Below are 57,671 nucleotides of genomic sequence, written 5' to 3'. Positions count from 1 at the left end.
CTCGGGCTTGTCCCGAGGATCTACCGCCCGAGGATGTACCGCCCGAAAAGACAAGAGCGAGGCGGCTGCGCGGAGACGTCTTGAGGCAAAAGGCTTGCGTCTAAAATTGACTGTACCGCACTGTTGCATGAACGACCGCTGGCGGCCTTGAACCGCCTGATGAACAGGAACAAGAACATGCTTGAGATCAAGAACCTGCACGCCCGGATCGCCGAGGACGGCACCGAGATCATTCGCGGCCTGAACCTGACCGTGAAGGCGGGTGAAGTGGCGGCGATCATGGGACCCAACGGATCGGGTAAGTCGACGCTCTCCTATATCCTCTCGGGCCGCGAGGACTATGAGGTCACCGAGGGCGATATTCTTTACAATGGCGAGAGCATTCTGGAGCTTGATGCTTCCGAGCGCGCCGCCAAGGGTATCTTCCTCGCCTTCCAGTATCCGGTCGAAATTCCCGGCGTCGCCACCATGCAGTTTCTGAAGGTGGCAATGAACGAGCAGCGGAAATATCGTGGCGAAAGCGAGCTTTCGACGCCTGACTTCATGCGCCGCGTGAAGGAAGCCGCCGCTGAGCTGAAGATCTCGCCGGAGATGCTGAAGCGTCCGCTCAATGTCGGCTTCTCCGGCGGCGAGAAGAAGCGCGCCGAGGTACTGCAGATGGCCTTGCTGGAGCCGAAGCTCTGCGTCCTCGACGAGACCGACTCCGGTCTGGATATCGATGCGCTGAAGATCGTCGCCGATGGCGTCAATGCGCTGCGCTCGCCCGATCGTGCCGTCATCGTCATCACCCACTATCAGCGCCTGCTCGACTATATCGTGCCGGATACCGTGCATGTTCTTTACAAGGGCCAGGTGATCAAGTCCGGCCCGAAGGAACTGGCGCATGAGCTGGAAGCCAATGGCTATGCCGACATCATCGGCGCGGCGGCCTGAGGAGGCACGCATGACTGCTCATATTCCCGCTCCCATGACGGCGGCCGAAAGCGCGCTGATGGACGCCTATGCCGCTCAGCTCGGCGATTTGCCGGGCGATGGTGCCGTTCTCTCCGCGCGTGATACGCTGCTGTCGGAGCTCAAGGCGGCCGGCCTGCCGACGCGGCGGGTCGAGGCCTGGCACTATACGGATCTGCGGGCGCTGCTACGCACCGTCCCGACCTATGACGCGACCGCCTTTGTCCAGCCTGTCGAACCCCTGACGGCCGGTTCTGCCGTGCTGCGGGTTCTGGGCGGCCATGCCGACGCTTCCGGCGCGCCCGAAGGCCTCGACGTCATCACCTATGCCCAGTCGCTGCTCGACGGCAGCGCAGCGGGCGATCTGGCCGCACGCGGCGATGAGGATGCGATCGGCCGGCTGAACGGCAGTTTCGTACGCGACGGCCTTGAAGTGTCGCTTGCCGAAGACAGCGTTCTCGCTCAACCGCTGGAACTGCAGATCGTCCAGAGCGCCGGGCAAAGCCATTTGCGCTTTCCCTTCACCTTCGGCGCTCGGTCCAAGGCGACGGTCATCGAACGGCACCTGTCGCAGGGCGACACGGCGTCGCTCATCAGCAGCGTCAGCGATCTGATCATCGAGGATGGCGCCGATGTGACCTGGATCCTCGTGCAGGAGCAGGGCGCATCCGACACCCATCTTGGCCAGCTGAATTTCGAGCTCGGCGCGGATGCGCAGTTCCGGCTGTTCGTTATCAATGCAGGCGGCAAGCTGGTGCGCCAGGAAGTGCATGGCGTCGTCAATGGTGAAGGCTCGGACTTCAAGCTGCGCGCCGTCAATCTGATGGGCGGCGAAAGCCATACGGATCTGACCTTTACGCTCGGCCACGACGTGCCGAACACGACTTCGACGGAGATCATCCGCAACGTTGTGTTCGACCGCGCCCGCGGCGTCTTCCAGGGCCAGATCCGTGTGGCACAGGATGCGCAGAAGACCGATGCGAAGATGGCGTGCAACACGCTGCTGCTCTCAGACGATGCCGATTTCTCGGCCAAACCGGAGCTGGAAATCTTCGCCGACGATGTGCAGTGCGGCCATGGGGCGACGGTGATCGACCTCAACCCGACGCATCTCTATTATCTCCAGGCACGCGGCATTCCCGAAAAACGCGCCCGGCAGATGCTGGTCAATGCCTTCGTCGATGAAGTTGTCGAAGAGCTGGAGGACGAGGCTGTCGTGGCCGCGCTCGAAGGCATCATCGAAACCTGGCTGGATCGGCACGCCTGAGACGGCTTTTGATCCCCGGCGGCAGGGCTCTGTCTTTCCGCCGGCGAAGCTGCTCGACGGGGCTTGGAAGGCCGTTTGGCCAACGCCTCTGGTCGCGATCCTGACGGCTCGCTCATGGAGTATCCGCTATGACGATCAATCCGCAGACGCTCGCCCCGGCTTACGATGTCGAGGCTGTCAGGCGCGATTTCCCGATTCTCGCCCGGACCGTGCATGGCAAGCCGCTGGTCTATCTGGACAATGGTGCATCTGCCCAGAAGCCGCAGGCGGTGATCGACGCCGTGACCCATGCCTATGCCAATGAATATGCCAATGTGCATCGCGGCCTGCATTTTCTCTCCAATGCCGCCACGGAATCCTACGAGGCCGCGCGAGAAACCGTACGCCGCTTTCTGAACGCCGAATCGGTCGATGACATCATCTTCACCAAGTCCTCGACCGAGGCGATCAATACGGTCGCCTATGGCTGGGCCATGCCGCATCTTGGCGAGGGCGACGAGATTCTCGTCTCGATCATGGAGCACCATTCCAACATCGTGCCCTGGCATTTTCTGCGCGAGCGCCAAGGGGCGAAGCTGGTCTGGGCGCCCGTCGATGACGAAGGCGCTTTCCACATCGAGGATTTCGAGGCCTGCATCACCGATCGCACGAAGCTGATCGCCATCACCCATATGTCGAATGCGTTGGGCACGGTGGTTCCAGTCAAGGAGATCTGCCGTATTGCCCGGGCGCGGGGCATTCCGGTTCTGGTGGATGGCAGTCAGGGTGCGGTGCATATGCTTGTCGATGTGCGCGACATCGACTGCGACTGGTATGTCATGACCGGCCATAAGCTCTACGGTCCTTCGGGCATCGGCGTGCTCTATGGCAAGCGTGAGCGGCTGATGGACATGCGCCCCTTCCTCGGCGGCGGCGACATGATCCGCGACGTCACGCTCGAGACCGTGACCTACAGCGATCCGCCACACCGCTTCGAAGCCGGGACGCCGCCGATCGTTCAGGCGATCGGCCTTGGCGCGGCCCTGAACTACATGGACGGGCTTGGCCGTGACGCGATTGCCGCCCACGAGGCCGATCTCGCCGCCTATGCCACGGAACGGCTGTCGGCGATCAATGCGCTCCGCCTCATCGGCCGTGCGCCCGGCAAGGGGGCGATCTTCTCCTTTGAGCTCGAGGGCGTGCATGCGCATGACATTTCCACAGTCATCGACCGGGCCGGTGTGGCTGTGCGCGCCGGCACCCATTGCGCCCAGCCGCTCTTGACACGCTTCGGCGTGACATCCACATGCCGGGCATCGTTCGGGCTCTACAACACCCGCGCGGAAGTGGACGCGCTCGCCGATGCGCTGGATATGGCGCGCCGCTTCTTTTCCTGAGGAGGTTTCGATGAGCCTGGATATGACCGACGACACAAAGGAAGAAAAGGTAGATGCACGCGCCAATCTCGTGCATTCGGCCATTCCCGCCGACGAACTCGCCCGTCTCTCCGACGATATCGTTGCGGCGCTGAAGACGGTCTATGACCCGGAAATTCCGGCCGATATTTTCGAGCTGGGCCTGGTCTACAAGATCGACATCGAGGACGACCGCACGGTTAAGATCGCGATGACGCTGACCGCGCCCGGCTGCCCGGTTGCCGGCGAAATGCCGGGCTGGGTGGAAAACGCCGTCAGCGCCGTGGAAGGTGTTTCCGGCGTCGAGGTCAGCATGACGTTTGATCCGCCGTGGACGCCGGACCGCATGTCGGAAGAGGCGCAGGTGGCGATCGGCTGGTATTGATCACCCGTCGAAAGGGCATGTTCCCCGAGGGCGACTGCAGCTGGCTAGTCCATGCATGAAGCGTGGCCGCTTGTCGAGCTAGCAGAATCCGGGAGCTTTCGTCCGGCGTGCGGACCGTAGGGCGGCTGAGGTGCGCTTGATAAGAGGTCTCGCCCAGTCTACATTTACTCTATACATGCAAGGCGCTGGATCTTGACCCCGGCGGCAGGCGAGGACGTGACATCAATGGCTTTTGCAGTCATGAGCATGACGGATGCGGCAGCGAGCCGTGTGCGCGATATTGTGGAAAATGCCGGTGGCGACGCCATGGGCATTCGTGTGTCGATCCGCAAGGGTGGATGCGCAGGCATGGAATATGCCGTGGATCTGGTGACCGAAGCCAGTCCGAAGGATGACCTGGTGGAGCATCAAGGTGCCAAGGTCTATGTGGCGCCGGAGGCTGTGCTCTATCTCCTGGGCACGCGCATGGACTTCGAAACGACGACCCTGCGTTCCGGCTTCACCTTCAACAATCCCAATCAGACATCGGCCTGCGGCTGCGGCGAATCCGTCGAGCTGAAGCCCGCGGATCTCGCGGCACTGGCCGCGCGCGGCGATGCCGTGGTGCGCGCCAGCTGACGGTTGCTTGATACCGCCCGTGCGGGACTGAGTGCGGATCTTGAAACAGCAGCTATGATCGATGCAAGCGTCGAGGCGACGGCGTAAGCAGCGGACAGGCGCGCCTGAAAGCGTTTTGGTCGGGATGCCATGCAGGGTGTTCGACCCAGGTTTTGACGAAGTGCGGGACGTGTCCCGAACTTGATGGCCGGCTCAAGCATGGTGACAATCCCCATAGCACATGTCCACATGTGGACTGCGTGTTTCAAGACGTGTCGCCCTTTCAAACGCTACGCGCCGGTTAATTAACAAGCTCAGGAGGAGAGCGGGTATGAACGGGGCGACGACGACGGCCGCCCATGCGGAAGATGTGGCCACTTCCGGCGAGCTGCTCCAGGCGCTGTTTCACGACAATCCGGACCCAATTCTCGTTGTCGCCCAGACTGGCTATATCTGTTCGGCCAATCCGGCAGCGCTGGAGACCTTTGCCGCACCCTCTCTCAATGGGCTCGCGCTTGCGGATCTCGTGGCTCCGGCGCCTGATGGCGACGAGGTGACACTTTTACGGCGCGATGGTGCGTTGATCATCGCGCGGCAGCGCATCCAGCAGGTCGGCGATGTGGTCGTACATACCTTGCGCGATCTGTCGAAGGCGGCACCCGCCGGTGAGCTGCGCGGTGCGTTCATTCTGTGGACGGCGCTGCAGGCGATTACCGAAGGTATCGTCATCTATGACGAGCATGAGCGCCTCGTCGCTTTCAACGAAGCCTATGTCCGTTTTTGCGGCATCGGCGGCGTTGTGCCGAGACAGGGCCTCAGCGCGCGCGAGATGATGATTGCCTGGCTCGCGTCCGGTGGCGCGCCTGTCGATGCCGACGAGGGGCTGCGCGAGGTCTTGCTCGAACGGCATATTCGTGAGATGCGCGACCCGACCTTGCGGTCGCGCGTCATGCCCTATGCCCATGGGCGCTGGATGCGGGTGGAAAACATCCGCACGCCGAACGGCGAGGTCGTCGGCATTCGGGCCGATGTCACCGAGCAGCGCGAGACCGAGATGGCGCTGGAGCGCCAGCGTTTCGACTACAAGACGCTGATCGAGCATATTCCCGATTTCATCGTGCGCTTCGCGCCGGATGGGACGATCACATTCATCAACGACAATTTTGCCCGCTTCATTGCCCGTGATCCCGAATCCATGCTCGGCCGCCCGGTGCAGGACTATCTGCTGGGGGGCGAGTCCGATCCACTCTGGCAAGCGCTGACCAAGTTGACGCCCGGTGAGCCCATTCGCAAGCATGAAGAGCTTCTCAAGGGCGCCGATGGCCAGGAAGCCTGGATCTTCTGGTCATCGATCGCCGCATTTGCTGACGATCACCTGCTCGAATATGTCGCCATCGGCCGGGATATCAGCGAACTCAAGCTTCAGCAGCAGCGCATCGAAGAGCAGTCGGACGAATTGCAGCGCAAGAACGACGCGCTGGGCCAGTTCACCGGAACCGTTTCGCATGATCTGAAGGCGCCGCTGAGACACGTCTCCATGTTTTCGGAAATGATGTGCGAGGACATCGCGCGGGGCGACTTCGCCTCGGTGCCCGTCTATGCGGACCATCTCCGCCAAGCCGTGCGCCGCATGCGCCGGCTGATCGACAGCCTGCTCGAATATGCGCGTATCGCCGATCGGATCGTCGCGCCCGAGCGCGTGTCTCTGCGCGAGGCGGTGGACGAGGCGCTGGTCAATCTGGCCGAGCCGATCAAGGACGCCAGCGCCATGATCGAAATCGGCGAATTGCCCGAGGTGGTCGGCGATCAGGCGCTCTTGGCACGGCTTTGCCAGAACATCATCGGCAATTCGGTGAAATATCGCCGTCCGGACGTCGTTGCCCGCCTGCGCATCTGGTCTCAGCCGGGGCCGGCAGGGCAGGTGCGGCTGATTTTCGAGGACAATGGCATTGGCATCGATCCGCGCTACGCCCACAAGATCTTCGAGGTCTTTCACCGGCTGCACCGTGACGAGAGCCTCTATCCCGGCACCGGCATCGGTTTGGCGCTCGCGCAACGCGTGGCCGAAAGCCATCGCGGCATCATCGAACTCGATGCGACCTATACCGACGGCGCCCGCTTCGTCGTCACGCTGCCCGGATTGAGCTCGCTGGCGAAAAAAGACGCGGCGACCAAGAGCTTGGCTTGACGATACGAAAAGCGTTAGCGACGGGCGGACAAGCGTGCATCTGCTCCACCCTGGTATGCGGCGCCCCGCTTTACACATCAAATAGGCCGCCGAACCCTCGACGGCCTATGTTTCAGGTGCGATGCCGCCGTCTTATTCCGCGGCCTCGGCATAGGCCTCGAGCGGCAGGCAGGTGCAGATGAGGTTGCGGTCACCATAGACATTGTCGACGCGGTTGACGGGCGACCAGTATTTGTCCACCCGGAAGGCGCCCGGCGGATAGCAGGCCTGCTCGCGCGAATAGGGACGATCCCATTCGCCGACCAGATCCTCCACCGTATGCGGCGCGTTCTTTAGGGGATTGTTGGCCTTGTCCATCCGCCCCTCCTCGATCGCACGGGCTTCCTCGCGGATCGCCAGCATGGCGGTGCAGAAGCGGTCGATCTCGGCCTTGGTTTCCGATTCCGTCGGCTCGACCATCAGCGTCCCTGCCACCGGCCAGCTCATGGTCGGCGCATGGAAGCCGCAATCGATCAGGCGCTTGGCAATATCGTCGACGCTGACGCCGGCACTCTGGGCGAGCGGGCGGGTGTCGAGGATGCACTCATGCGCGACGCGGCCCTTGGCTGAGGCATAGAGGGTGTCAAAGGCGCCCTTCAGCCGGGCGGCAATATAGTTGGCGTTGAGGATCGCAACCTTGGTCGCCTGGGTCAGGCCTTCGCCGCCCATCATCAGGCAATAGGCCCACGAGATCGGCAAGATCGAAGCCGAGCCGAAAGGCGCGGCCGAGACCGCGCCTGCCGTGGTCGAATTCGCCTGCTCCGGATGGCCCGGTAGATAGGGCGCGAGGTGTGCCTTGACACCGATGGGCCCCATGCCCGGTCCGCCGCCGCCATGCGGAATGCAGAAGGTCTTGTGCAGGTTGAGATGGCTGACATCGGAGCCGATATCGCCTGGACGGGAGAGGCCGACCATGGCATTCATATTGGCGCCGTCGAGATAGACCTGCCCGCCATGGGCATGGACGATCTCGCAGACCTCGCGCACATTCTCTTCGAACACGCCATGTGTCGAGGGATAGGTGATCATGCAGCAGGAGAGGTTGGCGGCATGGGCTTCGGCCTTGGCGCGAAAATCCTCCATGTCGATATCGCCATTCTCGCGCACCTTGACCACCACCACCCTCATGCCGACCATCTGGGCCGAAGCGGGGTTGGTCCCATGGGCCGAGGTTGGGATCAGGCAGACATCGCGATGGTGCTCGCCGCGGGCCTGATGATAGGCGCGGATCGTCAGGAGACCGGCATATTCCCCTTGCGCACCGGAGTTCGGCTGCATGGAAATCGCGTCATAGCCGGTGATCTGGCAGAGCTTCGCCGAGAGATCCTCGATCATCACCCGATAGCCTTCGGCCTGGTCGGCCGGGGCGAAGGGGTGGATTTCGGCGAATTCCGGCCAGGTGATCGGCAGCATCTCGGCCGTGGCGTTAAGCTTCATCGTGCAGGAGCCGAGCGGGATCATCGCCCGGTCGAGCGCGAGGTCACGATCCGAGAGCCGGCGGATGTAGCGCGTCATTTCGCTTTCCGCCCGGTTCATGTGGAAGATCGGATGGGTGAGATAGTCGCTCTTGCGCAGGAGATCGGCCGGCAGGCGATGATCCTGCTCGCCGACCTCGATCAGCGCGCCGTCACCGCCGAAAGCGCGCAGCACGGAAGCGATGGTGGCCGGGCGCGAGCGCTCGTCCAGGCTGATGCCGATCCTGTTATCGCCGACCTTGCGCAGGTTGATGCCCTCGGCCAGCGCCGCCTTGAGAATCACACCCTGGAAGCGACCGACCTCGACGGTGATTGTGTCGAAGAAGCTATCAGGCGCGACGGTATAGCCGAGCGCTTCCAAACCCTTGGCAAGCTGCACCGCCTTGAGATGCACGCGCTGGGCAATCGCCTTCAGACCCTTGGGGCCATGGAAGACGGCATACATCGAGGCCATGACGGCCAGCAGCACCTGCGCGGTGCAGATGTTGGAGGTCGCCTTTTCCCGGCGGATGTGCTGCTCGCGCGTCTGCAGCGCCAGGCGGAAGGCGCGATTGCCGCGTGAATCCACCGATACGCCAACGAGGCGGCCGGGCATGGAACGCTTATGCGCATCCTTGACCGACATGAAGGCCGCATGCGGCCCTCCATAGCCGACCGGCACGCCAAAGCGCTGGGCCGAGCCGATAGCGATATCGGCGCCCATTTCGCCTGGCGATTTCAATAGGGTGAGAGCCAGGAGATCGGTGGCGACGGCCAGGATGCCGCCGGTCTGGCGCAGGCGTGCGGCGAGGCCGGAGAAATCGCTGACATGACCATGGGTGCCGGGATATTGAACCAAAGCACCGAAAACCTCGGTCGGGTCGAGATCGGCGAAGGGATCACCGATGACGAGGCTCCAGCCCAGCGGCTCGGCGCGGGTCTGCAGAAGCGCAATGGTCTGCGGATGGCAGTTGGCGTCGACGAAGAAGGCGGTCGCCTTGTTCTTGGCCACGCGCTGGCAGAGCGCCATGGCTTCGGCCGCTGCCGTCGCTTCATCGAGCAACGAGGCATTGGCGATGTCGAGGCCGGTCAAGTCGCAGACCATGGTCTGGTAATTCAGCAGCGCTTCCAACCGGCCCTGGCTGATTTCGGGCTGGTACGGCGTATAGGCGGTGTACCAGGCCGGGTTTTCCAGGATGGTGCGCTGGATCACCGGCGGTGTGATCGTGCCGTAATAGCCCTGGCCGATCAGCGAGACGAAGGGCTTGTTGAGATTGGCCGTGGCGCGCAGCTTGTCCAGCGCCTGGCGCTCGGTCATCGGCGCGCCGAAGGAAAGCGGCGTCTTCTGGCGGATGCCCACGGGCACCGTGTCATCGATCAGCGCGTCGAGGGTTGGATAGCCGACGACCTTCAGCATCTCGGCCATTTCCTCGGGCGAGGGGCCGATATGGCGGCGATTGGCGAAGTCGTAGGGCTCGTAGTCGGTAAAGCGGAAATCCTCGCTCATCAGGCGATCAGCTCCTTATAGGCTGCTTCGTCCAGCAGCGCGTTGGCGGAGGAGGGATCGGAGAGCTTCAGCTTGAAGAACCATCCGGCGCCTTCCGGATCGCTGTTCACAAGCGCCGGATCGTCGACGATCGCCTGGTTGATGCCGACGATCTCGCCATCCAGCGGACAATAGACGTCAGATGCTGCCTTGACCGATTCGACCGTGGCGGCACTGGCGCCCTTGTCGAAGCTGGTGCCTTCCTCCGGCAGCTCGACGAAGACGAGATCGCCGAGCTGGTCGGCGGCATGGCGGGTGATGCCGACGGTGGCGACATCGCCTTCGATCTTCAGCCACTCGTGCTCTTCGGTGAATTTCAGCATGGATCGGTTCCTTGTGCGGTGGAGGCCTGCGTCACAGTGCGATCGCGGCGTCCAGGTTTATCGTCAGGGACATGAAGCTTTGGCCGTGCGGTCGGTTCCCGCACGGCGGATCACGGATCAGCGCTTGAAGGTCGGCGTCACGAAGGGAAGGGTCGCAACCGTCACCGGCAGCCGCTTGCCACGCAGCTCGGCAAAAAGCTGTGTGCCAGCCTTGGCTTGACCTGCCGCCACATAGCCCATGGCCACCGGACGCTCGGTGCTGGGGCCAAATCCGCCCGAGCTGACGGTGCCGACGGGCTCCTGGGACGTTTCGCTGGCAAAGAGCGAGACGCCCGAGCGCACCGGCGCCTTGCCCTCCGGCGCCAGGCCGACGCGAAGGCGGCTCGGGCCGCTCTCCAGCGCCGCGAAGACCACATCGGCGCCTGGAAAACCGCCAGCGCGCGCTCCACCCGGCTTGCGAGCCTTGCCAAGCGCCCAGGTGAGCGCCGCTTCGACAGGATTGGTGGTGGGATCGATGTCGTTGCCGTGCAGGCAGAGACCTGCCTCCAGACGCAGCGAGTCACGCGCGCCGAGGCCAATGGGCAGGACATCGGGATGTTCGAGCAGGCGTTTGGCCAGATCCTCGGCGGAGGCTGCCGGAACCGAGATCTCGAAGCCGTCCTCGCCGGTATAACCGGAGCGGGAGATCAGGCAGTCGATATCATGAAGGCTGGCTTCGGCCACATCCATGAAGCGCATGGCGGTGACATCGGCCCAGAGTTCGGCCAGCACCGCCTCTGCGCGCGGACCCTGAAGCGCAATCAGCGCTCGGTCGTCCAGCATCTCCACCGAACAGCTTTGCGAGAGAGCTGCCTGCAGATGGGCGAAATCGGCGTCCTTGTTGGCGGCATTGACGACGAGGAAGAGATGATCGCCGCGATTGACGACCATGAGATCGTCGCGAATGCCGCCTGCGTCATTGGTGAACAGCGCATAGCGCTGGCGACCGACGCTGAGGCCGAGCATATCGGCCGGCACGAGCGTTTCCAAGGCGGCCGCAGCGTCCTCGACCTTGCCGCTCTTCGGCACGATGCGGATCTGCCCCATATGCGACACATCGAACAGGCCCGAGGCCGCGCGGGTGTGCAGATGTTCCTTGAGCACGCCGGCCGGATATTGGACCGGCATTTCATAGCCGGCAAAAGGCACCATGCGGGCGCCCAGCGCGCGGTGCAGCGCGGCAAGGGGTGTCTGTTTCAGGCTGGCGTGATCGTCCACATCCGGTCTCCAGGTCTGGCGCCTGGACAATCCACGCGCCGGCTCAACGATGCGGCGCGCGCAGGCGCCGTCTGGTTCGAGCCCCCTCTGTCCCTTTTGCCTGAGATTGTTATCCCTTCGGCGAGCGACGTTTCCGTCGCTTCTCTCCAGATTGTACCGGCCTGCGCTGGTCCTTGGGCCTGAGAGTTTCCGGGGCGGTTGCTCCTTCGGCACCGGCGTCCCGATCATTCATCGAGGCTCCGGATTCTCCCAACGCGGTCGCCTCCCAATAAAGAGGATATCTGCCGCTTGGCAAGAGGGTGGTGTCGTGAACGGACAGAAATTCGTCGCAGCCTCGTGCGGAAGGGAGGCGGGCATGGGTACCAATCCCAAAGCAGGGGATCATGGATTGGCGAAAACCGAACAGCGCTGCTGACCGGAATCGACACCGGGTGCTGGACGCGCCGTCCCAGTCGTACCCCCATCGGCGCATCTACATGCGCTACTGGAAACGTGCGCAACAGTCAGGCTGCGGCGTCGTCTTCGCTTTCGTCTTGCGCGGCATCGTCATCCGTGGCCGCGTCGGCGTCCGCGCCCGGTTCGTCTTCCATCATCTCGGCATAGCGGTGCAGAACCCGGGCATAGGTCTCTTGCTGAAGCTGCCAGCCGCGCTCCATCAACGCAAGGGAAAGGCCGGTATTGCTGGCGCTTGCCTCGGCGATCGCGGGCTGCACCTTCTTTCCCGGCGGTTTGACCTGAAGCAGCGTGATCGCTTCGTCAGACGGCTGGTCGCCAGCCATCCGCGCCTTCGGCTTGACCGCCTCGGCTGCAAAGGCGGCGGTGCTCGCCGAAATGGTGACAATTTGGGTCATGGCATCGGGTCCTGCCCTCTCGCTGGCGACCCTCTTGAAAAAAGATGATCGGGAGGGCCATATCCCTCATATTAGCGATGAAAGCTCACTAAGGACCGAAGATGAAACGCGGCAATTGATGAGAATTTTATCGATATGCTTGCCACGCCCAATATTGCGTCGCTGACAGGCTTTTTTCATTTGGCAACGTCGGAATTTATGATCGATGACGGTGGATCTTTTCAGGAACCGCTTCGTTGAAGCGCGGAATTTTTCTTCTTTGTCAGAGAATTACCAGGCAGACATTTTTGCTGCGCAGCCTTAGCGCTTCGGCGATCCGACGCCACGTCAGTGCCATCAGAATATCAGAATAAAAAAATCTAGTGGACTTCCGCACCGACCCCGACAGGGATGTCGAAATGCCTGCCGGCGGGTGTCGCGGCAATTTCCGTGCGCAATCTGGGCAAGGCGCCGGGATAGGTTTTGCGGATGAACTCGATCATCTTCTCGCGCATCTCGCAGCGAAGATCGAAGGCGGCACCGGAATTGGCTGCCGAGCAGAGAATGCGGATCTCCATCGTGCCTTCCTTGAGATCGGTGACCGCGACATTGATCACGCTCTTGTCCCAGAGCGACGAGGCAGCGGCAATCTCCTCCGCCTTGCGCCGGATGGCATCCACGGGCACGTCATAGTCGAGGTAGAGCATCACGGTGCCGATCAGCGAGGCCGTCTCGCGCGTCCAGTTCTGGAACGGCTTTTCGATGAAATAGCTCAAGGGCAGCACCAGACGGCGCCAGTCCCATATCTTCACGACGACATAGGTGGAGGTGATCTCCTCCACCTTGCCCCATTCGCCTTCCACCAGCAGCGCGTCGTCGATCCGGATCGGCTGGGTAATGGCAAGCTGGATGCCGGCGAGGAGGTTTTTCAACACCGGCTGCAAGGCGAGGCCCAGCACGATGCCAGCAACCCCGGCCGAGGCCAGAAGGCTGACGCCATATTGCTGCACGGCCGGAAAGGTCATCAACGCCGCGGCAATGCCGATCACCACGATCATGAAGCCGGCAATCCGCTCCATGATCCGCGATTGCGTCACATGCTTGCGCGCCAGCAGGTTGTCTTCGGCATCGAGCTTGTAGCGGCGCACATAGACGATCGTCCAGATATGCAGCGCCGTCTTGGCCATCCAGGCGACCACGGCGATGAAGGCGATCAGCAGAGCATGGCGAATGACACTGGCCTGATCATAGCTGAGCGGCGCCAGTGTCACGGCCGATGTCAGCGCCATCACCAGGATCAGCAGCCGCGCCGGCCTCTCCGTGCGCTGGACCAGCGACCGCCAAAAGAGATCGCGTTCGGCCACCAGCCGCGTCAGCACCCGGTACGTGGCCTTGTGAATGAAGAGGCCGAGCCCGAAGAAGAGGGCGAGGATGACGAGGCTGAACACCCAGCTGGGCACCCAGTTCAGTTCCGTTTCGATCAGGGTCAGGATCTCGCGCATGCACAAAAGGCTAGGGTGCGCTGCGGCAAAGAAAAGGGTGCTCTCAGGTTTTTAGAGCGTCTGCCGTTCTGGAATGTGCGGATCCGATCCTTGAACCTCACCTATGGCGCAGACCCGTCTTCAAGCGTGCCCCAGACCGGATCCCAGGACACGCCTTCGACCAGTTCCACTTCGATAGGCATGCCCTCGGCATGGCTGCGTGCGAGAACAAAGGCCGCTTCCGGCCCCATCTCTTCCCCGGGAAAAACCGTGTCGTCATCGGCTCTGACGGCGGTCTTGCGGACATAGCCGCGCACCGTGCCGCCTGTCGGGTAAAGCTTGACCACGAGGCTACCCGGCGTCCTGCGTCTCGGAGAAAACGTGCGAAAGGCGGTCATCAATGTGTGCTCCCTCGGGTGATGCGTGCGCCCGAACCATCGTCACGCCGTGGGGGTTCCCGCACCTCGGAAATCCTTGCGCCATCTCGCGATGGTAAGAAAAGATTAAGCCTGTCGGCGCATCAAACGAGCTGATCGCCTCGCCTGCGGGGCTGATCGACACAACTCCGCCGCGATCCTGCCGTCAAAGAGGCCGCATGCTCCGCTTCGTTTCCTTCTCTTTATGTCGTGCTGCGCCATCGCGCGCGCCCGATGCTTCTTGGCTTGGTGGCCTTGCGCCCGCCCTTCGCCGCGCCACGCTGATCGCGGCCGTCGGCGCTGCTCTGTCCGGTTGCCTGGCGCTCGACGATGTCGCCCAGACGCCGCAGCTGTCGAGCACGATCAAGAGCGAGATGGCCCGCAAGGGCACCACGCCGGAAAGTCCGGTTCTCGTTCGCATCTTCAAGCAGGAGAGCGAACTGGAAATCTGGAAGGCGGACAAATCGGGCAATTTCGCCCTGTTCAAGACCTATCCCATGTGCCGCTGGTCGGGAAAGCTCGGCCCGAAAACCAAAATCGGTGATCGCCAGGCGCCGGAGGGATTCTATGCGGTGTCGGCAAGCCAGCTGAACCCGAAATCGCAATATTACGTTTCTTTCAATCTCGGCTATCCGAACAGGCTCGAGCAGGCGCTCGGCTATACTGGCGAGGCGCTGATGGTGCATGGCGCCTGCTCTTCCTCGGGCTGCTATGCGATGACCGACAAGGGCATCGGCGAAATCTACGCCATCGTCGCCAAGGCGCTGGACAGTGGCCAGCCGAGCTTCCAGGTCCAAGCTTACCCCTTTCGCATGACCGCACAGAACATGGCAGCCCACAAGGGCGACCCCAACATGCCCTTCTGGCGGACGCTGAAGGAAGGCTATGACGCCTTCACTATCACCCGCAGGCCGCCCAAGGTTTCGGCCTGCGGCGGGCGCTACGTCTTCAATCGGAACTTCACCGCCGGGGAGCCCGATAGCCCCGTTGCATCCTGCCCGCCTTCGACGGACATGCTGGATGCTACGCTTTCGGCCAGGCTTCAAACAGAGGAGAGCAAGGTCGATGCCGCGCTCGCCGCTGATCTGCCTGCCTCATCGACCATGAGTGCCTATGTCGACGGCGGCATGCATAAGAGCTTCCGCGCCATTCTCCAGCAGGCCGGCCCTAAGACCATGGCCGCCAAGGTTTCGGGCACGAAATATCCGGTCAGCCGGCCGGAAGCGGCGCTGGCGGACCCCTTCGGCCAATAATACCCAGTCTCGCTGACAGGAGCCCATAGAACCGTCTTCCCGTCGTTTCCGGCGAGGAGAGGTCCGAAGAGCGATGCTGTTGCATCGGTCGAGGGCATCGGCAGCGCGACGTTCGGTCGCGTCGGGGTGATTTTGCCCGCTTTTCGCGGCATAGTCCCTCGCCAAAGGGCCGAGCGTCGCTCAAAGGTGATTGGCACGGCGCCTTGCCTGTCCTTAAACCTTCAGCGGGAGGCGGCACAGAGTCTGCCGCCGCCTGAGCCGCGCAGGATCCACCCGCCGAAAGTTCATGTCCGATGGCCGATTTTTCTCTCTGGACCGCGATCGTTGCGGGCGCCCTGTCCTTCCTCTCGCCCTGCGTGTTGCCATTGGTGCCGCCCTATCTGTGCTATATGGCCGGGATCACCGTGGAAGAGTTTCGCGGGCGGGGCGATGCGCGGGCTGCTCTGCACGCGGTGGCGGGGCAGGGATATGCGCAGCCACGACTGACTGCTGCCGGCTCCAACCTTGCCGCGCGCAAGGCCGTGCTTCTGGCGGCACTTTGCTTCACGCTGGGCTTTTCCACCGTCTTCGTCGCACTCGGCGCCGGCGCTTCGTCGGTCGGCATGCTGCTGCGCCAGCATATCGATCTGCTCGCCCAGCTCGGCGGCCTGGTGATCATCGCCATGGGGTTGAATTTTCTCGGTGTGCTGCGCATCGGCCTGCTCTCACGCGAGGCGCGCTTTCAAGGCTCTGGCCGGCCGGCGACCCTGTCCGGCGCCTATCTGATGGGGCTCGCTTTCGCCTTCGGCTGGACGCCCTGCATCGGGCCGGTGCTCGGCACCATCCTGGCTGTGGCGGCGGTGCGGGATACGGTCGGCAGCGGCGCGCTTCTGCTCGGCTTCTATTCCCTGGGGCTCGCCATCCCCTTCCTGATCGCCGCCGGCTTTTCCGGCGCCTTCATGCGCTTCCTGGCGCGGTTCCGGCGCCATCTGGGTCTGGTGGAGCGCATCATCGGCGCGCTTCTCGTGCTCGCCGGCCTCGCTTTCGTCTTCGGCTGGGTCAGCCTCGCTGCCATCTGGTTCCAGGAGACCTTCCCGGTACTCACCCGCATTGGCTGACCCGTATCGCGATGATCATCAGACCTTGTTGAGAAACCCGGGCTTCAGGCTGTCTGCCATGGCACCAAGCGCGCTGCCGGGATGAACGCCTTCCCGCATCACCAGATTGCGCAGCATGCCCGCCGACGACAGGGCCTGCAGCCCGCCGGCGCGCAGTAGCTGCACGGGCATGAAATCCGACAGGAGCGAGCGGTTCAGGAGATCGACGCTGATCGTGCGGGTGGAGATATCCAGCTTTCGCTTCGCGGCATAGCGCTCGCCGAAATCGGCGGCGATCGGCCCGGCAGGCGCCAGCATCTCAACCACGGTGGCGACATCGCGCAGGCTGAGATTGAGCCCCTGCGCGCCGATCGGCGGGAAGGCATGGGCCGCTTCGCCGAGCAAGACGGTGCGTCCCTTGCCAACCTGCTTTGCTTGCATGCCGGACAGCGGAAATGCCTGCGGCAGGCCGTCGACGATCACCTTTCCGAGCAGCGAGCCCATGCCGTCTTCCACGGCACGCGACAGCCCTTCCGGCGCCATGGCGATCAGCACGCTTGCCTTGTCCGGCCGCCGCACCCAGACGAGGCTGGAGCGCAGACCCGGCAGCGGCACTTGGGTAAAGGGCCCTTCCGCCGTATGAAACTCGGTCGAAATCGACTGATGCGGCAGCTCGTGAACGAGATTGAGAACGACCGCCGTCTGTGGATAGGACCAGGTCTTGGCCTCGATGCCGGCGGCGGCGCGAACCTTTGAGCCGCGACCGTCCGCGCCGACGAGAAGCCGGGCCGACAGGCGCGTGCCGTCACCAAGTGTCAGACGTCGCCCTTCCTGCGTTTCCTCGATGGTTTCGACCACCGTGGCAAATCGCGCAAGGCCAGGCGTCGCGGCGATGCGCTCTTCCAGCATGGCCAGCATGCCGGCATTGGGCATGTTGTAGCCGAAGGCGTAAAGGCCGATATCGGCGGCATGGAAGGTGACGGTCGGCGCGCGCAGCAGCCTCCCGGTGTCATCGATGATGCGCATGGTCGACAGGGGGGCGGCGAGATCGGCCAACCCGTCCTCCCACAGGCCGAGGCTGCGCACGAAGGCAATCGAGCGGTCCATCAGCGCGGTGGTGCGGCCATCCGTTGTCGCGGGCGGCGGGCCGATCAAAGCGACGCTGCGGCCGCTTGCGGCAAGGCCCAACGCTGCGAGTGCGCCGGCCAGCCCGGCTCCTACCACGGCGATCTCGAAGTCCTGCATGGGTCCCATTTCTCCGTCTTGCGTCGTGCTTTGGCTTCTCGCTGTCATCAGGGATACTTAAAGCGGCGCACGGGCGCCGCCAAGGCGCGATCTGCCGCAGGGGTGCCGCCGTCGCCCGCGCCGTCCACAGCGCAGCCGCATGCCCCGCCTGCCATGACACGCTTTTTGCTGGCGGCGGCCGGGAAAGGATGCATAGTAGGCGCAAGGTAACCCAGTATGGGCGAACCATAGAGAAACGACGCATGCACGCGACCGGTAGGTCCGACGTCCGCCATGAAGGACGGGTGAAGGGGCAAGGGATCGGCCGATGAAATTCTTCAATTACCGGCGTGTTCCCTACGCGGAAATTCGGGCCTTCTCCGTGCATGTGCTGACGGCCTCGGGCTCGTTCCTGGCTTTTCTCGGCGTGGTGGCCGCTGCCGAGCACCGCTTCGTCGATATGTTCTGGTGGCTGGGCTTAGCACTCGCCGTCGATGGCATCGACGGGCCGATCGCGCGCAAGGTGCGCGTCAAGGAAGTGCTGCCGAACTGGTCCGGCGACACGCTCGACAATGTCATCGACTATGTCACCTATGTGCTCCTGCCGGCTTTCGCGCTCTATCAGAGCGGCATGATCGGCGAACCCTGGTCCTTCGTCGCGGCTGGTGCCATCGTGGTCTCGAGCGCGATCTATTACGCCGATATGGGCATGAAGACGGACGAGTATTTCTTCTCGGGCTTCCCCGTCGTCTGGAACATGGTGGTGTTCACGCTCTTCGTGGTCCATGCCAGCGAGTTGGCGGCTTCGATCGTGGTTTTCGTTTCGGTGTTCCTCACCTTCATGCCGATCAATTTCCTGCATCCGGTGCGCGTCAAACGACTGCGCCCGCTCAATCTCACGGTCTTCACCATCTGGTCGGCGCTGAGCATCTATGCACTGCTTGCGCATTTCCGCAGCCCGGACTGGGTGATCGCCGGCGTGGTGGCGACCGGGCTTTATCTCTATGTCATCGGCTTCGTGCTGCAGATTTTCCCGAAGCTCGGGCAGAATTCCGAAGGACCGGCCGAGCCTTCATGAAGCGCTAAGGACATGGACCGGCTTCTTCGGCGGGCAGGGCCGGCATTGGCAAATCGGTTGCAATTTCGAGCTTAGATGCGATCGCAGGAGACGCGCCGGCGTGCCGGGCGCTTCTGCAAGCGGATCATCAGAGCGAAGAGGTGTTCTATGCCACAGGCCATCGTCGTGCGGGACCTCGGCGGTCCCGAGGTTTTGAAGCTGGAAGGCACCACGCTGCCACCGCCCGGGCCTGGCGAGGTGCAGATCCGCCAGGTGGCTATCGGCGTCAATTTCATCGACGTCTATTTCCGCACGGGTCTTTATCGCTCCGCCGCCGGTCTTCCCTTCGTGCCGGGCAAGGAAGGGGCGGGGATCGTCACCGCCGTCGGCAGCGGCGTCCTCAACTTCTCCATCGGCGACCGCGTCGCCTATGCCTCCTCCGATGGCGCCTATTCCAGCGAGCGCAATGTCGAGGCCTCGCAGCTGCTCCTCGTGCCTGAGGATATCGCGCTGGAAACCGCGGCGGCGATGATGCTGAAGGGCATGACCGCGCAATATCTGCTGCACCAGACCTATCAGGTGGGCCCCGGCACCACGATCCTCTTCCATGCGGCGGCCGGCGGCGTCGGGCTCATTGCCGGCCAATGGGCCAAGGCGCTTGGCGCAACGGTGATCGGCACCGCCGGCTCGGCGGAAAAGATCGCACTGGCGCTCGACCATGGCTACGACCATGTGATCGATTATCGCAACGATGATTTCGTCGCCAAGGTGGAGGAGATCACCGGCGGCAAAGGCGTGGACGTCGTCTATGATTCTGTCGGCAAGGACACGTTTCCCGCCTCGCTCGATTGCCTGAAGCCGCGCGGCCTATTCGTCACCTTCGGCAACTCCTCCGGTCCGGTCGAGGGCGTCAATCTCGGGATCCTTGCCCAGAAGGGCTCACTCTACGTCACCCGACCGACGCTCTACACCTATACGGCAACACGCGGGGCGCTTGAGGCGTGTGCAAACTCGCTCTTTGATGTTGTGCGCAGCAACAAAGTGCGTATCAATATCAACCAGACCTATGCGCTGGCCGACGCGGCCCAGGCCCATGCGGATCTCGAACAAAGAAAAACGAGTGGAACGACATTGCTGATTCCGTAAAGGCCGGGCAATTGCCTGTCGGAAGGGCTTTCAGGCCTTTCCGGCGCTGGCAGCGGCTTGCGATTGTGTCAAGGACTGCTTTTGAGGTTGGTTCCTTCAAGCAGTGCCGAGGCTGAGGCGGGATCGGTGGGAAAAGGGGAAGGCGTGGCGGCCGAAGGCGTTTTCGCTTACGCGACATTGCTGTCTGTCAGCAAGCTGACCAAGCTGTTCGGGTCGTTTGCGGCCTGTGACGGCATCGATCTCGATATCAGACCGGGCGAAATCCACGCGCTTCTCGGGGAGAATGGCGCGGGCAAGTCGACGCTCGTCAAGATGTTGTTCGGCGTTCTCGCGCCGACTTCCGGCAGCATTGTCTGGAACGGCGAGCCAGTGCGCATCGCCAGTCCGGCAGCTGCCCGCAAGCTCGGCATCGGCATGGTGTTCCAGCACTTTTCGCTGTTCGAAGCGCTGACGGTGGCCGAAAACATCGCCCTCTCGCTGGATGAGAAGCTGCCTTTGGCGCGCATTGCCGAACGTGCGTCCGAGCTCTCGCAGGCCTATGGCCTGCCGCTCGATCCGCATGCGCATGTGGCGGACCTCTCCGTCGGTGAGCGCCAGCGCATCGAGATCGTCCGTGCGCTCCTGCAAAATCCGCAGCTGATCATCCTGGACGAGCCCACCTCCGTATTGACGCCGCAAGAGGCCGATCGCTTGTTCGAGACGCTGTTCAAGCTGCGCAGCGAGGGCCGCTCGGTGCTTTATATCAGCCACCGCCTGGAAGAGGTGCAGCGCATCTGCGACCGCGCCACGGTGCTGCGCCATGGCAAGGTCACGGGTGCCTGCGATCCGCGCCAGGAAACGCCGGCCTCGCTCGCCCGGATGATGGTCGGCGCAGAGGTCGCCCATGTCTCGGCCGCCGGCACGACGACACGTGGCGATGTGCTGCTGGAGGCCCGCCACCTTTCGGCTGCCGCCCGCACGCCCTTTGCCGTGTCGCTGAAGGAGATCTGTCTCAAGGTGCGCGCCGGCGAGGTGCTGGCGATCGCTGGCGTCGCTGGCAATGGCCAAGGCGAACTCTTCGATGCCCTCTCGGGCGAATATCCGGTGCAGGCTGAGGAAACGGTGCAGATCCGTGGCAAGGCCGTGGGTCGCGAGGGCATCAATGCCCGGCGGCTGATGGGGGCCGGCTTCGTTCCGGAGGAGCGTCACGGTCACGCTGCCGTCTCGGTCCTCCCTTTGTCCGACAATCTGGTGCTTGCGCGCTACTGGTCTGACCGAAAGGCCTTTCTCTCCGGGCCGCTCGGCATCATTCGTTCAGGCGCTGTACGGATGGCGGCGCGACGCATCTGCGACGTCATGGACGTACGCAAGAGCGGTGACGATCCGGCCGCCGGCTCGCTTTCAGGCGGCAATCTGCAAAAATTCATCGTCGGGCGCGAACTCGACCGCCAGCCCGCCGTGCTGGTCGTCAACCAGCCAACCTGGGGGGTGGATGCCGGAGCGGCCAGCCGCATTCGCCAGGCTCTGGTCGATCTCGCCAAAGCGGGTTCGGCCGTGCTGGTGATCAGCCAGGATCTCGACGAAATCTTCGAGGTGGCGACCGAGATCGCCGTGATCAGCGAGGGCCGGCTCTCCGATGCCTATCCCGCCGGTGCGCTCACGCGCGAAAAGATCGGCCTGCTGATGGGCGGCCTGCAGGGCAAGACGGAGGCCACGGATGCGCATTGAACTGGAAAAACGCGCTAGCCCGTCGCAGGCATATGCCTTGCTGTCGCCCGTCATTGCCTTGGCGCTGACGTTGGTGGCAGGTGCCATTCTCTTCGCCGCGCTCGGCAAGGACCCGGCTCACGCGCTCTATGTGCTGTTCATCGGCCCTCTGACCGAGATCTGGTCGCTGCACGAGCTGGCGGTCAAGGCGGCGCCGCTGATCATGATCGGCGTGGGCCTTTCGGTCTGCTATCGCTGCAACAACTGGAATATCGGCGCGGAAGGCCAGCTGGTCATCGGCGCGATTACCGGTTCGATCATCCCCGTGCTGTTCAACGACTGGCATTCCCCACTCGTGCTGCCGCTGATGCTGGTCATGGGCATGATCGGCGGGGCGCTCTATGCGGCGATCCCCGCCTTTCTCAAGGCGCAGACCAACACCAACGAGATCCTGACCAGTCTGATGCTGGTCTATGTCGCCCAGCTTTTTCTCGACTGGATGGTGCGCGGTCCCTGGCGCGATCCGGAGGGCTTCAACTTCCCGGTCACGCGGCAGTTCCAGGATGAGGCGATCCTGCCGGAGCTGCTCGACTCCGGCCGCGCCAATCTCGGCATCGTCTTCGCCATTCTCGCGGCGTTCGCCATCTGGTTCATGATGCGCTATACGCTGAAGGGCTTCGAGATCAAGGTGATCGGCGCCTCCGAGCGGGCAGGGCGCTTTGCCGGCTTCTCGCGCAAGGGCATGATCTGGTTCTCGATGATGCTGTCGGGCGCGCTGGCCGGCCTTGCCGGCATTTGCGAGGTCTCAGGCGTCATCAACAAGCTGCAGCCGGAAATTTCGCCCGGCTACGGCTTCACCGCCATCATCGTCGCCTTCTTGGGCCGACTCAATCCGCTTGGCGTGATCGTCGCCGGCCTGGTTCTGGGGCTGACCTATCTCGGCGGCGAGGGCGCGCAGATCGAACTCAATATTTCCGACAAGGTGGTGCGCGTCTTCCAGGGCATGCTCTTGTTCTTCGTGCTGGCCTGCGACACGCTCTCGATTTATCGCGTGCGCCTCTCGCTTGCCCGCGCGGCCAGGGAGGCCTGAGAATCATGGGGATTTTCGAAAGCATCCTGCTGACGATCGCCACGGCCGCGACCCCGCTTCTGATCGCCGCCATCGGCGAGCTGGTGGTGGAGCGCTCCGGCGTCCTCAATCTCGGCGTGGAGGGCATGATGGTCATGGGCGCGGTCTGCGGCTTTGCCGGCGCCAGCCTGGCTGGCTCGCCCTGGATCGGGCTTTTGGCCGGCGTGGCTGCAGGCGCGGTCTTCTCGCAGCTCTTCGCGGTCCTCACTTTGTCGATTGCGACGAACCAGGTCGCCACCGGCCTGTCGCTCACCTTGCTCGGCCTTGGCTTGTCCGGCATGATTGGTGAGCCCTTCGTCGGCGAAGCGGGTGAGAAGCTGCCGAGCCTTTTCATTCCCGGCCTGTCGGAACTGCCGCTTGTTGGCCGGCTGGTCTTCGGCCAGGACCCGATCTTCTACCTCTCGGTGATCTTGGCGCTGGTCACTGCCTGGTTCCTGTTCCGCACCCGTGCCGGCCTGACCTTGCGGTCGATCGGCGACAATCCGGCCTCCGCCCATGCGCTCGGCATTGCCGTGATCCGCTATCGTTATCTCGCCGTGCTGTTTGGCGGCGCCTGTGCGGGGCTCGCGGGTGCGCATCTCTCGCTCGTCTACACGCCGCAATGGGTGGAAAACATGACGGCCGGCCGCGGCTGGATCGCGCTGGCGCTCGTCGTTTTCGCCTCCTGGCGTCCCGCACGGGTGGCGGCTGGCGCCTATCTCTTCGGCGGCGTGACCATTGGCCAGCTCCATGCGCAGGCGCTGGGCTTCGGCATTCCGTCGCAGCTCTTGTCCGCACTTCCCTATCTTGCCACCGTCGTCGTTCTCGTCATGATGTCGCGCAACAAGCGGCTGATGATGGTCAACACGCCCGCCTCGCTCGGCCGGCCCTTTGTGCCGGAGCGCTGATACCGGACCTAAAGCATCGGACCGAAAATTGGGAACCGCTTTTCGGCTAAATCCGACGCAAAAACAAAATCCTAGGGCATCGGACCGATTTCGGTTTTCGGTTCGATGCCTTAAAAAGACTCTACGGATCCAACCTCGAGAGGAAAACAACAATGAAAAAGATGATCATCAGCCTTGCCGTCGCGCTCGCCGCCTCCACGGCCGCCGTTTCGGCCCAGGCCGCCGACAAGACCAAGGCCTGCTTCGTCTATATCGGCCCGAAGACCGACGGCGGCTGGACGCAGGCGCATGATGTCGGTCGGCAATATGTCGAGAAGGAACTGGGCGACAAGGTCGAGACGCAATATGTCGAGAACGTGCCGGAAGGCCCCGATGCGGCCCGCGCCATCGAACGCCTCGCCCGCTCCGGCTGCTCGATCGTCTTCACCACCTCGTTCGGCTACATGGACCCGACCCTGCAGGTGGCCAAGAAGTTCCCCAAGGTGAAGTTCGAGCATGCCACCGGCTTCAAGACCGCGCCGAACGTCACCACCTACAATTCGCGCTTCTACGAAGGCCGCTACATCATCGGCCAGATCGCCGCGAAAATGTCGAAGACCGGCGTTGCCGGCTACATCGCGTCCGTGCCGATCCCGGAAGTGGTCATGGGCATCAACGCCTTCGAGCAGGGCGCCAAGTCGGTCAACCCGAACTTCAAGATGAAGGTCGTCTGGGTCAACACCTGGCACGATGCCGGCAAGGAAGCCGATGCGGCCAAGGCGCTGATCGACCAGGGTGTCGACATCCTGACCCAGCACACCGATTCGGCCGCGCCGATGCAGATTGCCGAGGAACGCGGCATCCATGCCTTCGGCCAGGCCTTCGACCAGATCAAGGCCGGCCCGAAGGCGCAGCTGACCGCGATCATGGACACATGGGGCCCCTATTACGTCAAGCGCATCAAGGCCGTCATGGATGGCACCTGGAAGGGCGGCGAATCGTCTTGGGACGGGCTGAAGGACGGCATCCTGACCATGGCGCCCTACACCAACATGCCTGATGACGTGAAGAAGATGGCCGAAGACACCGAAGCCAAGATCAAGTCAGGTGAGCTGCATCCCTTCACCGGCCCGATCAACAAGCAGGATGGCTCTGCATGGCTGAAGGCAGGCGAGAAGGCTGACGACGGCACGCTGCTCGGCATGAACTTCTACGTCGAAGGCGTGGACGACAAGCTGCCGAAGTAAGCATCTGGCCCCTGTGCCGTAACGCATGTGGAAAATTCAGCCCGGCGGTTCCAGAGGAGCCGCCGGGTTTTGCATTCCGGCTTCCCGTCATTCCCTCGACGCGCATCGTATCGATCACATGGTGTTCACGAGACTGTCATCGCCGCTTGCTAGCGCAGGCTTGTTCAGCGACCATTCTCATGAGGATATCATGACCAAACTTCTTTATTCGACCGCGCTTGCCGCCGGCCTGTTCGCCTCTCTCTGTCCCGCCATGGCGGGCGACGCCGCGCATCCGACGCATGTCGCCAAGCCAGTCGAAAAGGTCGATGGCCAGCCGGCCGAAACCGTTCTTTCGCCTGAACTTTCCCAGATCGCCGTCGCCAAGGGCGCGATGAAGCTCGACGGCGCCACCGGCATCTTCCACTCCTATGGCTATCAGGGCGATGGTCCGCTGGTGCCGGCGGCTGGCGACCAGCAGTCCAAGACGCATGACGTCGAGGCGGTCAAGACCGAGCCGGACAAGAACACCTATCTCGTGCTGGAAGGGCAGAAGGGCGCGGACCCGGCCTATGATTACGGCACGCATTTCCTGTTCCAGGGCCATGAGTCGGCCGTCAAGATCGACGGCAAGCCGCAGGGCTACTTTACCCGAATCAATCTCGATGCCGACGAAGCGCATCGTGTGACGCTGATGGCGACCCACGATATCGAAGGCCAGCCGTTGGAGACCTATGACGGCTCGACCTGGGACCCCTTTGCCAAGAAGCTTCTGCTGACCGCCGAGGAAGGCAAGCAGGGCGGCGTCTGGATCGCGACGCTCGATTATCCCTCAAAGGTCACGACGCTGCATGGTGTTTTTGGCCATGCGTCCTATGAAGGCGTGCAGATCGACAAGGATGGTAACATCTGGCTGGTGGAAGATGCCGGCGGCAAGACCTCAAAAACGCTGGAAAAGGCCAAGCAGCCGAACTCCTTCGTCTACCGCTTCACGCCGAAGGACAAGACCGATTTGTCCAAGGGCGGCAAGCTCCAGGCGCTGCAATATTCCGCGCCCGATGGCACCCCGGTCACCTTCCATGCCGACGATGTCGACGGCGACATCAAGTCGGCCGGCATCAAAGCGCTTCACACCTATGGTACGGCGCTAAAAGCCAAGTGGGTCACGGTGCATGACACCGACAAGGACGGCACCGAGCCCTTCATCGCCTATGAACGCGCCCGCGCAGCCGGCGCTTCGCCGCTGAAGCGTCCGGAGAACGGCCTGTTCCGCCCGGGGAAGGATTTCACCGAATTCTACTTTACCGAGACCGGCGACACCAATGTCAAGACGGCTGCTGGTCGCGAATATGGTGGGTTCGGCGCGGTTTTGAAGATCAAGCAGGCCAACCCGTCCGCTGATGATGCCGAGCTTTCGCTGGCATATCTCGGCGATGTCGCCCATTCGGGCGTCGACAACCTGGCCTTCTGGGATGGTGATACCATCGCCGTCGTCGAGGATGACGGCGACACCGCGCATAGCCAGCGCAAGGCGCTCGACAGCGGCTATCTGATCGACCTGAAGGCGGATTATGCCAAGGGCGCCGAGCCTGTCCGCTTCATCGCCGAAGGCCGCGATCCGTCCGCGACGATCGACAGCGCGCTGAGCGAAAAGGGCGAGGAAACCGGCTTCAAGAACGACGGTGACAACGAACTGACCGGTATCCACGTGTCCGACGGCAATGCGACGATCGAGGGCCTGTTGGGCATGAAGGTTCCCACACCCTTCGCCAATGGCTGGCGCGTGTTCTACACGCAGCAGCATGGCGACAACATCACCTACGAGATCGTCGCCAAGAAGTAAGCTGAAACGCACTTAACTGCCTGAAAAAAAGCGCCGCTTGTCCCTTTCAGGCAGGCGGCGTTATGATTTCGGACGGCACGCGGTCCGCCTACGCGTCTCGTTTGGCAATTCCTCTGAAAACCCGAGATTCCATCTTTACAATAGTATTACTGTATGATTTTTTGTGCCCAGCTGTTGAGGAGCAGCGTTTAGGGAGACTTTATCATGACGTTGAAGACTGCACTTGCCAGTGCCACGGTTCTGGCCGCCTGCCTGTTCGGCTCCGCCCATGCGGCGGATATGACGGTCGGCTTTTCACAGATCGGCTCCGAGTCTGGTTGGCGCGCCGCCGAGACCACGCTGACGAAGCAGCAGGCCGAAAAGCGCGGTATCGATCTGAAGTTCGCCGATGCTCAGCAGAAGCAGGAAAACCAGATCAAGGCCGTTCGTTCGTTCATCGCCCAGGGCGTGGACGCGATCCTGATCGCACCCGTCGTCGCCACCGGTTGGGATGAAGTGCTGACCGAGGCCAAGGATGCCAAGATCCCGGTCGTTCTGCTCGACCGTACGGTCGATGCGCCGAAGGACCTCTACCTGACGGCAGTGACCTCTGACCTGGTTCACGAAGGCAATGTCGCCGGCAAGTGGCTGGTGGACACCGTTGCCGGCAAGCCCTGCAATGTGGTCGAGCTTCAGGGTACGACCGGCTCGTCGCCGGCCATCGACCGCAAGAAGGGCTTCGAGCAGGCGCTGAAGGGCCACGACAACCTGAAGATCGTCCGCAGCCAGACCGGCGACTTCACCCGCACCAAGGGCAAGGAAGTCATGGAAAGCTTCCTGAAGGCCGAAGGCGGCGGCAAGAACATTTGCGCACTCTACGCGCATAATGACGACATGGCCGTCGGCGCCATCCAGGCGATCAAGGAAGCCGGTCTGAAGCCGGGCAAGGACATTCTCGTCGTATCGATCGACGCTGTTCCGGATATCTTCCAGGCCATGGCTGCCGGCGAAGCTAACGCCACGGTCGAGCTGACCCCGAACATGGCCGGCCCGGCCTTCGACGCACTCGCCGCCTATAAGAAGGATGGCAAGGAGCCGCCGAAGTGGATCCAGACCGAATCCAAGCTCTACACCCAGAAGGACGACCCGAAGGCCGTCTATGAGCAGAAGAAGGGCCTGGGCTACTAAGCCTTTGAGCTTGCGGCCGGCGGCGGGAACTCTCTCCCGACGCCGGTCTTTCGGACCGATCGCCCGGCCTGCGCGATGTCTTCGACCGGATGCGATCTGGCGACGAGCTGCGCGCGAAATGGAGATATCGCTGCATCTCCTGCGCGTTTTGGGCGCGGGATCTTGCCGTCGCGCCGGCTTCCCCGGGGTCACGCGCTGTCTTTCCGGGCCGCTTGGCGCCTCCGTGCCTGCCTGAACATGGCTTTGCCTCCAGGCAATACACATCATTCACAGAAGGGACAGTTGGATGGCTTCGTCCGCCGTTCTCACCGCCACCGGCATCGTCAAGACCTTTCCGGGCGCCCGCGCGCTGGATGGCGTCGATTTCGAGCTGCGTCGCGGTGAAGTCCATGCGCTGCTCGGCGAAAATGGCGCCGGCAAATCGACCCTGATCAAATGCCTGACGGGCGCCTACCGCCGCGACGGTGGCCGCGTCGAGCTCGATGGCGTGCCGATCGACCCGCGCGATCCGCTGGACGCGCAAAAGCTCGGCATCGGCACGGTCTATCAGGAGGTCAATCTCCTGCCCAATCTCTCAGTCGCGGAAAACCTGTTTCTCGGTCGTCAGCCACGCCGCTTCGGCCTCGTGGCGCCCGGCGAGATGAACCGGCGCGCCCGGGCGCTGCTGGCGGGCTACGACATGGACATCGACGTCAGCGCACCACTGGCGAGCTATTCGGTCGCCGTCCAGCAGGTGATCGCCATTGCCCGCGCGGTCGATCTCTCCGGCAAGGTTCTCATTCTCGATGAGCCGACGGCAAGCCTGGATGCGCAGGAAGTGCGCATGCTCTTCCGCATTGTGCGCGACCTTCAGGCGAAGGGCCTGGGCATTGTCTTCATCACCCATTTCTTCGAGCAGGTCTATGCGATCTCCGACCGCATCACCGTGCTGCGCAACGGCCGTCTTGTCGGCACGCGCGAGACTGCGCAGCTGCCGCGCAAGGATCTCGTCACCATGATGCTCGGTCACGAGCTGCATGCCACCGAAAAGGCAGCCGATACGCATGTCGAGAATGCCGGGCCGGTGCGCTATGCGTTTCATGGACTTGGCAAGACCGGCAAGATCAAGCCCTTCGATCTTGAAATCCGCCAGGGTGAGGTGGTCGGTATGGCCGGGTTGCTCGGCTCGGGCCGCACGGAAACGGCGGAGCTGCTTTTCGGGGTCGAGACCGCCGACAGCGGCACATGCGAGCGGGAAGGCGAGCGTCTCTCGCTGGCATCGCCGCGTGCGGCGATTGCCAGAGGCTTCGGCTTCTGTCCCGAAGATCGCAAGGTCGACGGCATTATCGGCGATCTCTCCGTGCGCGAAAATATCGCCTTGGCCCTCCAGGCCCGACGCGGCTGGATGCGCCCGCTTTCGCGCAAGGAGCAGGACGCGCTGGCAGATCGTTACATCAAAGCGCTGGATATCCGCACCACCGACCGCGAGAAGCCGATCCGCCTCTTGTCGGGCGGCAATCAGCAGAAGGCGATCCTCGCGCGCTGGCTCGCCACCAATCCGGAATTTCTGATTCTGGACGAGCCCACGCGCGGCATCGACGTTGGCGCCCATGCCGAAATTATCCGGCTGATCGAGAGCCTCTGCGCGCAAGGCATGTCGCTTCTGGTGATTTCGTCCGAGCTGGACGAGCTGGTCGCCTATAGCCATCGCGTCATCGTCTTGCGCGACCGCGAGCATGTGGCCGAACTGGTCGGCGGCGACGTGACCACCGAAAACATTGTCGAGGCGATTGCCGGACAGGACAGGAGACGCGCATCATGAGTGGCGCGAAGGCTTTGGGCTGGCGGCTTCTGCCGCAGATCGTGGCGCTGGTCGCCATCCTCCTGCTGATCTGGCTGAGTTTTCCCGGGTTCTTCACCGTCGAGATGCAGAATGGCCGCCTCTATGGCAGCCTGATCGACGTCATGAACCGCGGTGCGCCGGTGGCGCTGTTGGCGGTGGGCATGACGCTGGTGATCGCCACGCGCGGCATCGATCTCTCGGTCGGCGCCGTCATGGCCATCTGCGGCGCCGTTGCCGCATCCTCCAGCGTGCGCGGTGATCCGCTCGTCGTCACCCTGGCCATGAGCCTGGGAATCGGTCTTCTCTGCGGCTTGTGGAACGGCGTTCTCGTCGCCTTCCTGAATATTCAGCCCATCGTCGCCACGCTGGTGCTGATGGTGGCCGGACGCGGTATCGCCCAGCTGATCACCGAGGGTGCGATCCTCACCTTCAACGATCCGGGCCTGATCTTCATCGGCAGCGGCAGCGTCTTCGGCCTGCCCATGCCTGTCGTGCTCTGGCTGGTCTTCGGCATAGCCGTGGCGTTGATCGTTCGGCGCACCGCGCTTGGCCTGATGATCGAGGCGACTGGCGTCAACCGGCGGGCGGCCATGCTCTCCGGCATCCAGGCGCCGGCCTTCCTGATGTCGGCCTATATGCTTTCCGGCTTGTGCGCCGCGCTCGCCGGCCTGGTCGTCACCGCCGATATTCGCGGGGCCGACGCCAACAATGCCGGTCTCTGGCTTGAGCTGGATGCGATCCTGGCCGTCGTGGTCGGCGGCAACTCGCTGCTGGGCGGTCGCTTCAGCATCATCGCCTCGCTGATCGGCGCCATGATCATCCAGTCGGTCAACACCGGCATCCTGCTTTCGGGTTTTCCGCCGGAATTCAATCTGATCATCAAGGCGGCGATCATCGTGCTGATCCTTCTGATCCAGTCGCCGCGCATGTCGCATCTGGCCGCGTTCGCCAAGCCCGCCGGGCCGGCTGCGCCAGCCGTCGGCATGCAGAAGGACAAAACGATCGAACGGACCGCGCCATGAATGCCAAGACCCTTCCGCTCTATGCAACGCTGGTGATCTTCGTCGTCGCCTTCGCCCTCTGCGCCTTCCAGTATCCATCGATGCTGTCGACGCGGGTGATCGGCAATCTTCTGACCGACAACGCCTTTCTCGGCATCGCCGCCGTCGGCATGACCTTCGTCATCCTGTCCGGAGGCATCGACCTCTCGATCGGCTCGGTCATCGCCTTTACCGGCGTGTTCCTGGCGGTCGTTCTGGAGCGGACCAGCATCCACCCGCTCTTTGCCTTCGTGCTGGCGCTGGCCATTGCGACAGCCTTCGGCGCGGTGATGGGGGCCATCATCCATTTCCTGGAAATGCCGCCCTTCATCGTCACGCTGGCGGGCATGTTCCTGGCGCGGGGTATGGCCTTTGTCCTGTCGATCGACTCGATCCCGATCCGCCATCCGTTCTATGCGACCTTGAAGAGCCTCTACTGGGTGATGCCCGGCGGCGGGCGGCTGACGCTGATCGGCGGAGCCATGCTGGTCGTCTTCGCTCTTGGCATCCTCATTGCTCAGCGCACGCGCTTCGGCACCAATGTCTATGCGCTGGGCGGCGGTGCCCATACGGCAGCGCTGATGGGCGTGCCGGTCGGCCGCACCACCATCGGCATCTACGCGCTCTCCGGCTTCGTCGCTGGCCTATCCGGCATCGCCTATTCGCTCTACACCTCGGCCGGCTACTCGTTGGCGACAGTCGGCGTTGAGCTGGATGCCATCGCCGCCGTCGTCATCGGCGGAACGCTCTTGACCGGCGGGGCCGGCTTCGTTGGTGGCACGCTGATCGGCGTGCTGATCCAGGGGCTGATCCAAACCTACATCACCTTCGACGGCACGCTGTCGAGCTGGTGGACCAAGATCCTGATCGGTGGTTTGCTGTTTGCCTTCATCCTTCTGCAGAAGGGCATCCTGTCGCTGTCCAGGGGTGGACGGGCACTGAGCGTGAAGGGGGCATAAATCTTGAGCAAGGGGCTGCTGGAGACGGTTATCAGCGGCGAGGGCACGCGCACCAGCCATGGGCAGGTCGTTCTCGCGCTCGGCCAGGCGATCGTCTCGGGGGAATACCCCGTCGGTGCGACTCTGCCGGGCGATGCCGAGCTGGCCTTTCGCTTCAAGGTCTCGCGCACCGTGCTGCGCGAGGCGATGAAGACCCTGGCTGCCAAGGGCCTGGTGGTGGCGCGGGCGCGCATCGGCACCCGGGTCACGCCGCGCACCGCCTGGAACCTGTTCGACGGCGATGTGCTGACCTGGCATTTCCACGCCGGGATCGACGAGGCCTTCCTGCGGCATCTGCGAGAGGTGCGTCTCGCCTTCGAGCCCCATGCCGCAGCCCTTGCCGCGCTCAATGCCAGCGAAGCGGAAATCAGCAATATGATGCGGCTGGCGGTGGCGATGGGCGATCCCGACCATACCGCCTCTTCGCTGGCCAATGCCGACCTGAAATTCCATCTGGCCGTGGCGGACGCTTCCGGCAATCCGTTCATGCGCACGGTCGGCAGCTTGATCGAAACGGCGCTTGCCAGCGTCTTCAAGCTGAGCTCACCGGCCTCGGGCCGCGAACGTATAGACGAGGTTGCGCGTTCGCATATCCGCATCGTCGAAGAGATCAGCCGGCGTGACGAGGCGGGCGCCCGCGCTGCCATGGAAGACGTCATCCGTGTCGGTCATGACCGCGTTCACAAGGCGCTTGCCACAACGCCAGAAGCGCTTTCCACCTCCTGAGCGGCGGGAATTTCGCTTTCGCGCGGTGATCACACCTGTACGCAGATCATCCCCAGCTATTCCATGCCGCCAAAAAAGACGATCGGCCGCAGAGGCTTATCCAGAAATGGTGGCCGGCATGCGCAGCTTTCGCGCTTGCTGGACTTGCCCCGCCGGCCTATGTGATGCGACATTGCGCCGGCCCGCCATCCTGATCACTCGGGTTAGGCGAGCGGTTTTTTCCGAGGATATATGTCCGAGCTCGTTGTTATTTTTCTTCTTCTCCTGGTCAATGCCTTTTTCGCCATGTCCGAAATGGCGATCGTTTCCGCCAGTAAGCCGCTTCTGCGGCAGATGGCGCGCCAGGGCAATGCCCGTGCCGAGGTGGCACTGGCACTGGCCGAAGATCCCGGCCGTTTTCTCTCGACGGTGCAGGTCGGCATCACGCTTGTCGGCATTCTGGCAGGCGCCTACGGCGGGGCCACCATCGCCGATCAGCTGGCGCCGGTGCTGAACGATATTTCCTGGATCGCGCCCTATGGCAGCCCCGTTGCGGTGGCGATCGTCGTGTCCCTGATCACCTATCTGTCCGTCGTCATCGGCGAACTCATCCCGAAGCAGCTGGCGTTGAAAAATTCCGAGGCGGTGGCGATGTTCGTCGCCCGTCCGATGTCGATCCTGTCGCGGATCGTCGCGCCCGTCGTCTATTTGTTCGAGGCATCGGCCGGCCTGGTGCTTCGGCTTGTCGGCGCCAAGGAAGACAAGGATGCCGTGACCGAGGAGGAGGTGCAGGCGATCATGGCTGAAGGCGTCGAAAGCGGCGCCATTGAAAAGTCGGAGCATGAGATGCTGCGCCGGATCATCCGGCTCGGCGACCGCAATGTGAAGACCATCATGACGCATCGCACCGAGGTGAATTTCATCGACTCCGATGACAGCCTGGACGAGGTGCGCGCCAAGATCGAGAGCAGCGCCCATTCGCGCTATCCGGTGATGGATCCGGCCACGGGCGAGGTGCTGGGCGCGGTGCTGGTCAAGGAAGTGCTGAACAGCCCCGTGACGCCGAGCAGTTTTTCCGTACGCAATTTCGTACGCGAGCTGCACACATTGCCGGAGACCGCCTCCTGCCTGAAGGCGCTGGAAGCCTTCAAGTCCTCGCGGATCAACATGGCGATCATCGTCGACGAATATGGCAGCATCGAAGGCATTCTGACGCTGGCCGATATTCTGGAAGCGATCGTCGGCGTCTTGCCGTCCAATTACGACGATCTGGAACATGCGCTGATCCGGGAACGCGAGGATGGCTCCTATCTGGTGGATGGACGCACGCCGATCGATGAGGTGATCCTGACCATCGGCATCGAAGAGATCGAAGCGGATGGGCGTTATGAGACCATCGCCGGCTTCCTCGTGCAGGAGCTGCGCAAGACCCCGGAAGAAGGCGATGTGACCGAGGCCTTCGGCTATCGCTTCGAGGTCATCGACATGGACAGCCGGCGGATCGACAAGATCCTTGTGTCGCGGATCGCGCCCGCGGCCTGATGCCTCGATGGCAACGTTCCGGTAGTCAGATTCGGAGCAATGCTTGGGATTGAACAGTTCATCGGCCGCGCGGATGGCGAAAGACCAGATCGCTCGGCTTATCGCGCGCCGCCTTTGGATCGAGAACGGCACCTAGCCGGCGTGCGACGGCGGCCGAAGCGGCATTCTCGGCCGAGACGTAGCTGACGAGCGTTTGCAGATTCAGTTGGTCGAAGGCCCAGCGCCGCACGGCGAAAGCGGCCTCCGTGGCATAACCCTGTCCTTGATGCCCATCGTAAAGCATCCAGCCCATTTCCGTCTCTGCGAAGAGGGGCCCGTTGTTGAGGAAAATCTGCCCCAACACGTCGCCCGTCTCGGTGTGGACGATCGTCAGAGCGCCATAGCCGAACAACGTCCAGCAGGCCACGCCATGACAGAACATGTGCCAGGCACCAGGCTCATCATACGGACCGCCAACGCCCGCGGCACGCGGTGATGCGAGGAAGCGCGCCATCCGTGGAAAATCGCCGATGTCAGGCACGCGCAACGTCAAACGCGTCGTGGTCAGAACCGGATGATCGAACATTTTCGCCACTCCCATCATGCTGAGCATCCAGCGCTCCGACCCGCAGAAAAGCGAAGACGGGCGCGACGGCCGTGAACCTGCACAAAAGCAAAAAGGCCGGGACATGCCCGACCTTTTCTTCAATCTTCGCCTGAACGGCAGCTGCTAGTTCATCCGTAGTCAGCTTGTTCATGCGAAGTATGTCACGAAAGCCATGGATAAAGGCTTAATGTCACGAGCATGTGACACGAAGCTTGCGCGGGCCTGATCTCATCAAGAAAAATGGCGGTTCCAGGCCCTGTTTTTATGCAGAACGAGCCTTCGGTAAAACCTTTGCCGCTCAGACCGGCCGCAGAAGCAGAATCGGGCAGGGGCTGCCGGCTTCCAGTGCCGGCGCGGCGACCGGACGGACGATCAGGGCATCGGACGCGGCGAAGACCCGCATCATCGAACTGTCCTGGCGTGGAAAGGCGTAGGCCATCAGCCGGCCGTCATCCTGGCGAACCAGCCGGGCGCGAATATAGTCCTGGCGCGTGTCATTGGCCGGTAGAGCCTCGGCGAGCACCGCCTCTCCCGCGCGCGAAGGCGGGTCTCTGCGGGCAAGGCGGGCAACCAGCGGCTCCAGAAACAAAAGCGCACAGACGAGGCTGGAGACGGGATTGCCCGGCAGGCCGAGCACATGCATGGCATCGAGACGGCCGACCATCAGCGGCTTGCCCGGGCGCATGGCGATCTTCCAGAAGTCGAGCTCCATGCCGAGCGAGACCAGTGAGGATTGCACGAGATCATGATCCCCGACCGATGCACCGCCAAGGGTGACCAGCACATCGGCGCCGGCCCGGCGCGCTCGTCCCACGGCCTCTGCAATAGCCTCTGCGAGGTCCGGAACGAGGCCGAGATCAATGACCTCACCGCCATTCTCCCGTACGAGCGCTGCCACACCGAAGCCGTTGGAGGCGACGATTTGATCCGCCCCGGGGATCGCACCGGGCGGCACGAGTTCGTCCCCGGTGGATATGATCGCGACGCGCGGGCGCGCGAAGACCGGAAGTGTCGGGCAATTCATGCCGGCCGCGAGTGTTAACCGGCCGGCATCGAGGCGCTCGCCCGCAAACAGCAGGGTTTCGCCCTCGGCAAAATCCTGTCCGCGTGGCCGAATATGCCGGCCTTTAATTGGCGTAAAGCGGGTGCGGATGCGATGTCCGTCCAGCACCTCGGCATCTTCCTGCATCAAGACGGTGTCGGCGCCATCCGGCAGGGGCGCACCGGTGAAGATGCGGACGGCCTGAAACGGGCCGACGCGGCCGGAAAAGCCGTGGCCGGCGGCGGATTGGCCGATCACGGTCAGTTCCGTCTCGCCCTCAGCGATGTCCTCGTGGCGCAGTGCATAACCGTCCATGGCGGAATTGTCGAAGGCCGGAAAGGTGACCTTGGCCGAGATATCCTCGGCCAGCACCAGCCCCTGCGCTTCGGACAGCGGCAGATCGATATGTCGAGCGATCGGCTGGGCGGGATCAAGCAGGCGCGCCAGCGCCTCATTGACGGGAAGCAGCGCCATCAGCCTCGATCCGCCCTGTGATAATCACCTGACGCCCCGCCGCTTTTCTCCATCAGACGGATGCCGCCGATCTCCATCTCCCGATCCAGCGCCTTGGCCATGTCATAGATCGTCAGGCACGCGATACTCGCAGCCGTCAGCGCCTCCATCTCCACGCCCGTTCGGCCTTCGACGCGGGCAAGCGTCTCCACCCGCAGGCCCGGCAGGGTCTCATCCGGCGTGATATCGACCGAAACCTTGGAGAGCATCAGCGGGTGGCAGAGGGGGATGAGGCTTGCTGTCTGCTTGGCGGCCATGATGCCGGCAAGCCGCGCGGTGGCGATCACATCGCCCTTCTTCGCGTTGCCGGCCCGAATGGCGGCCAGGGTCTCTGGCATCATGCGCACATGGCCTTCGGCTCTGGCGATGCGCACCGTCTCGGCCTTGTCTCCGACATCGACCATATGGGCCGCGCCTGCTGCGTCGAGATGGGTGAGACTGCCTTCAGCCATGGATAGTATCCTTTCAGGCGCCGACCGGCCATGCGATCATGGTGCCATGCGCGCGGCCCACCATCGGCGTTCGACCAAGCCGCACCTAGACAGGTTAGGCCGCCGCGACGGCAGCCTCGCCAGACAGAAGCTTGCGTGTGGCGGCCGTTACATCGTCCTGCCGCATCAGGCTTTCGCCGACGAGGAATGTGGAAATACCGGCCTCCTTCAACGTCCGGCAGTCCGCATGGGTGAAAATGCCGCTTTCACCGACCAGAAGCCGATCTTCTGGCACCATCGGCGCAAGCTTGGTGCTCAGCGCAATATCGACCTCAAAGGTCTTCAGATTGCGGTTGTTGATGCCCACCAGCGGGGAGGCAAGCCGCAGCGCCCGCTCCATTTCCTCAGCGTCATGCACCTCGATCAAGACGTCCATGCCGAGCGACAAAGCGATATCTTCAAGCCTGCGGGCCGTATCGTCATCGAGCGAGGCCATGATCAGGAGGATGCAGTCCGCGCCCCAGGCACGCGCCTCGTAAACCTGATAGGGCTCGAACATGAAATCCTTGCGCAGTGCCGGCAAGCTGCAGGCTGCGCGCGCGGCAGTCAGAAATTCCGGCGCGCCTTGGAAGCTCGGCCGGTCCGTCAGGACGGATAGGCAGGCAGCGCCACCGGCTTCATAAGCCCGAGCCAGGGCCGGCGGATCGAAATCCGGGCGAATCAGACCCTTCGATGGGCTGGCCTTCTTGATCTCGGCGATCAGGGCGAATGTTCCTTCAGCCGTCTTCGCCTTCAGAGCGGTATGGAAGCCACGTGGCGGGGGCTGATCGGCGGCCATCGCCTTAATCTCGGCAAGGGGACGCGCAGCTTCGGCCGCAGCGATTTCTTCGCGCTTATAGGCTTCGATACGGGCGAGAATATCGCTCATGGGTCAAGCCTCCTCGGGCATGTTTGATGTGGCCACGAGCCGGTCGAGCGCCCGGCGCGTGCCGCCGTCGGCGAGCGATTGACGCGCAAGACGCATGCCATCGCTGAGCGTTTCCGCCTGTCCGGCGATGACGAGGGCGGCGGCCGCATTGGCGAGCGCCACATCGCGATAAGGGTTTTCAGCGCCATCGATCACGGCGCTCAGGGCAGCCGCATTGTGCGCGCCATCGCCGCCCTTCAGCGCCTCGAGTTCGACCACCGGAAGGCCGAAGTCGGCGGGGGTCAGGGTGAAGGACCGGAGCTTGCCGTCTTCCAGCGCCACGACTTGCGTTTCGCCCGTGGTGGTAATTTCATCCAGACCATTGCCATGCACGACCCAGATGCGCTCCGCACCCAGATCGCGCAGCACTTCGGCCAGCGGCATGACCCATTGCGGCGCGAAAACGCCAAGCAGCTGGCGCCGTGCGCCGGCTGGATTGGCCAGCGGGCCTAGCAGGTTGAAGATCGTGCGCGTGCCGAGTTCCACCCGACTGGGGCCGACATGGCGCATGGCGGGGTGGTGCTGCTGGGCGAACATGAAGCCGACGCCAGCTTCGCGAATGCAGCGGGCAATCAAGGCAGGGCCGATGTCGAGCTTGACCCCCAGGCAGGAGAGCGCGTCGGCGGTTCCGGATTTCGAGCTGAGCGCCTTGTTCCCGTGCTTGGCGACGGGCACGCCTGCGCCGGCGGTGATCAGCGCGGCCAGGGTCGAAATATTATAGGTGCCGTGGCCATCGCCACCAGTGCCGACAATGTCGACCGCATCGGCTGGCGCTTCGACGGTCAGCATGCGCGCACGCATGGAGCCGACGGCGCCGACGATCTCGTCCACCGTTTCGCCGCGCACGCGCAGCGCCATCAGGAAGCCGCCGATCTGCGAGGGCGTCGCCGCTCCGGACATGATGATCTCGAAGGCGGCGCGCGCATCGGCCCGGCTCAAGGCCGCGCCGGCCGCGACCTTGGCGATGAAGGGCTTCAGATCCGACATGGAAAAGGCCTCCTCAGGGCACCATCGCCTGCTGGGCGAGATCGCGGTTGATGTTGACGCCGTAGCGCGTCTGCAGTTCGGCCACCATCTGGTCGAGGATGTCATCGCCGCTCGCCTGGGCCATGGCGTTGATCTGGCGGTCGTCATTGTCGAGCGCATCGCCCGTCGAGCGGCCGACGTCTGTGACCTTCAACAGGATCTGTCCTTCGCCTTCTACCCCCGGTGCATTGGCGACATGACCGTTCGGGCCCGCGAAAGCGGCGGTGATGGCGGCCTGGCTGAGGCTGGCATCCGGGCTGTTGCGCTTCAGGCCCGTCTTGGTTTCCACGGCAAGGCCGAGTTCGGCAGCGATGGCGGCAAGGGTCTCGCCCTTTTCGACGCGCGCCTTCAGCTCAGTGGCGCGAGCGCCCAGCGCATTGCGCTGCTGCTCGGCCGTCCAGTCGGCGACCACACGCTCGCGCGCTTCATCCAGCGTGCGGTCATGGGCCGGCACGACGTTTTCGACGTCGAACCAGACATAGCCCTCGCGGCCCAACTGGATTGGAAGGGCGTTGACCCCCGCTTCGGTCTTGAACACCTCCTGCACGAAGCTGGGTGCTGGCGGCAGCGTGGCGATCTTCTGCCCATCGGCATCGTTGCCCTGTGCATCCATGGCGTCGATGGTGACCGGCTTCAGATTCAGCTGCTGGGCGGCATCGGCAAGCGTCGCACCGCCGGAGCGGATATCCTCGAAGCGGTCATGCAGGGCCGTGATCTCTTCTACGGCCTTGGCGAGCGAGAGGTCGCGGCGCAGCTCGTCCTTCACCTCGTCGAAGCCACGGGTCACCGCTGGCTGAATGGTGCTGACCCGCAGGATCACCGGCCCGAACTGGCCGTCGACCACGGGCGTCGTGCCGCCGGCGGCGGAGACGGCGAAGGCGGCCTCGGCCAGTTTCTGATCCGGCATGGCCTCGCGGGTGAAGCTGCCAAGCCGGATGTCAGCGGCGCTGCGGCCGCGCTCGGCCACGAGCTGGTCGAATCCCGTGCCGGCGGCAAGCTTTGCTGCGGCGGCATCGGCTTCGGCGCGGGAGGCAAAGGTCAGCTGGTCGATGGTGCGCGTCTCGGCCGTGGTAAAGCTTGCCTTGCGGCGCTCATAATCCGCGCGCACCTCGTCATCCGTCACCTTGGTTGGATCGGCGATGTCGGCGGGCTCCAGCTTCACATAGCTCACCTTGCGCATCTCCGGCGCACGGTAGCTCGCCTTGTGGCTTTCGAACCAGGGGGCAAGCACCTCGTCCGCCGGTGCCTTGATCGGATCGATATTGGCATTGGACAGGAGCAGATAGTCGATCGTGCGGGTCTCGTCGCGATAGGCCTTCAGTGCCTCGGTCAGGACCTTCGGCGGCTGGAAACCGTCAGAGACCGCCTCGACGATCTGCGATCGCACGGCAACCTGGCTGCGATTGTTGATGTAATCGACCTCGCGCAGGCCGGCATTGCGCAGTACGGCGGAAAAGACGGTGCGGTCGAACTGGCCATTGACGCCGCGGAAGGCGGGATCCTGCGAGATCAGCACGGCGAGCCGGTCCTTCGACAGGCCAAGCCCCATGTCGCGCGACAGCTGGTCCAACGCGGCGCCGGCGATCAGTTGCGAATAGACCTGGCTCTCGATGCCGAAGGCACGCGCCTGCTCGCGGCTGAGCCGCATGCCGAACTGGCGGGAGATCTGCGCCACCTGCCGCTCGTAAGCGAGGCGGAAATCCGCCGGGGAGACGCTGACGTCGCCAACCGTGACCACTGCATTCGAACTCCGGCCATGGAAGGAGGACGAAACGCCCCAGACGCCGAAAGAGATCACGAGGAGGATCAGAAGGCCCTTGAAAACCCAGGTCTGGGCGCCTCTGCGCAGCGATTCGAGCATGAACGACACACCTTCAAAGAAATTCGTGGCCGCGCCTGCGGCCGAACGTTCCTTAGAACAATGTGAACGTGAAATGAAGGAGGAAAACCGGCAAAGACGGCCGATGTCTCGGGCTTTTGAACAAGGGGCCGGCAGGTCTTGCGCCAGCCTTGCTGAATTTCGCGCTGTGCGTCAGCGTGCAAGCAGAGCCTTGCGCACGAAGCCGTCGAAGCAGGGGGTGATCGGCACCCGGTCATGCGTCGCCGTCAGCAGCGGCTCGTAAAGCTTGAGCAGGGCAAGCCGCGTCATGCCGATGGGGCAGGTGGGATAAAGCGCCAGATCCACAGCGGCCACCGCCGCCTTCACCCTGTCATCAGGCGGCGGCACGGCGCGGAAGGGATCGGCGCCGATGGCGATGAAGCGCGGCGCGCTGCGCTCCATCAGATAGGGGAAGGGATTGGTGAAATCGATGTTCATGATCGTGTTGAAATGCACGCCATGCGCGGCCTCGAAATCCTGCACGCCCGATATGGCGCGATCGACATTCTGCAGCCAGGTAATCTGATAGTCGAAATCGCTGAACATCAGGAAGGACGAGAGCTCGCCATTCTCCGAAATGTCCTGGAACGTTTCGCGATGGGCGACATAGGCGTGGTTCATCCGTTCGGCGCGCAGGAAGAAGAATGGCCGGGCCGAGACGGCGGCCATGGTCTTCAGATGCGTGCCGACGAGCCGCTCATTCTGAAATGCGCCAAGATAGGCGCGGGCCGAGCGTTCGACGATCCGCACGGCAAGGGGCAGGCATATGGCGAGGCCCGCCACCAGGACGACGCCAAAGCGCGCCCCGGCGCCGAGCACGGCGCGCGATTCGATGAGGATCATCAGCACCAGCGGAAAGAAGAAGATGAACGCCTGGCTGCCCGTGTTCTGGCTCTCGAAGATCAGGCCGGCGATTGTGAAGGCGCCGAGCCAGACGGCGGGATGATCGAAAACCTGCGCTAACCGCTTGGCGGAAGGGCGCGTGACCGCCGCGCCGATGGCGCCGATCCAGCCACGCGCCGTGAAGATCAGCAGTGCTGCGGCCATCACGATGGCGGAGAGCACGGGGCCGAAATTCAAGGAGGCGGCCTGCATCAGGCGCTGGATCAGGCCGCCTTCGTTGATTTCAACCAGAGCGAGGATATCAGCCGCATAGGCCGAAACGAGGCCGAGCCACAGTTCCAGTCCGGCGATGACGGCGAAGAAGACGACTGCGGCGATGATGGCTGCGCGTAACGGCAGCCGTCCGGCCAGGAAGGCAGCCAGACACATCACCGTACCGGCCACGGCGCCGGTGACCTTGACAAACAGCAGGGCCAGCATGGTCAGGCAGACGGCAGCGGCAAGCCGGCGCGGATCGCGCATGAAGCACAGCGCAGCCGCCAGAACATACATCAGCTGGCAGATCTGCCGGTTATAGATGCCGAAGCCGTCCGAGCCGGGATAGGGAAAGAAGTCGCCGCCGGTGTTGAATGGCAGCAGCGAGAACAGGAGGAACGGCACGAGCAGCGCGAAGGCGACGCGGCGCGCGTGCTTGTCCACGTCATAAAGCACGAGCGCCATCAGCGGCGCGCTGACGAGCAGCAGCGACCAGCTGGCGATCAGCAAAGGATGCCCGAGCGGGAAGACGCTGAGAAGGATTCGGAAGAGATAATAGCCGAGCGCGCCGACCGGCGCGAAGAAGTCGAGCGACGGGATCTGCCCGTCCGCCAGCCGATTCGCCGCGTCGATATAGACATAGGTGTCGAAGAACATCGCGCCGATCGGCAGCGTGAGGGTATGCAGGAGGAGAAGCGGGAGCGCCGCGACAGCCAGGGCCAGGATGAGAAGCGGCGACAGCAGCGCACGCCTTCCGCTGTGGCTGCGAGGGCGACGCACGGCGTCAGACGGTATGTTCAGAGCCATCATGCTCTCCTTCCGGCATGAAGAGGATCATTCCTGCCCTCAGCGCTAGCAGATCGCCGTTTGGAGCGTGTTAACAGGATGTCTGGCTGACGCGTCGAGCTGCGGTTACCTTAAAAGCGGTTCCCACTTTCGCGCGACATGCTTTAAGAGACGTCAAGCAAGAGGCGCAGGCCCCGGCGCGGTTCACCAAACCGCCGGGATGGATCATAGATTGTGGAGGACCCCCATGCAGCGTTCATGTTTGGCCATCGTTCTGGCAGCGGGCGAGAGCACGCGCATGCGCTCGTCGGTCTCCAAGGTGCTGCATCCGATTGCCGGACGACCGATGATCGCCCACGTCATGGAATCGCTGGCCGCCGCGGGGGTTGGCGAGGCAGCGCTGGTCGTGGGCCGCGATGCCGAGGCCGTAGCCAGGGCGGCCGCGCGTCCGGATCTGCGCATCCACACGGTCGAGCAGACCGAGAGGCTCGGCACGGGGCATGCCGTTCTGGCGGCAGCCGAGATCATCGCGCGCGGCTATGACGATCTGCTCGTCGTCTTCGGCGATACGCCGCTGGTGACCCCTCAGCCCCTGAAGGAAGCGCTCGCCGCCGTTGCCGCCGGCAACGATGTCGCCACCATCGGCTTCGAGACCAGCCGGCCCGGTGGCTATGGGCGGCTGATCGTGCGTGACGGCGAGCTGATCGCCATTCGGGAAGCCAAGGATGCGACCGCGGCAGAACTGGCGATCACCTTCTGCAATGGCGGGCTGATGGCGATCGATGGGCGCAAGGCGCTGGATTTCCTGCGCGCAATCACCAACCAGAATGCCAAGGGCGAATATTACCTGACGGATCTGGTGGAAATCGCGCGCTCCGCCGGTGGCCGGGCGGTGGCCGTGCGTGCGAGCGAGGCCGAACTCGGCGGCTGCAACACGCGTGCCGAACTCGCGCATCTCGAAGCATTGTGGCAGGCGCGTCGCCGCGATGAGCTGATGCTGTCTGGTGTGTCGATGATCGCGCCGGATACGGTCTATCTCGCGTTCGATACCGAGATCGCCGGCGATGTGCTGATCGAACCGAATGTCGTCTTCGGCCCGGGTGTTCGGATCGAGCGCGATGTCGTCATCCATGCTTTTTCGCATCTGGAGGGCGCGCATGTCGAAAGCGGCGCCAGCGTCGGGCCCTATGCCCGGCTGCGTCCGGGCGCGCATCTTCACGCCAAAGCGAAGGTCGGCAATTTCTGCGAAGTCAAGCAGGCCGAGATCGGCGCCGGCGCCAAGGTCAACCATCTCACTTACATCGGAGATGCGGTGGTGGGGGCTGAGACCAATATCGGGGCGGGCACGATCACCTGCAATTATGACGGCGTCAACAAGCATATGACCCGCATCGGCGCCCATGCCTTCATCGGCTCCAACAGCGCGCTCGTGGCGCCGGTTGCGATCGGCGACGGCGCCTTGGTCGCGTCCGGCAGCGTCATCACCGAGGACGTGCCGGCCGATGCGGTCGCCTTCGGCCGCGCCAGACAGGAGCTGAAGCCCGGCCGCGCGCCGATCCTGCGCGCGCGTTATCAAGCCATGAAGGCCGAGCGGCAGAAGCGCCAGGATTAAGGCCCGACCTTGCCGGGCCCATCCAACGCTAGAAACAGCCTTACCGTCTGATACCGAAAGTGACGTTCGCTGTGGTTTGCGCCGCGCCGCGGATGGGGTAGTTGCCGATGCGGCGCCCGCGCGAGGGCGAGCGGTCTGAACCGTGGCGCTCGGCCAGAACCCGGCCGTCTGCGTCTTGTCAGGAGATATGCGTTCATGTGCGGAATTGTCGGGATCGTCGGATCGGATGCAGTGGCGGAGCGGCTGGTGGACGCGCTGAAGCGGCTCGAATATCGCGGTTATGATTCGGCCGGTGTCGCCACCTTGCGCAACGGCGTGCTCGATCGACGTCGGGCCGAGGGGAAACTCGTCAATCTTGCTCGCCGCCTGGCAGAGACGCCGCTGATGGGTAGCACCGGCATTGCCCACACACGCTGGGCCACCCACGGCGCGCCGACGGAAACCAATGCACATCCGCATTTTGCCGATGGCATCGCCATCGTGCATAACGGCATCATCGAGAACTTCGCCGAGATCAAGCAGGAGCTCGCGGCCGAAGGCGTTCTCTTCCAGACGCAGACGGACACGGAAGTGGCCGGACAGCTGCTCGCCAAGTTTATCCGACAGGGCCTGGCGCCGCGCGAGGCCATGCAGGCCATGCTCAGGCGCGTCACCGGGGCCTATGCCCTGGCCGTGATCTTCAAGGATCTGCCGGAGACGATCATGGCGGCGCGCAACGGTCCGCCGCTTGCCATCGGCCATGGGCAGGGCGAGATGTATCTGGGCTCGGATGCCATCGCGCTCGCGCCATTCACCAATGAGATCACCTATCTGGCCGATGGCGACTGGGCAGTGCTCACACCGCATGGCGTCGAGATCTTCGATATCGAGGGACGCGCGCTCGCCCGGCCGCGCACAACCTCCATGGCTGCTGCCTTCCGCGTCGACAAGGGCAATCATCGCCATTTCATGGAGAAGGAAATCCATGAGCAGCCGGAGGTGATTTCCCACGCGCTCTCGGCCTATATCGACTTTATCGAAAACAAGGTGAGCCCGGCGGCGACCGCCATCGATTTCTCCCGCGTTCCGAGCCTTGCCATTTCGGCCTGCGGCACGGCCTATCTGGCTGGCCTGATCGGCAAATATTGGTTCGAGCGTTATGCGCGCCTGCCGGTCGAGGCCGATGTCGCCTCGGAGTTTCGCTATCGCAACATTCCCCTGCCGAAGGAGGCCGCCGCCTTCTTCATTTCGCAATCGGGCGAGACGGCCGATACGCTGGCCTCGCTGCGCTATTGCCGGGAAAACGGACTGGCGATCGGCGCCGTGGTCAATGCGCGGGAATCGACCATCGCGCGCGAGTCGGATGCGATCTTCCCGATTCTCGCCGGTCCCGAAATCGGCGTTGCCTCCACCAAGGCTTTCACCTGCCAGCTGACGGTGCTGGCCGCCATGGCGATCGGCGCAGGGCGGATGCGGGGTACCGTGTCCGAGACCGAAGAACAAGCGCTGGTGCGCCATCTGGTGGAAATGCCGCGCCTGATGGCCGGGGTGCTGAAAAGCGTTCAGCCGCAGGTTGAAGGGCTCGCCCGGGACCTGTCGCGCTGCCGCGACGTGCTCTATCTCGGCCGTGGCACCAGCTTTCCACTGGCCATGGAGGGCGCGCTGAAGCTCAAGGAAATTTCCTACATCCATGCCGAGGGCTATGCGGCGGGCGAGCTGAAACATGGGCCTATTGCGCTGATCGACGAGAACATGCCTGTCATCGTCATCGCGCCCTTCGACCGCTTCTTCGAAAAGACGGTGTCCAACATGCAGGAGGCGGCAGCGCGCGGTGGACGGATCGTTCTGATCACCGATACCAAGGGTGCTGCCGCTTGCGGCGACCTGCAGACCATGGCGACCATCCTGCTTCCCGACGTCGACGAATTGATCCAGCCGATGATCTTCTCGCTGCCGATCCAGCTTCTGGCTTATCATACGGCCGTGTTCATGGGCACGGATGTCGATCAGCCGCGCAATCTCGCGAAGTCCGTCACGGTGGAGTGATGGGTGATCGTGCTGCGCTGCGGCTTGCAGGCTCTTTTTCTGCGGCGGCGCAATGATATGATCCGCGCTACGATGATCTCCCGGACGGCGCGGCGAAACAGCCCGCCGCGCCGGCACGGCGGAGTGAAACCGAAATGGACCCTATTGTCGGCGACAAGCCTCCGCGCATCTCGATTGCGACGCGGCTGCGCAACAATTTTCTCGCCGGCCTGATCATCTGCGCGCCCATCGCCATCACCATCTGGCTGACCTTTGCCTTCATCGACTGGGCGGATAGCTGGGTCACCCCCTATATTCCGCAGCGCTACAATCCGGAATATTATTTCAACATCGCCATTCCCGGCACGGGTCTGGTCGTCGCCGTGGTGTTCATCACCATCATCGGTTTTCTCGGCAAGAACCTGATCGGCCGCTCGATTGTCAATTTCGGCGAATCGATTCTCAACCGCACGCCGCTTGTGCGAACGCTCTACAAGAGCATCAAGCAGATCTTCGAGACGGTGCTGAAGGACCAATCGACCTCGTTCAAGAAGGTCGGCCTGATCGAATTTCCGCAGGCGGGAACCTGGGCGCTGGTGTTCATCGCCGCCGAGGCGCAAGGCGAGCTTGCCGAGCGCTTCGATGCGCTGGGCCAGAAAATGGTGGCCGTGTTCCTGCCGCCAACGCCGGTGCCGACCGCCGGCTTCCTGCTCTTCGTTCCCAGCGATAAGCTGATCCTTCTCGACATGACGCCCGAGGAAGCGGCGCGGCTTCTGATTTCGGGCGGACTGATCGTGCCCGAGCACCACGGCAAGGTCATGCCACCCGTGCTGCCGGCCGCATTTGGCACGGCGAAGCGGTAGGCCCCGGCCGTCTCGTCGGTCGGATGCGCCGCTGCATGGCTATCGACATGCGGTGACAGCACTGTCGCGGTTTTGTCATCTCTCCATCAAGATCACGTCATAGAGGTCTTTCGAGGCGCGCTCATGCTTGGCAACCGCCAGGGGCAGAGCGCCCTGCCATCAAGAGAGGGTGTTGAATTTCATGTCCAACGGGTCCCAGTCGTTCCTGAACCGGCGCTGCGCGGCGTTTCTCCTGTCTGTCGCCGCCACGGCTTTTTCCCCTGATGCCTTCGCCAATGATTCGGTAAATGTCGGCGGCCAGATCTTCGTCAATCAGGGTCTTGTTGCGGTCGGCCGGATTCCCGCCAACCAGCGGGATGCGTTGAATGAGACTTTCGGCTCCGGATCCGGCATGGCGATCGACCAGGCAAGCTGGACGCGGGACGGCGAGACCTACATGGGCACGCTGTATCTGCTGCCGGACCGGGGATACAATGTCGAGGGAACGACCGACTACAAGGCACGGCTGAACAAGCTTGCGATCGAACTCTTGCCCGTGAAGCCCGGCGCCACGCCGCCGGCCGGTCAGGAGCAGACGGGCGTCAAGGCCAAACTCGACGGTCTGATCATGTTCACAGATGACAAAGGAGAGAATCTGACCGGCCTCGATCCGGTTGCCGTTCGCCCCGAGACCAATGGCCTGCCGGTTCTGCCCCAGACGGCGAATGGCAAGATCTCGCTCGATGCCGAGGCCATCGTTCGCCTGCCGGATGGCAGCATGTTCGTTAGCGACGAATACGGCCCCTATATCTATCGCTTCGACCGGGACGGAAAGCTGCTTTCCGCCACCCAGCCGCCGAAAGCGCTGCTGCCGATGCGCAAGGGCGAGATCAACTTTTCGTCCAACAATCCCGGCGAGGGCCAGAAGGCGCCGGATCCGAAGGACCCGGATACCGGGCGTCAGAACAACCAGGGCCTGGAAGGCCTGTCGCTGACGCCGGATGGCAAGTTTCTGATCGCCGTGCTTCAGTCTGCTGCCCGGCAGGACGGCGGCGACAGCAAGGCGACCCGTTTCACCACCCGCGCGCTGGTCTATGACGCCACCGACCCCGCCAAGCTGAAGCTGGCGCATGAATATGCCGTATTGCTGCCGACCTTCCAGAACAAGGACAAGACGGTCGTTGCCGCCCAGAGCGAAATCCTGGCGCTGTCGGACAAGCACTTTCTGATGCTGGCGCGCGACAGCGACAATGGCCAGGGCGTGAAGGGCGACACCTCGAAATACCGCAAGATCGAGCTCGTCGACCTTTCCGGCGCCACCGACATCGCCGGCACGGCGTTCGATGGTGAGAAGCCATTGGCGCCCAAGGGCGTGCTCGACGCATCCGTGACGCCGGCGCGCTGGGCCGATTTTATCGACATCAACGACAATACCCAGCTTAACCGTTTCGGCCTGCACAATGGCCCCCCGAAGGACAAGAACGACTTGTCGGAAAAATGGGAATCCATGGGGATCGCCAGCGTGCTCGATCCGTCGGCGCCGGACGATTACTTCCTCTTTGTCGGCAATGATAACGACTTCCTGACCCAAGACGGCTTCCAGGTCGGGGCTGCCTACAAGGCGGAAGACGGCGCTGACGTGGACAGCATGTTTCAAGTCTACCGCGTTACCCTGCCAGGCATCCGCCAGAAGTAAGGAATAGGGCGGCGGTGGGCCGGTCAGATTCACCGCCGCTCAAGCGATATGCATCTTTAAGAGGAATGATCGCCGGCAAGCTCAGCACCTTGCGCCTGATTCGGTCGCAGGCGTCAGCGAATGCGGAGATTGCCGAGCAGCGCGCTGAGCTCTGCCTGCCTGCTGGTTTCGGTCTTGCGGAAGATCGAGCGTAGGTGACTGCGCACCGTTTCATAGTGGATCGTCTGACGCGTAGCGATTTCCGTCGGCGAATAGCCTTGCGCGACGAGGTCGGCGATCATCGCCTCGGCGCTGGTCAGGCCGAAGACCTGTTTCAGCAGTGCATGCGAATGGCCCCGTGCGCCTGTGTCTTCTACAAGAGCAAAGGCGGCGGCACCGTAGAAGGCATCGACCAGACGCGTGCCAAACGGCTCGATGCGCACGACCAGGGGTGACCCCCGGCGTGTCGACAGCAGCACTGGTTTTCTCTCAAGACTGTTCCCACCGAGTGCCGCCTTCAGGCTTCCATGCAGTGCCCGGGCGTCGCTGCTCAGCCAGGGTTCCAATTGGTTGCGGCGGATCGCCAGATGTCCCTCCGCGACCAGCCTCTCAGCGGTCGCATTGGTCTCGACCACCTGGCCGGCCTTGTTGAAGAGCAGGCATCCCGTCGCCATCCGGTCGAACGCTGTCAGCATGCCCTGAACCCGGCTCTGCGTCAGAGCTCGCATCAGCCGTGCCCCGGTGCGCAGCCGCGAGGCGATATGCTCGAACAACGGAAGCTCGGCGCCGTCGAATCCATCGCTCAACCGCCGCTGCATGACGAAGTAAAGGCTTTGATCGCCGACCGAAAAATCGATCACCGCGGACAGCCTCAAGCCATATTTTTCGAGAAAACGATAATATTCATGCGTCTCGTAAGTCGAAGGCGCGACAACGCTCTGCTCCAGGACCACGCTTTGCTGCTTGGTGATGGGCAGGAGGCAGGCGCGATAATCGCGCAGGTGCCATTCCTCGCGCACATAGTCGTCCAGCAGGCCCTGCAGGCTGTCGGTCACCATCACGCCGGAAAAAGCGGTCTGGGTGATCGGCTCCATGATGTTGATGCCGGCCAGATCAAGCGAATCCGAGATTGCCGACAACGTCGATGGCCACAGTGACGGATCGACAACGGCCTCCTGAATGAGGTCGGCTGCCGCATGAAAGCGTTCCATTCTGGACATCATCAGCGCCCTGAAAATTTCCGCGACCGTGCCTTCCACACCATTGTGGTGAAGCGAAATGACGATGCCACGCAATCTCAGATAAGCCAAGCCTCGGCGCCATGACGCGCCTATCCAGCTCTGAGATAGCGGATCGCCTCGTCGCGCCGGTGCAGGTAGAGCAGCACGCGCAGCGCCTGTCCGCGCTCGGAGGCCAGATCCGGGTCGCGCTCGATCAGATAGGCCGCATCCTTGCGGGCGATTTCCAAAAGATCGGCATGCGCTTCCAAGCTTGCGATACGGAAGCCCGGTGTGCCGGACTGGCGGGTACCGAGAAGCTCGCCTTCGCCGCGCAGCTTCAGATCCTCCTCGGCAATGCGGAAGCCATCCTCCGTCTCGCGCAGGATCGACAGCCGCGCATGGCCGTTTTCGCTCAAGGGCCCCTTGTAGAGCAGGATGCAGGTCGAGGCATCCGCGCCACGCCCGACGCGACCGCGCAGCTGGTGCAGTTGGGCAAGGCCGAAACGCTCGGCATGTTCGATGACGATGATCGAGGCATCAGGCACGTCGACGCCGACTTCGACCACGGTGGTTGCCACCAGCACCTTGATGTCCGACTGCTTGAAGGCCTGCATCACCGCATCCTTCTCCGTGCCACTCATCCGCCCGTGGACGAGGCCGACCGCTGGGCCCAGCATGCCCGAGAGCACCTGAAAGCGCTCTTCTGCCGACATCAGCTCGCTTTCCTCGCTCTCCTCCACCAGCGGGCAGATCCAATAGGCCTTGCGGCCCTCGGCCAGCGCGCTCTTCAGCCTGCCGACGACATCGCCGATGCGCTCCAGAGGAATGGTGGCGGTGGTGATCGGCTTGCGGCCGGCGGGCTTTTCCGTGAGCTTGGAGACATCCATATCGCCGAAGGCGGCGAGCACCAGGGTGCGCGGGATCGGTGTGGCCGTCATCACCAGCATATGCGGGCCGATGCCCTTGGCGGTCAGCGCCAGGCGCTGATGCACGCCGAAACGATGCTGTTCATCGATCACGGCGAGCAGCAGGTTGTGATACTCCACCCCTTCCTGAAACAGCGCATGCGTGCCGACGACGATGCCGGTTTCGCCCGAGGCGAGGCGCGCGAGAATCGCCTCGCGCTCCCGGCCTTTGGTGCGGCCGGTGAGCACATCGACCCTGACGCCCGCCGGCTCGGCCATGCGGGCGATGGTGGCGGCATGCTGGCGGGCAAGGATCTCGGTCGGCGCCATCAGCACGCCCTGACCACCATCCTCCACAGCCGCCAGCATGGCCATCAGCGCGACGGCGGTCTTGCCGGAGCCGACATCACCCTGGAGCAGGCGCAGCATGCGCTCGGCGCTTCCCATATCCTTGAGGATATCGGCCACGGCGGCTGTCTGGCTCGCTGTCAGCGAAAAGGGCAGGGCCGCCAGCACCTTGTCGCTCAATTCGCCTGTTGCTTTCACGGGAATGCCGGGCGCTGCCCGCATCCGCCGGCGCACGAGGGAGAGCGACAGCTGGCCGGCTAGAAACTCATCATAGGCCAGTCGCCGGCGCGCCGGTGCGCGCGGATCGATATCGGCGGCATCGCGCGGGGCATGCAGCGCCTCGAACGCTTCGCGCGTGGTCTGGAAGACCTGGGCGCGGATGACGCTGTCATCGAGCCATTCGGGAAAGTCGGGAATGCGCTCGACCGCCGCCTCGATCGCCTTGCGCAGGATGCGCGGCGAGAGGCCCGCCGTCAGCGGATAGACCGGCTCGACCAGCGGCAGGTTGCCCGCCTCCTCTGCCCGCACCATGTAATCGGGATGGACCATGGAGGCGCGGCCGTTGAACCATTCCACCTTGCCGCTGACGATCACGGTCTCGCCCACCGGCAGCGCCTTTTCCAGCCATCCCCCCTTGGCGCGGAAAAAGGTCAGCGCCAGTTCTCCTGTCTCATCATGAAGGAAGACGCGGGTCGGCTGGCTGGAACGGCCGGGGGGCGGCGGCTGATGCCGGTCGACGCGGGCGGAGATGGTGACGATGACGCCGGGCGGCGCCTCCATGATCTTCGGCTGCTGGCGCCGGTCGACGATGGAGGAGGGCGCATGGAAGACGAGATCGACCACGCGGCAGGTATCCACGCTTTCCTCGCCCAGCAGGCGCGCATAGAGCGGGCCGACCTTCGGCCCGATGCCGGGCAGGCTGGACAGGGGCGCGAACAGGGGATCGAGCAGGCTGGGGCGCATGGCGGCAAGGTGGTCCGTGGATGGTTGCATGGCAAGGCTGACAAGCGGCTTTCCAGCGTTTATAGAGCACACCGACCGAAGGGGAGCGATTTTTACGCTGGCCTAGCGCCGTGAACAAAGATCGAACCTTCTATAAGCCGGCCGAGGCCGTAAAGATGTGTGCAAGATGCCGGCTCGCGCGGCCAAGCAGGGAAGACATCCATCCATGACAGGCATTACCCAGAGCAGCGCCGATCTCGACGTCCGCCGCCGCAAGATCCTGTTTCGCGCCTGGCATCGCGGCATTCGCGAGATGGACCTGATCTTCGGCCAGTTCGCCGAGGCCGAACTGGCCAGCTTGCCCGACGCGGTGCTGGACGAGCTGGAGCGGATCATGGCCGAGGAGGACAATGATCTGGTGAAATGGATCACCGGCGAGAAGACGGTGCCTGCCGAATTCGACACGCCGCTCTTTACCCGCATCGCCTCTTATCGGCCCGATTTCGACCGATCGAAAGCGGATGATGGCCGCACGGAGACGGGCGCATGATTGCCGGGTTCAACGCAGGCCAACTGGCGCGCGCCGCCACCGAACTGACGATCGGCCCAGTCCCCTCGGGGCTGGAGCCATTTGCGCTTGCCGAGATCGCGCGGGCGCGCGGGCCGGTCGCCTATATTCTCTCGGATGGCCAGCGGCTTGCCGATGTCGAGCAGATGCTCGGCTTTGCCGCACCTGATATTCCCGTTTTGACGCTGCCAGGTTGGGACTGCCTGCCCTACGACCGAGTCTCGCCTTCCGCTGAAGTCTCGGCGCGACGGCTGGCCGCGCTCTCCGGCCTCGTGGCGCATGCGAAAAAGCCGCATGCGGCAATCGTGCTCGTCACCGTCAATGCCAGCCTGCAGAAGATGGCGCCGCGCAGTGTGATCGAGACCATGACCTTCTCCGCCCGGCCGGGCGGCGTTGTGCGCATGGACGATATTGCCCACCGCTTGGAGCGCAACGGCTTCGAGCGCGTCGCGACGGTGCGCGAGGTCGGCGAATTTGCCGTGCGCGGCGGCATTCTCGATGTCTTCGTGCCCGGCGCCACTGAGCCTCTTCGTCTCGACTTTTTCGGCGACACGCTGGAATCTATCCGCTCCTTCGATCCCGCCACCCAGCGCACGACCGGGCAGGCGCGGTCGCTCGATCTCAATCCGATGAGCGAGGTGATGCTGACGCCGGAGACGATCAGCCATTTCCGGAAGGAATATCTCTCGCTCTTCGGCGCCGCCACGCGCGACGATGCGCTCTATCAGGCGGTTTCCGAGGGACGGCGCTATGCCGGCATGGAGCACTGGCTGCCGCTTTACTATGACGGGCTGGAGACGGTCTTCGACTATCTCGACGGTTTCACACTCGTCACCGACCACACGGCGCGCGAGGCGGCGGCCGAGCGCTTCCGCCTGGTCGAGGATTATTACGACGCCCGCCGCGACACGGGCGGCAAGAACCAGATGGCCCAGGGCGCGCCCTATAAGCCCGTCCCGCCCGATCAGCTCTATCTGACCCGCGACCAGTTTGCCGCCGCGCTGATCTCGCGCCGCGCCATCCGCCTCTCGCCCTTTCTGGAGCATCAGGGCGAGGCCCGCGCGGTGATGGAGATCGACGCGCGCATCGGTGTGCGCTGGGCGAAGAACGCGACGGAAGCCCAGGCGGAAAGCGCTGGGGACGAGCGCGTCAACGTCTTCGACCAGGCCGTGAAATATATCGCCGACCGCCGGGCTTCAGGCGCCAAGGTGCTGATTACGGCGTGGTCGGAAGGCTCGCTCGACCGTCTCCTGCAGGTGCTGACCGAGCATGGTCTCGGCAATATCAAGCCGGTGACGGCGCTTGGTGAGGTCGAGAAGCTCAAGCCGGGCGAGGCGGGCTCTGCCGTGCTATCGCTCGAAGCCGGCTTCGAGACCGGCAAACTCGTCGTCATCGGCGAACAGGATATTCTGGGCGACCGCATGGTGCGGCGGACAAGGCGGCGCAAGCGTTCCTCCGACTTCATTGCCGAGGTGACCGGTCTCGACGAGGGGTCGATCGTCGTCCATGCCGAGCACGGCATCGGCCGCTTCGTCGGCCTGCGCACCATTGAGGCCGCCGGCGCGCCACATGCCTGCCTGGAGCTCGTCTATGCCGATGAGGCAAAGCTCTACCTGCCGGTCGAGAACATCGAGTTGCTCTCTCGTTATGGTGCGGAGGGTTCGGATGCGATCCTCGACAAGCTCGGCGGCGTCGCCTGGCAGGCGCGCAAGGCCAAGCTGAAGAAACGCCTGCTAGACATGGCCGGCGGGCTGATCCGCATCGCCGCTGAGCGGCTGACGCGCCACGCCCCGGCGCTGACGGCGCCCGAAGGGCTCTATGACGAATTCGCCGCGCGCTTTCCTTATGAAGAGACAGAGGATCAGCTGACCTCGATCGAGGCCGTGCGCGAGGATCTCGGCGCCGGCCGGCCGATGGACCGCCTCGTCTGCGGCGATGTCGGTTTCGGCAAGACGGAAGTTGCGCTGCGCGCGGCCTTCCTCGCGGCGATGAATGGCGTTCAGGTCGCCGTGGTCGTGCCGACCACGCTGCTGGCCCGTCAGCATTTCAAATCCTTCTCGGAGCGCTTCCGCGGCCTGCCGATCCGCGTGGCTCAAGCCTCCCGTCTCGTCGGTTCCAAGGAGCTGGCCTTGACCAAGAAGGAGGTGGCCGAGGGCAAGGTCGATATCGTCGTCGGCACCCATGCGCTGCTCGGCAGCGGCATCAAATTCGCCAATCTCGGCCTGTTGATCATCGATGAGGAGCAGCATTTCGGCGTCAAGCACAAGGAGCGGCTGAAGGAGCTGAAGAGCGATGTGCATGTGCTCACACTCTCTGCCACGCCGATCCCGCGCACGCTGCAGCTCGCCCTCACAGGCGTGCGCGAACTGTCGCTGATCACCACGCCGCCGGTTGACCGCATGGCCGTGCGCACCTTCATCTCGCCCTTCGACAGCTTGGTCATTCGCGAGACGCTGATGCGCGAGCACTATCGCGGCGGACAGAGCTTCTATGTCTGCCCCCGTCTGAGCGATCTTGCCGAGATCCAGGATTTCCTCAGCGAAAACACGCCGGAGCTAAAGGTGGCCGTCGCCCATGGCCAGATGCCGGCCGGCGAGCTCGAAGATATCATGAACGCCTTTTACGAAGGCCGATATGACATTCTTCTGTCCACGACCATCGTGGAGTCCGGCCTCGACGTGCCCTCGGCCAATACGCTGATCGTCCACCGGGCCGACATGTTCGGCCTGGCGCAGCTTTATCAGCTGCGCGGCCGCGTCGGCCGCTCCAAGGTGCGGGCTTTTGCCCTCTTCACCCTGCCGGTCAACAAGGTGCTGACGACCACGGCCGAGCGGCGGCTGAAAGTCCTGCAATCGCTCGATACGCTGGGTGCTGGCTTCCAGCTGGCCAGCCACGATCTCGACATTCGCGGCGCCGGCAATCTTTTGGGCGACGAGCAGTCCGGCCATATCAAGGAAGTTGGCTTCGAACTCTACCAGCAGATGCTGGAAGAGGCTGTGGCGGAGCTGAAGGGTTCACCGGAGGATGTTGTCGATACCGGCTGGTCGCCGCAGATCTCCGTGGGCACGCCGGTGATGATCCCCGACGACTACGTGCCGGATCTGCATCTTCGCCTTAGCCTCTATCGTCGGCTTGGCGAGATTTCCGAACTCTCGGAGATCGATGCGTTCGGTGCAGAGCTGATCGACCGCTTCGGTCCTCTGCCGGTGGAAGTCCAGCATCTGCTAAAGATCGTCTATGTGAAATCGCTTTGCCGCACCGCCAATGTCGAAAAGCTGGATGCCGGGCCGAAGGGCGTGGTGGTTCAGTTCCGCAACCGAGAATTCCCCAATCCGACCGCACTCGTCGGCTATATCTCCAAGCAGGGGCCGAGCGCCAAGATCCGCGCGGATCACAGCATCTTCTTCCAGCGCGACTTCCCGACCCCGGAGAAGCGCTTGGCTGGGGCCGCGCTGATGATGACGCAATTGGCGGGGCTAGCGAAGACGGGCTGACGGGGAGTGACGGCACCCTCCGCGCAAGACTTTTATCCTCGCCTTGTGCCGAGGAATTTCAGGTGTTCAATCAATCAGACCGTTGCGATGCCCGAGACAAGCTCGAGCATCGCAGCCTCGCGCGATGACGCTGCCTTGGGTTTTGGCAAGTCACCAAGGCTCAGGCATATTTCGCCAGATTGCGCCTGACGCGCTCGATCGGCACCTCCGCCGGATCGGGCAGGACGAAGGCCTTGCCGGTGATGATCTCATAGGCGCGGATGTAGACCGCGGCGGCTTCCAGCACGACATCCTGCGGAATCTCGGGGATAGGGTCGCGATAGGGGTCGCAGCGGGCGACCACCCAATTGCGCACGAAGTCCTTGTCGAAGCTCTCCGGCGCCTGTCCGGCCTCGAACCGTTCGCGATAGGTCTCGGCGAACCAATAACGGCTGCTGTCGGGCGTGTGGATCTCGTCTGCGAGAACGATCTGGCCATCGCTGTCCAGGCCGAATTCATATTTGGTGTCGGCTAGGATCAGGCCACGGTCGGCGGCGAGCGCCTGGCCGCGGGCAAACAGGGCCAACGCCGTTTGCGACACGGTCTGCCACTGCTCGGCCGTCAGCAGTCCCTGATCCAGGATCATCGCCTCGGAAAGCGGTTCGTCATGTCCACCATCCATCGCCTTGGTGGTTGGCGTGATGATGGCCTGCGGCAGCGCCTCATTCGCGCGCATTCCTTCCGGAAATTGGTGGCCATACATCTCCCGCTCGCCAGCGCGGTAGCGCGTGAGAATCGAGGTCGACGTGGTGCCGGCCAGATAGCCGCGCACCACGATCTCCACCGGCAGAATATCGAGACGGCGGCCAATCACGACGTTCGGATCGGGATAATCAAGCACATGATTGGCGCAGATCGACGCCGTCTGCTCGAACCAGTAGCGCGCGATCTGTGTCAGCACCTGGCCCTTGAACGGGATCACGGCAAGTGGCTGGTCGAAGGCGCTGATCCGGTCCGTGGTGATCAGGATGCGGCGACCATCCGCCAGATCATAATTGTCGCGCACCTTTCCGCGATAATAATTCGGCAGGCTCGCGATTTCGGCTTGGGGCAGGGTCTGATGGGCATGCTGGGCAAGAAGGACTTTATCGACGGACACGAGCGACTCATGAGAACGGTTGAACCTGCCCGCTCTTATAAGCGCATTGCTGCCACTCGGCTCGGCCTTTATCGGCCGGCAGGATCTCGTCCGCTGAGCCCCCTGTGATGTTGCCTCAGTTCGGCATCTTCATCTGCGTAATATCGCGAAGGGCCGCCGTCATGGCTTCGACCGTCTGCGCGCCCATGACAGCATATTGATTGTCGATAATGAAGCAGGGGACGCCCGTCACGCCCATGTTGCGGGCCATCTCGATCTCCTCCAGCACCGCCTCTCGATCCGCGCCAGAGTCGAACAGGGCCTCGACGACCGAGGCCTGCATGCCGGCTTCCCCGGCAATGGCGACCAGCTCTGCGCGATCGCCGAGATTGCGGCCTTCCTCGAAATTCGCCTTGAACAGCGCCGTCACCACCGCATCCTGAATTGCTGCGCCCTCGGTGCCGGCCCAACGCACCAGGCGATGGGCGTCAAGCGTGTTTGGGCTGATGCGGACCGCGTCGAAATTGAAGGCGATGCCATCGGCGCGTCCGAGTTCTTCCAGCCGGGCATGAGCCTGGTCGACCGCCGCCTGTCCGCCGAGCTTGGCGGCAAGATGCGCCTTATGATCAACGCCCTCGGGCGGCAGGTCTGGATTGAGCTGATAAGGCCGCCAGCTGACGGTGACGATCACTTCACCTGACAAAGCCG

At 63.3% G+C, this 57,671-nt stretch carries 45 protein-coding genes and 1 riboswitch (1 of these 46 cut by a window edge); of the genes, 27 read left to right on the top strand and 18 right to left on the bottom strand.

Going from position 1 to position 57,671, the window contains the following annotated elements:
• Nucleotides 1-177 precede the first annotated feature (177 nt).
• The 6 genes from sufC to BMX61_RS03510 all read left to right on the top strand — a co-directional run bounded on the left by sufC (nucleotide 178) and on the right by BMX61_RS03510 (nucleotide 6,782).
• Nucleotides 178-933, top strand: coding sequence for a Fe-S cluster assembly ATPase SufC (sufC, locus tag BMX61_RS03535; protein WP_075627860.1), 756 nt, complete (start codon nucleotides 178-180; stop codon nucleotides 931-933).
• A 10-nt stretch (nucleotides 934-943) separates the two neighbouring features.
• Nucleotides 944-2,218, top strand: a complete 1,275-nt coding sequence (sufD, locus tag BMX61_RS03530; protein WP_075627556.1) for a Fe-S cluster assembly protein SufD — start codon at nucleotides 944-946, stop codon at nucleotides 2,216-2,218.
• Nucleotides 2,219-2,346: 128 nt separating this feature from the next.
• On the top strand, nucleotides 2,347-3,594 hold the full coding sequence (locus BMX61_RS03525; RefSeq protein ID WP_075627557.1) for a cysteine desulfurase: 1,248 nt from the start codon (nucleotides 2,347-2,349) through the stop codon (nucleotides 3,592-3,594).
• A 22-nt stretch (nucleotides 3,595-3,616) separates the two neighbouring features.
• Complete coding sequence (locus tag BMX61_RS03520) at nucleotides 3,617-3,997, top strand: SUF system Fe-S cluster assembly protein (protein ID WP_075627861.1); 381 nt, start codon at nucleotides 3,617-3,619, stop codon at nucleotides 3,995-3,997.
• 225 nt (nucleotides 3,998-4,222) lie between these two features.
• Nucleotides 4,223-4,615, top strand: a complete 393-nt coding sequence (sufA, locus tag BMX61_RS03515) for a Fe-S cluster assembly scaffold SufA (RefSeq protein ID WP_075627558.1) — start codon at nucleotides 4,223-4,225, stop codon at nucleotides 4,613-4,615.
• Nucleotides 4,616-4,925: 310 nt separating this feature from the next.
• Nucleotides 4,926-6,782 (top strand): ATP-binding protein, encoded by a 1,857-nt coding sequence (locus BMX61_RS03510; RefSeq protein WP_075627559.1) that lies wholly within the window; start codon nucleotides 4,926-4,928, stop codon nucleotides 6,780-6,782.
• A gap of 132 nt (nucleotides 6,783-6,914) precedes the next feature.
• Here the strand turns inward: BMX61_RS03510 and gcvP are convergent, their stop codons facing one another.
• From gcvP to BMX61_RS03480, 6 genes are all read right to left on the bottom strand, one after another.
• Entirely contained in the window at nucleotides 6,915-9,782 is a 2,868-nt protein-coding gene (gene gcvP / locus BMX61_RS03505) for an aminomethyl-transferring glycine dehydrogenase (protein WP_075627560.1), read from the bottom strand.
• Complete coding sequence (gene gcvH, locus BMX61_RS03500; RefSeq protein WP_075627561.1) at nucleotides 9,782-10,144, bottom strand: glycine cleavage system protein GcvH; 363 nt, start codon at nucleotides 10,142-10,144, stop codon at nucleotides 9,782-9,784. Before gcvH ends, gcvP begins: the two co-directional genes overlap by 1 nt.
• 117 nt (nucleotides 10,145-10,261) lie before the next feature.
• A complete protein-coding gene (gene gcvT, locus BMX61_RS03495; protein ID WP_075627562.1) occupies nucleotides 10,262-11,401 on the bottom strand; it encodes a glycine cleavage system aminomethyltransferase GcvT in 1,140 nt (379 codons plus the stop codon).
• Between the two features lie 157 nt (nucleotides 11,402-11,558).
• A riboswitch (glycine riboswitch) is annotated at nucleotides 11,559-11,663 on the bottom strand.
• Between the two features lie 241 nt (nucleotides 11,664-11,904).
• Nucleotides 11,905-12,252: a hypothetical protein gene (locus BMX61_RS03490; protein WP_075627563.1), complete on the bottom strand. Its 348-nt coding sequence runs from the start codon at nucleotides 12,250-12,252 to the stop codon at nucleotides 11,905-11,907.
• 359 nt (nucleotides 12,253-12,611) lie between these two features.
• A complete protein-coding gene (locus BMX61_RS03485; RefSeq protein ID WP_075627564.1) occupies nucleotides 12,612-13,733 on the bottom strand; it encodes a mechanosensitive ion channel family protein in 1,122 nt (373 codons plus the stop codon).
• Between the two features lie 101 nt (nucleotides 13,734-13,834).
• The gene (locus BMX61_RS03480) at nucleotides 13,835-14,110 is read right to left on the bottom strand and encodes a M14 family metallopeptidase (protein ID WP_075627565.1); all 276 of its coding nucleotides are present in this window, start codon (nucleotides 14,108-14,110) and stop codon (nucleotides 13,835-13,837) included.
• A 197-nt stretch (nucleotides 14,111-14,307) separates the two neighbouring features.
• Between BMX61_RS03480 and BMX61_RS03475 the strand changes: the two genes are divergently transcribed.
• A complete protein-coding gene (locus BMX61_RS03475; RefSeq protein WP_234794583.1) occupies nucleotides 14,308-15,381 on the top strand; it encodes a L,D-transpeptidase family protein in 1,074 nt (357 codons plus the stop codon).
• 293 nt (nucleotides 15,382-15,674) lie between these two features.
• Nucleotides 15,675-16,478, top strand: a complete 804-nt coding sequence (locus BMX61_RS03470; protein WP_075627566.1) for a cytochrome c biogenesis CcdA family protein — start codon at nucleotides 15,675-15,677, stop codon at nucleotides 16,476-16,478.
• Nucleotides 16,479-16,496: 18 nt separating this feature from the next.
• Here the strand turns inward: BMX61_RS03470 and BMX61_RS03465 are convergent, their stop codons facing one another.
• On the bottom strand, nucleotides 16,497-17,702 hold the full coding sequence (locus BMX61_RS03465) for a UbiH/UbiF family hydroxylase (protein WP_075627863.1): 1,206 nt from the start codon (nucleotides 17,700-17,702) through the stop codon (nucleotides 16,497-16,499).
• A 307-nt stretch (nucleotides 17,703-18,009) separates the two neighbouring features.
• Between BMX61_RS03465 and pcsA the strand changes: the two genes are divergently transcribed.
• From pcsA to BMX61_RS03400, 13 genes are all read left to right on the top strand, one after another.
• A complete protein-coding gene (pcsA, locus tag BMX61_RS03460) occupies nucleotides 18,010-18,759 on the top strand; it encodes a phosphatidylcholine synthase (protein WP_075627567.1) in 750 nt (249 codons plus the stop codon).
• A 147-nt stretch (nucleotides 18,760-18,906) separates the two neighbouring features.
• Nucleotides 18,907-19,884: a quinone oxidoreductase family protein gene (locus tag BMX61_RS03455; protein WP_075627568.1), complete on the top strand. Its 978-nt coding sequence runs from the start codon at nucleotides 18,907-18,909 to the stop codon at nucleotides 19,882-19,884.
• A 126-nt stretch (nucleotides 19,885-20,010) separates the two neighbouring features.
• Nucleotides 20,011-21,591 carry an ABC transporter ATP-binding protein gene (locus BMX61_RS03450; RefSeq protein ID WP_234794582.1) on the top strand — a complete coding sequence of 527 codons (1,581 nt, stop codon included), beginning with the start codon at nucleotides 20,011-20,013 and terminating at the stop codon, nucleotides 21,589-21,591.
• Nucleotides 21,581-22,660 (top strand): ABC transporter permease, encoded by a 1,080-nt coding sequence (locus BMX61_RS03445; RefSeq protein ID WP_075627570.1) that lies wholly within the window; start codon nucleotides 21,581-21,583, stop codon nucleotides 22,658-22,660. The genes BMX61_RS03450 and BMX61_RS03445 overlap by 11 nt, the downstream gene beginning before the upstream one ends.
• Nucleotides 22,661-22,665: 5 nt before the next feature.
• Nucleotides 22,666-23,586: an ABC transporter permease gene (locus BMX61_RS03440; RefSeq protein WP_092742267.1), complete on the top strand. Its 921-nt coding sequence runs from the start codon at nucleotides 22,666-22,668 to the stop codon at nucleotides 23,584-23,586.
• 152 nt (nucleotides 23,587-23,738) lie between these two features.
• A complete protein-coding gene (locus BMX61_RS03435; protein WP_075627572.1) occupies nucleotides 23,739-24,812 on the top strand; it encodes a BMP family ABC transporter substrate-binding protein in 1,074 nt (357 codons plus the stop codon).
• A gap of 190 nt (nucleotides 24,813-25,002) precedes the next feature.
• The gene (locus tag BMX61_RS03430) at nucleotides 25,003-26,634 is read left to right on the top strand and encodes an alkaline phosphatase PhoX (RefSeq protein WP_075627573.1); all 1,632 of its coding nucleotides are present in this window, start codon (nucleotides 25,003-25,005) and stop codon (nucleotides 26,632-26,634) included.
• Nucleotides 26,635-26,838: 204 nt separating this feature from the next.
• Entirely contained in the window at nucleotides 26,839-27,801 is a 963-nt protein-coding gene (gene ytfQ, locus BMX61_RS03425) for a galactofuranose ABC transporter, galactofuranose-binding protein YtfQ (RefSeq protein WP_075627574.1), read from the top strand.
• A 286-nt stretch (nucleotides 27,802-28,087) separates the two neighbouring features.
• Complete coding sequence (ytfR, locus tag BMX61_RS03420; RefSeq protein WP_075627575.1) at nucleotides 28,088-29,602, top strand: galactofuranose ABC transporter, ATP-binding protein YtfR; 1,515 nt, start codon at nucleotides 28,088-28,090, stop codon at nucleotides 29,600-29,602.
• A complete protein-coding gene (locus tag BMX61_RS03415) occupies nucleotides 29,599-30,645 on the top strand; it encodes an ABC transporter permease (RefSeq protein ID WP_092742264.1) in 1,047 nt (348 codons plus the stop codon). Before ytfR ends, BMX61_RS03415 begins: the two co-directional genes overlap by 4 nt.
• Nucleotides 30,642-31,622 carry a galactofuranose ABC transporter, permease protein YjfF gene (gene yjfF / locus BMX61_RS03410; protein WP_075627577.1) on the top strand — a complete coding sequence of 327 codons (981 nt, stop codon included), beginning with the start codon at nucleotides 30,642-30,644 and terminating at the stop codon, nucleotides 31,620-31,622. The genes BMX61_RS03415 and yjfF overlap by 4 nt, the downstream gene beginning before the upstream one ends.
• A gap of 3 nt (nucleotides 31,623-31,625) precedes the next feature.
• On the top strand, nucleotides 31,626-32,387 hold the full coding sequence (locus BMX61_RS03405) for a FadR/GntR family transcriptional regulator (protein ID WP_075627578.1): 762 nt from the start codon (nucleotides 31,626-31,628) through the stop codon (nucleotides 32,385-32,387).
• A 231-nt stretch (nucleotides 32,388-32,618) separates the two neighbouring features.
• Nucleotides 32,619-33,908, top strand: a complete 1,290-nt coding sequence (locus BMX61_RS03400) for a hemolysin family protein (RefSeq protein ID WP_075627579.1) — start codon at nucleotides 32,619-32,621, stop codon at nucleotides 33,906-33,908.
• A gap of 58 nt (nucleotides 33,909-33,966) precedes the next feature.
• On the opposite strand, the gene BMX61_RS03395 is transcribed toward BMX61_RS03400, so the two are convergent.
• From BMX61_RS03395 to BMX61_RS03365, 7 genes are all read right to left on the bottom strand, one after another.
• Nucleotides 33,967-34,500, bottom strand: a complete 534-nt coding sequence (locus tag BMX61_RS03395; protein ID WP_234794581.1) for a GNAT family N-acetyltransferase — start codon at nucleotides 34,498-34,500, stop codon at nucleotides 33,967-33,969.
• Between the two features lie 292 nt (nucleotides 34,501-34,792).
• Nucleotides 34,793-36,010, bottom strand: a complete 1,218-nt coding sequence (locus BMX61_RS03390) for a molybdopterin molybdotransferase MoeA (protein WP_075627581.1) — start codon at nucleotides 36,008-36,010, stop codon at nucleotides 34,793-34,795.
• A complete protein-coding gene (moaC, locus tag BMX61_RS03385) occupies nucleotides 36,010-36,501 on the bottom strand; it encodes a cyclic pyranopterin monophosphate synthase MoaC (RefSeq protein WP_075627582.1) in 492 nt (163 codons plus the stop codon). Before moaC ends, BMX61_RS03390 begins: the two co-directional genes overlap by 1 nt.
• A gap of 94 nt (nucleotides 36,502-36,595) precedes the next feature.
• Nucleotides 36,596-37,408 carry an indole-3-glycerol phosphate synthase TrpC gene (trpC, locus tag BMX61_RS03380; protein ID WP_075627583.1) on the bottom strand — a complete coding sequence of 271 codons (813 nt, stop codon included), beginning with the start codon at nucleotides 37,406-37,408 and terminating at the stop codon, nucleotides 36,596-36,598.
• Between the two features lie 3 nt (nucleotides 37,409-37,411).
• Nucleotides 37,412-38,434: an anthranilate phosphoribosyltransferase gene (gene trpD, locus BMX61_RS03375; RefSeq protein ID WP_075627584.1), complete on the bottom strand. Its 1,023-nt coding sequence runs from the start codon at nucleotides 38,432-38,434 to the stop codon at nucleotides 37,412-37,414.
• Nucleotides 38,435-38,447: 13 nt separating this feature from the next.
• Nucleotides 38,448-40,334, bottom strand: coding sequence for a peptidylprolyl isomerase (locus BMX61_RS03370; protein WP_075627585.1), 1,887 nt, complete (start codon nucleotides 40,332-40,334; stop codon nucleotides 38,448-38,450).
• A gap of 171 nt (nucleotides 40,335-40,505) precedes the next feature.
• Entirely contained in the window at nucleotides 40,506-42,260 is a 1,755-nt protein-coding gene (locus BMX61_RS03365) for a hypothetical protein (protein WP_234794580.1), read from the bottom strand.
• 223 nt (nucleotides 42,261-42,483) lie between these two features.
• Here BMX61_RS03365 and glmU point away from each other — a divergent pair, with 223 nt between their 5' ends.
• The 4 genes from glmU to BMX61_RS03345 all read left to right on the top strand — a co-directional run bounded on the left by glmU (nucleotide 42,484) and on the right by BMX61_RS03345 (nucleotide 48,390).
• Complete coding sequence (gene glmU / locus BMX61_RS03360) at nucleotides 42,484-43,848, top strand: bifunctional UDP-N-acetylglucosamine diphosphorylase/glucosamine-1-phosphate N-acetyltransferase GlmU (protein WP_075627587.1); 1,365 nt, start codon at nucleotides 42,484-42,486, stop codon at nucleotides 43,846-43,848.
• 195 nt (nucleotides 43,849-44,043) lie between these two features.
• Nucleotides 44,044-45,873: a glutamine--fructose-6-phosphate transaminase (isomerizing) gene (gene glmS / locus BMX61_RS03355; protein WP_075627588.1), complete on the top strand. Its 1,830-nt coding sequence runs from the start codon at nucleotides 44,044-44,046 to the stop codon at nucleotides 45,871-45,873.
• Between the two features lie 134 nt (nucleotides 45,874-46,007).
• Nucleotides 46,008-46,715 carry a DUF502 domain-containing protein gene (locus BMX61_RS03350; RefSeq protein WP_075627589.1) on the top strand — a complete coding sequence of 236 codons (708 nt, stop codon included), beginning with the start codon at nucleotides 46,008-46,010 and terminating at the stop codon, nucleotides 46,713-46,715.
• A 181-nt stretch (nucleotides 46,716-46,896) separates the two neighbouring features.
• Nucleotides 46,897-48,390, top strand: a complete 1,494-nt coding sequence (locus BMX61_RS03345) for an esterase-like activity of phytase family protein (RefSeq protein WP_075627864.1) — start codon at nucleotides 46,897-46,899, stop codon at nucleotides 48,388-48,390.
• Between the two features lie 113 nt (nucleotides 48,391-48,503).
• Here BMX61_RS03345 and BMX61_RS03340 read toward each other — a convergent pair whose 3' ends face one another.
• Together BMX61_RS03340 and recG are read right to left on the bottom strand one after the other, a co-directional pair.
• Nucleotides 48,504-49,679 carry a helix-turn-helix transcriptional regulator gene (locus BMX61_RS03340; protein ID WP_092742261.1) on the bottom strand — a complete coding sequence of 392 codons (1,176 nt, stop codon included), beginning with the start codon at nucleotides 49,677-49,679 and terminating at the stop codon, nucleotides 48,504-48,506.
• 20 nt (nucleotides 49,680-49,699) lie between these two features.
• On the bottom strand, nucleotides 49,700-51,805 hold the full coding sequence (gene recG / locus BMX61_RS03335; protein WP_075627591.1) for an ATP-dependent DNA helicase RecG: 2,106 nt from the start codon (nucleotides 51,803-51,805) through the stop codon (nucleotides 49,700-49,702).
• A 205-nt stretch (nucleotides 51,806-52,010) separates the two neighbouring features.
• Here recG and BMX61_RS03330 point away from each other — a divergent pair, with 205 nt between their 5' ends.
• Together BMX61_RS03330 and mfd are read left to right on the top strand one after the other, a co-directional pair.
• The gene (locus tag BMX61_RS03330) at nucleotides 52,011-52,334 is read left to right on the top strand and encodes an FAD assembly factor SdhE (protein ID WP_075627592.1); all 324 of its coding nucleotides are present in this window, start codon (nucleotides 52,011-52,013) and stop codon (nucleotides 52,332-52,334) included.
• Nucleotides 52,331-55,846 (top strand): transcription-repair coupling factor, encoded by a 3,516-nt coding sequence (gene mfd / locus BMX61_RS03325; RefSeq protein ID WP_075627593.1) that lies wholly within the window; start codon nucleotides 52,331-52,333, stop codon nucleotides 55,844-55,846. The genes BMX61_RS03330 and mfd overlap by 4 nt, the downstream gene beginning before the upstream one ends.
• A gap of 160 nt (nucleotides 55,847-56,006) precedes the next feature.
• On the opposite strand, the gene BMX61_RS03320 is transcribed toward mfd, so the two are convergent.
• Together BMX61_RS03320 and BMX61_RS03315 are read right to left on the bottom strand one after the other, a co-directional pair.
• Entirely contained in the window at nucleotides 56,007-56,984 is a 978-nt protein-coding gene (locus BMX61_RS03320) for a phosphoribosylaminoimidazolesuccinocarboxamide synthase (protein ID WP_075627594.1), read from the bottom strand.
• Nucleotides 56,985-57,099: 115 nt separating this feature from the next.
• Nucleotides 57,100-57,671 carry the 3' portion of a DsbA family oxidoreductase gene (locus BMX61_RS03315; RefSeq protein WP_075627595.1) on the bottom strand. It continues 85 nt past the right edge of the window, so the window shows 572 of its 657 coding nt (coding positions 86-657); the start codon falls outside the window, past its right edge; its stop codon occupies nucleotides 57,100-57,102.

Source organism: Xaviernesmea oryzae (assembly GCF_900109605.1).
In the GTDB taxonomy this organism is placed as follows: Bacteria; Pseudomonadota; Alphaproteobacteria; order Rhizobiales; family Rhizobiaceae; genus Xaviernesmea; species Xaviernesmea oryzae.
This window is presented reverse-complemented; position numbering and strand designations above follow the sequence as displayed.

Excerpts from the sequence above, each read along its gene's own strand:
- sufC (WP_075627860.1), top strand. The coding sequence starts at position 178 with ATGCTTGAGATCAAGAACCTGCACGCCCGGATCGCCGAGGACGGCACC.
- sufD (WP_075627556.1), top strand. The coding sequence starts at position 944 with ATGACTGCTCATATTCCCGCTCCCATGACGGCGGCCGAAAGCGCGCTG.
- BMX61_RS03525 (WP_075627557.1), top strand. The coding sequence starts at position 2,347 with ATGACGATCAATCCGCAGACGCTCGCCCCGGCTTACGATGTCGAGGCT.
- BMX61_RS03520 (WP_075627861.1), top strand. The coding sequence starts at position 3,617 with ATGACCGACGACACAAAGGAAGAAAAGGTAGATGCACGCGCCAATCTC.
- sufA (WP_075627558.1), top strand. The coding sequence starts at position 4,223 with ATGGCTTTTGCAGTCATGAGCATGACGGATGCGGCAGCGAGCCGTGTG.
- BMX61_RS03510 (WP_075627559.1), top strand. The coding sequence starts at position 4,926 with ATGAACGGGGCGACGACGACGGCCGCCCATGCGGAAGATGTGGCCACT.
- gcvP (WP_075627560.1), bottom strand. The coding sequence starts at position 9,782 with ATGAGCGAGGATTTCCGCTTTACCGACTACGAGCCCTACGACTTCGCC.
- gcvH (WP_075627561.1), bottom strand. The coding sequence starts at position 10,144 with ATGCTGAAATTCACCGAAGAGCACGAGTGGCTGAAGATCGAAGGCGAT.
- BMX61_RS03490 (WP_075627563.1), bottom strand. The coding sequence starts at position 12,252 with ATGACCCAAATTGTCACCATTTCGGCGAGCACCGCCGCCTTTGCAGCC.
- BMX61_RS03485 (WP_075627564.1), bottom strand. The coding sequence starts at position 13,733 with ATGCGCGAGATCCTGACCCTGATCGAAACGGAACTGAACTGGGTGCCC.
- BMX61_RS03480 (WP_075627565.1), bottom strand. The coding sequence starts at position 14,110 with ATGACCGCCTTTCGCACGTTTTCTCCGAGACGCAGGACGCCGGGTAGC.
- BMX61_RS03475 (WP_234794583.1), top strand. The coding sequence starts at position 14,308 with ATGCTCCGCTTCGTTTCCTTCTCTTTATGTCGTGCTGCGCCATCGCGC.
- BMX61_RS03470 (WP_075627566.1), top strand. The coding sequence starts at position 15,675 with ATGGCCGATTTTTCTCTCTGGACCGCGATCGTTGCGGGCGCCCTGTCC.
- BMX61_RS03465 (WP_075627863.1), bottom strand. The coding sequence starts at position 17,702 with ATGCAGGACTTCGAGATCGCCGTGGTAGGAGCCGGGCTGGCCGGCGCA.
- pcsA (WP_075627567.1), top strand. The coding sequence starts at position 18,010 with ATGAAATTCTTCAATTACCGGCGTGTTCCCTACGCGGAAATTCGGGCC.
- BMX61_RS03455 (WP_075627568.1), top strand. The coding sequence starts at position 18,907 with ATGCCACAGGCCATCGTCGTGCGGGACCTCGGCGGTCCCGAGGTTTTG.
- BMX61_RS03445 (WP_075627570.1), top strand. The coding sequence starts at position 21,581 with ATGCGCATTGAACTGGAAAAACGCGCTAGCCCGTCGCAGGCATATGCC.
- BMX61_RS03440 (WP_092742267.1), top strand. The coding sequence starts at position 22,666 with ATGGGGATTTTCGAAAGCATCCTGCTGACGATCGCCACGGCCGCGACC.
- BMX61_RS03435 (WP_075627572.1), top strand. The coding sequence starts at position 23,739 with ATGAAAAAGATGATCATCAGCCTTGCCGTCGCGCTCGCCGCCTCCACG.
- BMX61_RS03430 (WP_075627573.1), top strand. The coding sequence starts at position 25,003 with ATGACCAAACTTCTTTATTCGACCGCGCTTGCCGCCGGCCTGTTCGCC.
- ytfQ (WP_075627574.1), top strand. The coding sequence starts at position 26,839 with ATGACGTTGAAGACTGCACTTGCCAGTGCCACGGTTCTGGCCGCCTGC.
- ytfR (WP_075627575.1), top strand. The coding sequence starts at position 28,088 with ATGGCTTCGTCCGCCGTTCTCACCGCCACCGGCATCGTCAAGACCTTT.
- BMX61_RS03415 (WP_092742264.1), top strand. The coding sequence starts at position 29,599 with ATGAGTGGCGCGAAGGCTTTGGGCTGGCGGCTTCTGCCGCAGATCGTG.
- yjfF (WP_075627577.1), top strand. The coding sequence starts at position 30,642 with ATGAATGCCAAGACCCTTCCGCTCTATGCAACGCTGGTGATCTTCGTC.
- BMX61_RS03400 (WP_075627579.1), top strand. The coding sequence starts at position 32,619 with ATGTCCGAGCTCGTTGTTATTTTTCTTCTTCTCCTGGTCAATGCCTTT.
- BMX61_RS03395 (WP_234794581.1), bottom strand. The coding sequence starts at position 34,500 with ATGCTCAGCATGATGGGAGTGGCGAAAATGTTCGATCATCCGGTTCTG.
- BMX61_RS03390 (WP_075627581.1), bottom strand. The coding sequence starts at position 36,010 with ATGGCGCTGCTTCCCGTCAATGAGGCGCTGGCGCGCCTGCTTGATCCC.
- moaC (WP_075627582.1), bottom strand. The coding sequence starts at position 36,501 with ATGGCTGAAGGCAGTCTCACCCATCTCGACGCAGCAGGCGCGGCCCAT.
- trpC (WP_075627583.1), bottom strand. The coding sequence starts at position 37,408 with ATGAGCGATATTCTCGCCCGTATCGAAGCCTATAAGCGCGAAGAAATC.
- trpD (WP_075627584.1), bottom strand. The coding sequence starts at position 38,434 with ATGTCGGATCTGAAGCCCTTCATCGCCAAGGTCGCGGCCGGCGCGGCC.
- BMX61_RS03370 (WP_075627585.1), bottom strand. The coding sequence starts at position 40,334 with ATGCTCGAATCGCTGCGCAGAGGCGCCCAGACCTGGGTTTTCAAGGGC.
- BMX61_RS03365 (WP_234794580.1), bottom strand. The coding sequence starts at position 42,260 with ATGATGGCTCTGAACATACCGTCTGACGCCGTGCGTCGCCCTCGCAGC.
- glmU (WP_075627587.1), top strand. The coding sequence starts at position 42,484 with ATGCAGCGTTCATGTTTGGCCATCGTTCTGGCAGCGGGCGAGAGCACG.
- glmS (WP_075627588.1), top strand. The coding sequence starts at position 44,044 with ATGTGCGGAATTGTCGGGATCGTCGGATCGGATGCAGTGGCGGAGCGG.
- BMX61_RS03350 (WP_075627589.1), top strand. The coding sequence starts at position 46,008 with ATGGACCCTATTGTCGGCGACAAGCCTCCGCGCATCTCGATTGCGACG.
- BMX61_RS03345 (WP_075627864.1), top strand. The coding sequence starts at position 46,897 with ATGTCCAACGGGTCCCAGTCGTTCCTGAACCGGCGCTGCGCGGCGTTT.
- recG (WP_075627591.1), bottom strand. The coding sequence starts at position 51,805 with ATGCGCCCCAGCCTGCTCGATCCCCTGTTCGCGCCCCTGTCCAGCCTG.
- BMX61_RS03330 (WP_075627592.1), top strand. The coding sequence starts at position 52,011 with ATGACAGGCATTACCCAGAGCAGCGCCGATCTCGACGTCCGCCGCCGC.
- mfd (WP_075627593.1), top strand. The coding sequence starts at position 52,331 with ATGATTGCCGGGTTCAACGCAGGCCAACTGGCGCGCGCCGCCACCGAA.